Consider the following 49,193-nt stretch of genomic DNA (forward strand, 5'->3'; position numbering starts at 1 on the left):
GCGGCGGGGGCGCCGATCCGGGGGCGGGGGCGCCCGGGACGGGCTCGGTGCCGGGGGCGCCGCCCTGCGGGCCGGGACCACCGGGCGTCGGCGCACCGGCGTCGGGCGATCCGGACGATCCGGGCGCGGGGGAGCCGAAGGCGCCCTGCTCGGGCGGGTTCTGGTCGGACATCGTGCGATCTCCTTCTCGAGAGGGGAGGGGAGGAGCCGGGGTCGTACCCGGCGCCGCCGTCCACCGCTCAGCCTAGGGACGCCGCGTCGTGTCGGACAGGTCCGACGTGCCCCGACTCGCGCTCACGACGCGCCCACGAAGCGGGTGGCTCTTGACGCGCCGCCCGTTGACCGTCATATTCGACGCGTTCGCTTCGCGAGCTCCCGGTCCGGGAGCGTGGCAGGCAGCCGCCGCGGCCGACACGGGCTCAGATCCGTGGGCAGGTCCCCGGCAGGCGTCTCCGCTCTTGACCCGGCTGGACACTCCTGCCCTTTACCAGTAGGCTGGGCCTTTGCGCTGCCCTTGCCCTCTCTCCGCGTGTCCAGTCAGGCTGACCACCGTGCCGTCCGGTACGAGTTCTGACCCCGGGTCCCGCGAGCGGAGCCATGCGGCAACGCGGATCTGAAGATTCGAAAAGGCCCGTGGAAGGACCCTCCTTGGCTGCCTCGCGTACTGCGACGAACATGTCCACTGCACAGACCCCTTCTGGGCGTCTGTCCTTCGCGAAGATTCGCGAACCGCTCGAGGTCCCTGACCTCCTGGCCCTTCAGACGGAGAGCTTCGACTGGCTGCTCGGAAACGAGCGCTGGCAGGCCCGCGTCGCCGCGGCCAAGGCCGAGGGGCGCACCGACGTCCCGGACCGGTCCGGGCTCGAGGAGATCTTCGAGGAGATCTCGCCGATCGAGGACTTCAGCGGCTCCATGTCGCTGTCGTTCCGCGACCACCGCTTCGAGGAGACGCGCAAGACGATCGAGTCGTGCAAGGAGCGCGACCAGACGTACGACGCCCCGCTCTTCGTCACCGCCGAGTTCATGAACGCCCAGACGGGTGAGATCAAGAGCCAGACGGTGTTCATGGGCGACTTCCCGCTCATGACCGAGCGCGGCACCTTCATTATCAACGGCACCGAGCGTGTCGTCGTCAGCCAGCTCGTCCGCAGCCCGGGCGTCTACTTCGAGCGCACGCCCGACAAGACGTCCGACAAGGACATCTACACGGCCAAGATCATCCCGAGCCGCGGTGCGTGGCTCGAGTTCGAGATCGACAAGCGCGACATGGTCGGCGTCCGCGTCGACCGCAAGCGCAAGCAGTCGGTCACGGTGCTCCTCAAGGCCCTCGGCTGGACCGAGGCCCAGATCCTCGAGGAGTTCGGCGAGTTCGAGTCGATGCGCCTGACCCTCGAGAAGGACCACACGCAGGGCCAGGACGACGCGCTGCTCGACATCTACCGCAAGCTGCGCCCGGGCGAGCCGCCGACGAAGGAGGCCGCGCAGACCCTGCTCGACAACCTCTACTTCAACGGCAAGCGCTACGACCTCGCCAAGGTCGGCCGGTACAAGATCAACAAGAAGCTCGGCCTCGACGCGTCGATCAACGACTCGACGCTGTCGATCGACGACATCGTCAAGACGATCAAGTTCATCGTCACGCTGCACGACGGCGGCGACTCGATGAAGGGCGTCAAGAAGGGCGAGGAGATCGACGTCCGCGTCGAGGTCGATGACATCGACCACTTCGGCAACCGTCGCCTCCGCTCCGTCGGCGAGCTCATCCAGAACCAGGTCCGCACCGGCCTGTCCCGCATGGAGCGCGTCGTCCGCGAGCGCATGACCACGCAGGACGTCGAGGCGATCACGCCGCAGACCCTGATCAACATCCGCCCCGTGGTGGCCTCGATCAAGGAGTTCTTCGGCACCTCGCAGCTGTCGCAGTTCATGGACCAGAACAACCCGCTCGCGGGCCTGACGCACAAGCGGCGTCTGTCGGCCCTCGGCCCGGGTGGTATCTCCCGTGACCGCGCGCAGATGGAGGTCCGTGACGTCCACCCGTCGCACTACGGCCGCATGTGCCCGATCGAGACCCCTGAAGGCCCGAACATCGGCCTCATCGGCTCGCTCGCGTCCTACGGGCGGATCAACGCGTTCGGCTTCATCGAGACGCCGTACCGCAAGGTCGAGGGTGGCCACGTCACCGACGAGATCCACTACCTCTCGGCCGACGAGGAGGACCGCTACGTCGTCGCGCAGGCCAACGCCCAGCTCGACCTCGAGAACAACTTCGTCGACGAGCGCGTCCTCGTGCGCACCAAGGGTGGCGAGGTCGAGCTCGTGCCCGGCAACGACGTCGACTACATGGACGTCTCGCCGCGCCAGATGGTCTCGGCCGCGACCGCGATGATCCCGTTCCTCGAGCACGACGACGCCAACCGCGCGCTCATGGGCGCCAACATGCAGCGTCAGGCCGTCCCGCTCGTCAAGAGCGAGGCGCCGCTCGTCGGCACCGGCATGGAGTACCGCGCCGCCCTCGACTCGGGCGACGTCGTCCGCGCCGACAAGGCCGGCGTCGTGCAGGAGGTCTCTGCCGACCTCGTCACGGTGGCCAACGACGACGGCACGTACCAGACGTACCGCATCGCCAAGTTCGCCCGCTCCAACCAGGGCACGAGCTACAACCAGGTCGTCGTCGTCAACGAGGGCGACCGCCTCGAGGCCGGCTCGGTCATCGCCGACGGTCCCGCCACCGACAAGGGCGAGATGGCGCTGGGTCGCAACCTGCTCGTCGCGTTCATGTCGTGGGAGGGCCACAACTACGAGGACGCGATCATCCTGTCGCAGCGCCTCGTGCAGGACGACGTCCTCTCCTCGATCCACATCGAGGAGCACGAGGTCGACGCCCGCGACACCAAGCTCGGCCCCGAGGAGATCACCCGGGACATCCCGAACGTCTCCGAGGACGTCCTGGCCGACCTCGACGAGCGCGGCATCATCCGCGTCGGCGCCGAGGTGCGCGACGGCGACCTGCTCGTCGGCAAGGTCACGCCCAAGGGCGAGACCGAGCTGACGCCGGAGGAGCGCCTGCTCCGCGCGATCTTCGGTGAGAAGGCCCGCGAGGTCCGCGACACCTCCCTCAAGGTGCCGCACGGCGAGACCGGCACGGTCATCGGCGTCAAGGAGTTCCGCGCCGACCAGGGCGACGACCTGCCGCCCGGCGTCAACCAGCTCGTCCGCGTCTACGTGGCCAACAAGCGCAAGATCACCGACGGTGACAAGCTCGCCGGCCGCCACGGCAACAAGGGCGTCATCTCCAAGATCCTCCCGGTCGAGGACATGCCGTTCCTCGAGGACGGCACGCCGGTCGACGTCGTGCTCAACCCGCACGGTGTGCCGCGTCGTATGAACCTGGGCCAGATCCTCGAGCTGCACCTCGGCTGGGCCGCCAGCCGTGGCTGGAAGATCGAGGGCAACCCGGACTGGGCCAAGGAGATCGCCCCCGACGCGCACGAGGCCCCGCCCGGCTCGCGCGTGGCCACGCCCGTCTTCGACGGTGCGTCCGAGGACGTCGTCACCGGCCTGCTCGACTCGACGCTGAAGACGCGCGACGACGTGCGCCTCATCGACGCCTCGGGCAAGACGCGCCTCTTCGACGGCCGCTCCGGCGAGCCGTTCCCGGAGCCCGTCGCGGTCGGCTACATGTACATCCTCAAGCTGCACCACCTCGTCGACGACAAGATCCACGCTCGCTCGACGGGCCCGTACTCGATGATCACCCAGCAGCCGCTCGGCGGTAAGGCCCAGTTCGGTGGCCAGCGCTTCGGTGAGATGGAGGTCTGGGCGCTCGAGGCGTACGGCGCGGCGTACACGCTCCAGGAGCTGCTGACGATCAAGTCCGACGACGTCCCCGGACGCGTCAAGGTCTACGAGGCGATCGTCAAGGGCGAGAACATCCCTGACTCGGGCATCCCGGAGTCCTTCAAGGTCCTCCTCAAGGAGATGCAGTCGCTGTGTCTCAACGTCGAGGTCCTGAGCTCCGACGGCACGACGATCGAGATGAAGGAGTCCGACGAGGAGGTCTTCCGCGCAGCGGAGGAGCTCGGCATCGACCTGAGCCGGCGCGAGCCGTCCAGCGTCGAAGAGGTCTGACCAGACCCATCCGACCCCGGCACGGGTGCCGCCCGCCGGCCCGCGCGACGCGCGCGGTGAGCGGCACCCGGGCCACCGGTCGACGAGACACCAGTCAGACCACAGAGACTTAACGAGAGTTACGAGAGAAGGAACCACGTGCTCGACGTCAACTTCTTCGACGAGCTGCGCATCGGCCTTGCCACCGCGGAGTCCATCCGCCAGTGGAGCCACGGCGAGGTCAAGAAGCCCGAGACCATCAACTACCGCACCCTCAAGCCGGAGAAGGAGGGCCTGTTCTGCGAGCGCATCTTCGGCCCGACCCGCGACTGGGAGTGCAACTGCGGCAAGTACAAGCGCGTCCGCTTCAAGGGCATCATCTGTGAGCGCTGTGGCGTCGAGGTCACGCGCGCCAAGGTGCGCCGTGAGCGGATGGGCCACATCGAGCTCGCTGCCCCCGTCACCCACATCTGGTACTTCAAGGGCGTCCCGTCGCGCCTCGGGTACCTGCTCGACCTCGCCCCGAAGGACCTCGAGAAGGTCATCTACTTCGCGGCGTACATGATCACGTCCGTCGACGACGAGCAGCGTCACGCCGACCTGCCCTCGCTCGAGGCGCAGATCCAGGTCGAGAAGAAGGAGATCGAGAACCGCCGCGACGCCGACGTCGAGTCGCGCGCGCAGCTGCTCGAGAAGGACATCGCCACGCTCGAGGCCGAGGGTGCCAAGGCCGACGCCAAGCGCAAGGTCCGCGACTCCGCCGAGCGCGAGATGAACAACATCCGCAAGCGCGCCGACCAGCAGGTCGAGCGCCTCGAGCAGGTCTGGGACCGGTTCAAGAACCTCAAGGTCCAGGACCTCGAGGGCGACGAGATCCTCTACCGCGAGATGCGTGACCGGTTCGGCCTCTACTTCGAGGGCGGCATGGGCGCGGCGGCGATCCAGAAGCGTCTGCAGTCCTTCGACCTCGAGGCCGAGGCCGAGTCGCTGACCGAGATCATCGCCACCGGCAAGGGCCAGAAGAAGACCCGCGCCATCAAGCGTCTCAAGGTCGTGTCGGCCTTCCAGACGACGACGAACCACCCGACCGGCATGGTCCTCGACGCGATCCCGGTCATCCCGCCGGACCTGCGCCCGATGGTCCAGCTCGACGGTGGCCGCTTCGCGACGTCCGACCTCAACGACCTCTACCGTCGCGTCATCAACCGCAACAACCGCCTGAAGCGCCTCCTCGACCTCGGTGCGCCCGAGATCATCGTCAACAACGAGAAGCGCATGCTCCAGGAGGCCGTCGACAGCCTCTTCGACAACGGCCGTCGTGGTCGCCCGGTCACGGGCCCCGGCAACCGTCCGCTCAAGTCGCTGTCCGACATGCTCAAGGGCAAGCAGGGCCGCTTCCGCCAGAACCTGCTCGGCAAGCGCGTCGACTACTCCGGCCGTTCGGTCATCGTCGTCGGCCCGCAGCTCAAGCTGCACCAGTGCGGCCTGCCCAAGCAGATGGCGCTCGAGCTGTTCAAGCCGTTCGTGATGAAGCGCCTGGTCGACCTCGACCACGCGCAGAACATCAAGTCGGCCAAGCGCATGGTCGAGCGTGCCCGCGCGGTCGTGTGGGACGTGCTCGAGGAGGTCATCACCGAGCACCCGGTGCTGCTCAACCGTGCACCCACGCTGCACCGTCTCGGCATCCAGGCGTTCGAGCCGCAGCTCGTCGAGGGCAAGGCCATCCAGATCCACCCGCTCGTCTGCTCGGCCTTCAACGCCGACTTCGACGGTGACCAGATGGCCGTCCACGTGCCGCTGTCGGCGGAGGCGCAGGCCGAGGCCCGCATCCTCATGCTGTCGAGCAACAACATCCTCAAGCCGGCCGACGGTCGCCCCGTCACCATGCCGACGCAGGACATGATCACCGGCATCTACCACCTGACCGACGCGGTCGACGGTGGCGGTCTCGGTGCGGGTCGTGCGTTCATGTCGCCGGCCGAGGCCCGGATGGCCTTCGACCGCGGCGAGATCCAGCTCGGTTCGGCGATCAAGCTGCGCCTCACCGACGTCGTGCCGCCGCTCGGCTACGCCCTCCCCGAGGGTGTCGAGGTCGGCGAGGACGGGATGATCCCCGCCCTGACGCTCGAGACGACGCTGGGTCGCGCGATCTTCAACGACACGCTGCCGGTGGACTACCCGTTCGAGAACCGTCCGGTCGACCGCAAGCGCCTGTCGGCGATCGTCAACGATCTCGCGGAGCGCTTCTCCAAGGTCCAGGTCGCCGCGTCGCTCGACGCCCTCAAGGAGGCCGGTTTCCACTGGTCGACCCGCTCGGGCTGCACCGTCTCGATCGCCGACGTCACGACGCCGGCCAACAAGACGGACATCCTCGAGGGCTACGAGACCAAGGCCGCCAAGGTCCAGACCCAGTACGAGCGTGGTCTCATCACCGACGACGAGCGTCGTCAGGAGCTCGTCGAGATCTGGACCCAGGCGTCCAACCAGGTCGCCAAGGAGATGGAGACCAACTTCCCGCGCACGAACCCCATCTACCGGATGGTGTCCTCGGGTGCCGGTGGTAACTGGTTCCAGATCCGTCAGATCGCCGGCATGCGTGGCCTCATGGCCAACCCGAAGGGCGAGATCATCCCGCGCCCGATCAAGGCGAACTTCCGTGAGGGCCTGACCGTGGTCGAGTTCTTCATCTCGACCCACGGTGCCCGCAAGGGTCTGGCCGACACCGCTCTGCGTACGGCCGACTCGGGTTACCTCACGCGTCGTCTCGTCGACGTGTCGCAGGACGTCATCATCCGTGAGGACGACTGTGGCACCGAGCGCGGCCTCAAGCTGCCCATCGCGGCGATCAACGAGGTCACGGGCACGCGGACCAAGAGCGAGGTCGTCGAGGCCTCGGTCTACGCCCGCACGTTCGCCGAGGACGTCGTCGGCAGCGACGGCACCGTCCTCGCGGACGCCGGCTCCGACGTCGGTGACGTCGCCATCGAGGCGCTGTACCAGGCCGGGATCGACGAGATCAAGGTCCGCTCGGTCCTCACCTGCGACAGCCGCGTCGGCACGTGCGCGAAGTGCTACGGCCGTTCGCTCGCGACCGGCAAGCTCGTCGACATCGGCGAGGCCGTCGGCATCATCGCGGCCCAGTCGATCGGTGAGCCCGGCACGCAGCTGACGATGCGTACCTTCCACACCGGTGGTGCGGCCGCGGCCGACGACATCACCCAGGGTCTGCCGCGTGTCGTCGAGCTCTTCGAGGCCCGCACGCCCAAGGGTGTCGCCCCGATCGCCGAGGCCACCGGCCGCATCGAGATCGAGGACACCGACAAGGCCCGTCGCATCCTGCTCACGCCGGACGACGGCTCGGACCAGCACGCCTACCCGGTCAGCAAGCGCTCGCGCCTGCTCGTCCAGGACGGCGACCACGTCGCGGTCGGCACCAAGCTCGTGCAGGGTGCCATCGACCCGAAGCAGGTGCTGCGCATCCTCGGCCCGCGTGCCGCGCAGAAGCACCTGGTCGACGAGGTGCAGGCCGTGTACCGCCAGCAGGGTGTGTCGATCCACGACAAGCACATCGAGGTCATCGTGCGCCAGATGCTGCGTCGCGTGACGATCATCGAGTCCGGCGACACCGAGCTGCTGCCCGGCGAGCTGGCCGAGCGTGGTCGCTTCGAGGAGGCCAACCGCAAGGCGATGGCCGAGGGCGGTCGCCCGTCCGCGGGTCGTCCCGAGCTCATGGGCATCACGAAGGCCTCGCTCGCCACCGAGTCGTGGCTGTCGGCCGCGTCCTTCCAGGAGACGACCCGCGTGCTCACGCAGGCCGCCATGGAGGGCAAGTCCGACCCGCTGCTCGGCCTCAAGGAGAACGTCATCCTCGGAAAGCTCATCCCGGCCGGTACGGGCCTGCCCCGCTACCGCAACATCAAGGTCGAGCCCACCGAGGAGGCCAAGGCCGCCATGTACTCGCTGCCGAACTACGACGCGTACGACTACGCGGGCTTCGGCGCGGGTTCCGGCGAGGCGATCCGCCTCGACGACGAGGCGCTCGGTCTCGACAAGTTCTGACCGGTCGCGGCCGCGCGGCCGCACCGCACGAACACCGCCCGCAGGGCCGGTTCCCCACCCGGGGAGCCGGCCCTGCGGCCGTTCCGGGGCGGGTGGGGCCGAGCGGCTTCCGGAAGGCCGGCGGGAGTGGTCACCGGGCGAAAAGGGACAAAGCGGACTAGCGTGCCGGGCAGGGTGATCGGACCGGCGGTGCCGGGCTGCCGGACGCGCGCCCGACGATGCGATGCCCCTGGAGGCCGCCGTGATCCGTCCGCCACGAGTCCTGTCCAGCCCCCTGCGCACCCGTCCGGGGTCGCGCCCGCGCGGGGTGACAAGCCCTGACCGGCGACGGCGCACGGCGGGCCTCGTCGTCGCGGCGGTCGTCGCGGTCGTCGCCGTCGTCACCGCGACGGCCCAGGACTCCCGGGCCTCGGGCTACCAGTCGCGCGACGCCGCCCTGCGCCGCGAGGTGGGCCGGCTCATGACCGACTCGCGGGTCACCGCGTCCTCGGCGCGCGTCGGCGTCATGGTGCAGGACGCGTCGACGCGGGTGCCCGTGTACGTGCGCTACGCGAACACCCCGCTGATGCCCGCCTCGACCCAGAAGGTCTTCACCGCCGCCGCAGCCATGAACGTCCTCGGCAGCGGGTACCGCTGGAACACCGACGTGCTCGCACCCAGGGCGCCCTCGGCGGGCGTCGTGAGCCGGGTGTACCTCAAGGGCCGCGGCGACCCCACGCTCATGGAGAAGGACCTCACCGCCCTCGCGTCGGCGCTCCGCTCCAAGGGCGTGACGCGTGTCGCCGGCGACGTCGTCGGGGACCCCACGTACTTCGACGACCAGCGCTACAGCCCGTACTGGTCCACCGGCTACGCGTCGGACTACTACGCGGCCCAGGTGTCCGGCCTGACGCTCGCGCCCGACACCGACTACGACGCCGGCACCGTCATCGTCAACGTCACGCCGGCCACGACGGTCGGGGCCCGGCCGCGCCTCACGCTGACGCCGCCCTCGGCCGCGCGCACCGTCACCCTCGTCAACCAGGCCTCGACCGGGGCCAAGGGGTCGGCCACGACGCTGTCGCTCTCGCGCCGCTCGGGCACGAACTTCGTCACGGTCTCCGGTCGGCTCGCGGTCGGCCGGTCGACCGCCAAGAAGTGGGTCACCGTCAACGAGCCCGCCCTGCTGGCCGCGCGGGCGTTCCGCGACCGGCTCGTCGCCGCCGGGATCCGCGTCGACGGGTCCGCCGTCAAGGGCCGCACGCCCACCGGCCAGACGCTGCTGGCGCGGCACGCGTCGATGACCCTGGGGCAGCTGCTCGTGCCGTTCCTCAAGCTGAGCAACAACTCGCACGGCGAGGCGATCGTCAAGACGCTCGGGGCGCGCACCGGCCGGCCGGGCAGCTGGGCCGACGGCACGGCGGCCCTGCGGGCCTTCGCCGCGCGCGTCGGCATCGACGTGCGTGGCCTGCGGTTCGTCGACGGCTCCGGCCTGTCGCGGTCCAACCGGCTCACCCCGAACCAGCTGGCCGCGCTCCTGGACAAGGTGCAGCGCACGAGCTGGGCCGGCACCTTCCGGGCGGCCCTGCCCGTCGCCGGCGCCGACCCGGTGCGCTGGACCGGTGGCACCCTCGCGAGCCGGATGAAGGGCACGTCCGCCGCGGGCAACCTCCGCGCCAAGAACGGCTCGCTCACCGGCGTCTCCACCCTCGCCGGCTACGTCACGGGCGCGGACGGGCGCCGGTACGTCTTCGTCATGATGGGCAACTACGGCGGCTCCTCGACCCGTCCGGTCGAGGACCGCCTCGGCGTCCTGCTCGCCGGGTGGCGCATGACCAACCGCTGACCTCGGCGGCGTCGGCGGCCTCGGGCGCCCCGCGTCCTGCGAGGCGCCCTGCCACGGAGCCGCGCGGCTCTATAGGCTGGCCCGCATGACCGAGCCCACGGCCGACGCCCCGACCGACACCGGCAGCGAGGCCGGCACCCCCGCGCCGACGATCATCATCCTCACCGAGGAGGCGCTCAAGCCGGGCGACGTCGACAAGATCGTGGCCCTGCACGAGGACGAGGCGCCGACCTACCGCGTGCTCGTGCCGGCCGACACCGAGCGCAACCTGCTCTCGACGTTCCTCAACCACCTCAGCCTCTTCGAGATGCGCGAGGCCATCGACACGCTGCGCCCGGTCGACCGCGACGAGGCGCGGGTCGACGCCGACACCGCGCTGTCGACGACGCTCGAGGAGCTCGCGCGCCACGCGGCCACCGCGACCGGCGAGATCACCGCCGACGACCCGGTCCCGACCCTCGTCGAGGAGGTCGCGCGCCTCGGTGCCCGCGAGGTCGTCATCGTCACCGAGCCGCACGCCGTCGAGGACACCTTCCACACCGACTGGGCCTCCCGGGCCCGCGAGGTGCTGGGCCTGCCGGTCCTGCACATGTACGCCGGGGACTGGCGCCTCGGCTGAGCCCCCGTCCCGGGGCGTCCCGAGGCCGCGTGCCGACGCGCCGGAGCCGCCGCGCCGTGAGGGCCGTGGGTGCCGGCCGTGGGTGCCCGACCGATTTGGTCGCCGTGCCGCCCGCCGGTACGCTTGAACACTGTGTCTGAGGCATGCCCTCAGTCATGCGCGATGACGGCCCTCGTGCCCTGTCCACCGCCTCCGGCGGCACGACATCACCGGGGTCCAGAGCACACCTCCCGCCGGGCAACCCGCGGAGGCCGACCAGGTCGGTCCCGTGGGAAGTGCAGGGGGGAGAACCGGCACGGACAGCCCCGGGACACACCCGACCTCGGGGGTCGAAGGGCCGAACAGCCAAGGAGCCGCCCACCAGGGCGACTGACAACAAGCAACGTTACGGAGTCACCAGGTTGCCTACCATCAACCAGCTGGTCCGCAAGGGCCGCCAGGACAAGGCCTCCAAGGCCAAGACCCCGGCGCTCAAGGGCTCGCCCCAGCGTCGTGGTGTGTGCACGCGTGTGTACACGACCACCCCCAAGAAGCCGAACTCCGCCCTCCGCAAGGTCGCCCGCGTGCGCCTGTCGAGCGGCATCGAGGTCACGGCCTACATCCCCGGCGTCGGCCACAACCTGCAGGAGCACTCGATCGTGCTCGTGCGTGGCGGTCGTGTGAAGGACCTCCCCGGCGTCCGCTACAAGATCATCCGCGGCACGCTCGACACGCAGGGCGTGAAGAACCGCAAGCAGGCTCGTAGCCGCTACGGCGCGAAGAAGGAGAAGAGCTGATGCCTCGCAAGGGACCCGCTCCGAAGCGCCCGCTCGTCGTCGACCCCGTCTACGGCAGCCCGCTGGTCACCCAGCTCGTCAACAAGATCCTCCTCGACGGCAAGAAGTCGATCGCGGAGACGATCGTCTACGGCGCCCTCGAGGGCGTCCGCGCCAAGACGGGCACCGACCCGGTCGCGACGCTCAAGCGCGCGCTCGACAACGTCAAGCCGGCCATGGAGGTCAAGTCCCGCCGCGTCGGCGGTGCGACCTACCAGGTGCCGATCGAGGTCAAGCCGGGCCGCAGCACCACGCTCGCCCTGCGCTGGCTCGTCGGCTACTCGCGTCAGCGTCGTGAGAAGACGATGACCGAGCGCCTCATGAACGAGATCCTCGACGCCTCCAACGGCCTCGGCGCCGCGGTCAAGCGTCGCGAGGACACCCACAAGATGGCCGAGTCGAACAAGGCCTTCGCGCACTACCGCTGGTGACCCACTCCCGTGCCGGGTGGCGCGGCCCCGCCCTCGCGGGTCGACGCGCCACCCGGCCGGGAACACCGGCTCCCGCCACCCGCGTTGGTACGGGTGCCCCCACCGGGCAACGTCCGCAGCACCTCGGCACCCGAGGTGCGTGGGCACGAGACGGATGCGGGAAAACCGCAGACTCACTACACGAATGAGACGAGACAACTGACGTGGCACTTGACGTCCTGACGGACCTGAACAAGGTCCGCAACATCGGCATCATGGCGCACATCGACGCTGGCAAGACCACGGTGACGGAGCGCATCCTCTTCTACACCGGTGTCAACCACAAGATCGGTGAGACGCACGACGGTGCGTCGACGACCGACTGGATGGAGCAGGAGAAGGAGCGCGGCATCACGATCACGTCTGCCGCCGTGACCTCCTTCTGGGAGGGCACCCAGATCAACATCATCGACACGCCCGGCCACGTCGACTTCACGGTCGAGGTCGAGCGGTCCCTGCGCGTCCTCGACGGCGCGGTCGCCGTCTTCGACGGCAAGGAGGGTGTCGAGCCCCAGTCCGAGACGGTGTGGCGTCAGGCCGACAAGTACGACGTGCCGCGCATCTGCTTCGTCAACAAGATGGACAAGCTGGGCGCCGACTTCTACTTCACGGTGCAGACGATCAAGGACCGCCTCGGTGCGGAGCCCCTCGTCATGCAGCTGCCGATCGGTGCGGAGAACGACTTCCTCGGCGTCGTCGACCTCATCTACAAGCGCGCCCTGGTCTGGCCGGGCGACGCCAAGGGTGACGTCACGATGGGCGCGAAGTACGAGATCCAGGACATCCCGGCCGACATGCTCGACAAGGTCGACGAGTACCGCCAGGCGCTCGTCGAGCGCGTCGCCGAGTCCGACGACGACCTCATGGAGAAGTACCTCAGCGGCGAGGAGCTGACGCCGGAGGAGATCAAGGCGGGCATCCGCAAGCTGACGGTCAACTCCGAGCTCTACCCGGTGTTCTGTGGCTCCGCCTTCAAGAACCGTGGTGTGCAGCCGATGCTCGACGCCGTCGTCGACTACCTCCCGTCCCCGCTCGACGTGCCGGCCATGATCGGCCACAAGCCGGGCGACGAGAGCGTCGAGCTGACGCGTGAGCCGAGCAAGGACGCCCCGTTCTCGGCGCTCGCCTTCAAGGTCGCCGCGCACCCGTTCTTCGGCACGCTCACCTTCATCCGCGTGTACTCCGGCCGCATCGCCGCCGGCTCGCAGGTCATCAACACGACCAAGGGCCGCAAGGAGCGCATCGGCAAGCTCTTCCAGATGCACGCCAACAAGGAGAACCCGGTCGAGGAGGCCCTCGCCGGCCACATCTACGCGGCCATCGGCCTCAAGGACACGACGACCGGCGACACCCTGTCGGACCCGAACGAGCAGATCGTCCTCGAGTCGATGACGTTCCCGGACCCGGTCATCCAGGTCGCCATCGAGCCCAAGACCAAGGGTGACCAGGAGAAGCTCTCCACGGCCATCCAGAAGCTCTCGGCCGAGGACCCGACCTTCCAGGTCCACCTCGACGAGGACACCGGCCAGACGATCATCGCCGGCATGGGCGAGCTGCACCTCGACATCCTCGTCGACCGCATGAAGCGCGAGTTCAAGGTCGAGGCCAACGTCGGCAAGCCGCAGGTGGCCTACCGCGAGACGATCCGTCGCTCGGTCGAGAAGTACGACTACACGCACAAGAAGCAGACCGGTGGTTCCGGCCAGTTCGCGAAGGTCCAGGTGTCCTTCGAGCCGCTGGGCGAGACCGAGGACGGCTCGATGTACGAGTTCGTCAACGCCGTCACCGGTGGTCGCGTGCCGCGTGAGTACATCCCGTCGGTCGACGCCGGCATCCAGGACGCCATGCAGTACGGCGTGCTCGCCGGGTACCCGCTCGTGGGCATCAAGGCGACCCTGAACGACGGCGCGTACCACGACGTCGACTCCTCGGAGATGGCGTTCAAGATCGCCGGCTCGATGGTCCTCAAGGAGGCCATCCGCAAGGCCGACCCGGTCCTGCTCGAGCCGATGATGGCCGTCGAGGTCCGTACGCCCGAGGACTACATGGGCGACGTCATCGGTGACATCAACTCCCGTCGTGGCCAGATCCAGGGCATGGAGGACATCAGCGGCGCCAAGGTCGTCAAGGGCCTGGTCCCGCTGTCCGAGATGTTCGGCTACGTCGGTGACCTGCGGTCCAAGACGCAGGGTCGCGCGAGCTTCTCCATGGAGTTCGACTCCTACGCAGAGGTCCCCAAGGCCGTTGCCGAGGAGATCATCAAGAAGACCCGCGGCGAGTGACGACGGGTCATCCCGGTAGTCTCTTTCTTCGGAAATCCCAACCCATCGCGCCACGTCCTGCCCTGGTCGTACGGCGTAACACTAGAAAGTCCTGAGGAGGACACACAGTGGCGAAGGCAAAGTTCGAGCGGACCAAGCCGCACGTCAACATCGGCACCATTGGTCACATCGACCACGGCAAGACGACGCTGACGGCTGCGATCTCCAAGGTCCTGCACGACAAGTACCCCGACCTCAACCCGCAGTTCGCGTTCGAGGACATCGACAAGGCTCCTGAGGAGCGTCAGCGCGGTATCACGATCTCGATCGCGCACATCGAGTACCAGACCGAGGGTCGTCACTACGCCCACGTCGACTGCCCGGGCCACGCCGACTACGTGAAGAACATGATCACGGGTGCGGCTCAGATGGACGGCGCGATCCTCGTGGTCGCGGCGACCGACGGCCCGATGCCGCAGACGAAGGAGCACGTCCTCCTGGCCCGCCAGGTCGGCGTCCCCTACATCGTCGTGGCGCTCAACAAGGCCGACATGGTCGACGACGAGGAGATCATGGAGCTCGTCGAGATGGAGGTGCGTGAGCTCCTCTCGCAGTACGAGTTCCCGGGTGACGACCTGCCGGTCGTCCAGGTCTCGGCGCTCAAGGCCCTCGAGGGCGACGAGAAGTGGGGCCAGTCGGTCCTCGACCTCATGGACGCCGTGGACAACTACATCCCGGAGCCCGAGCGCGACATCGACAAGCCGTTCCTCATGCCCGTCGAGGACGTCTTCACGATCACCGGTCGTGGCACCGTCGTCACCGGTCGTATCGAGCGCGGTGTCCTCAAGGTCAACGAGGAGGTCGAGATCGTCGGCATCCACACCGGCCCGCCGGCCAAGACGACCGTCACCGGTGTCGAGATGTTCCGCAAGCTCCTCGACGAGGGTCGCGCGGGCGAGAACGTCGGCCTCCTGCTCCGTGGCACGAAGCGCGAGGACGTCGAGCGTGGCCAGGTCGTCGTGAAGCCGGGTTCGATCACCCCGCACACCGACTTCGAGGCTCAGGTCTACATCCTGTCCAAGGACGAGGGCGGCCGTCACACGCCGTTCTACGACAACTACCGTCCGCAGTTCTACTTCCGTACCACGGACGTGACGGGTGTCGTGCACCTGCCCGAGGGCACCGAGATGGTCATGCCCGGCGACAACACCGAGATGACGGTCGAGCTCATCCAGCCGATCGCCATGGAGGACGGCCTCAAGTTCGCCATCCGTGAGGGTGGCCGCACGGTCGGCGCCGGTCGCGTCACCAAGATCATCAAGTGATCTGACGCTGCACCAGCTACACCGGTTGGGCCCGTTCCGCTTCGGCGGGGCGGGCCCTTCCGCGTACCCGGCGCCGACGCCTCGGCGGGGTCGAGGTGGTCCGTCGCGTCAGTGCGCGACAGGTCACCTCGGGCGGGTCAGCCGTCGAGGCGGGCGAGGGCGGCGCCGACGGCGACGATCGACTCGGTGGTGACCGGGTCGAGGACGAGCTGCACGTGCACCGCCCCGGCCTCGGCCATGGCGTGCAGGTGCTCGGCGAGGGCGCCGGGCTCGCCGCTCACCGGCGTCACCGACGCCGCGTACGCGGAGTCGCCCATGACGCGTCCGGCGCCACCGGCGAGCTGGACGAGGACGGCCGCCGTGGCACCGACCTCACCCGGCCCGCGGCCCGCTTGCAGCGCGGCTGCCTCGACGCGCTCGCGCAGCCGCGCGAACCGCGCGGGCGAGTTCGCGTAGTCGCTCCACCACGTGTTCCAGAGGTCGACGTGGGGCAGCCCGATGCGCAGCATCCGCGGCCCGGTCGAGCCGAGCATGAGCGGCGGCCCGCCGGGGCGGGTCGGGCCCGGGTCGAGGACGCAGTCGACGAGGTCGTGGAAGCGGCCGTGGTGGTCGATCCGTCCCTCGCGCAGGAGGGTGCGGATGACGGTGAAGGACTCCTCGAAGCGGGTGACCCGCTCGTCGAAGGGGAAGCCGAAGGCGCTGTACTCGCGCTCGTTCCAGCCGGCGCCGAGCCCGAGCACCAGGCGTCCGCCGGAGATGCCGTCGACGGTGGCGGCCATCTTCGCGAGCATGGCCGGCGCGTGGAAGGCCGTCGAGGCCACGAACGGCCCGAGCTCGACGCGGGAGGTGACGGCCGCGACCGCGGCCAGGGAGGTCCACACCTCCCAGGGACCCCGGGTGAGCCCGCCCGGCAGGTCGTAGAGCAGGTGGTCGCCGAGCCAGAGGGAGTCGAGGCCGAGGTCCTCGGCCGTGCGGGCCATGGTGATCAGCTCGGGCCACTCGACGCGCCGCTCGACCTCGGGCAGCTGGACGCCGACCCGCAGCGGGCGGCTCATCGGCGGTCGGCGGGGCAGTGGGGCCGGCAGGCGGTGCTCATGCCCCGATCCAACCGGATCGGGGCGTGGTGGTCACCGGGTTCGGGGCCGGCGAGCCGCCGGCGTCACTGGCCGAGGGCGACGAGCACGACGGTGTCGGACTCGGCTGCCAGGTAGGCCTTGGCACGGAAGGAGCCCTGGGCGAAGGCGGCGTCGAGCGACTCGGAGCGCAGCAGCTGCCCCGTGGGCAGGGCCGAGCGGACGCCGTCCTCGACGTCGGGGGTCTCGGTGGTCGGCGCGGGGGAGTCCGCCCGGAGGGCGGACGCGGCGTCGGGGGAGAGCCGGACGACGGCGTCGATCCAGTACGTCGAGGGGCCGGGGGCGTCGCCACCGAGGGTGCCCGACATCCACGTCGCCGAGACCGGCGTGCCCAGGGCGCTGAAGCGCTTGGTCAGCGGGTCGAGGTCGTGGCGCACCTCGCCGGTGCCGGTCTTCGTCGCTGCGCTCACGGTGCTCCTCGTTCGGTCGTTCGGCGGCGTGGGGGACGACGTGCTGCACGCGGCGGTCGTCAGGGCGAGCAGGGTCGTGGTCACGGCCAGCGTCACGGCGGTGACGCGTCGGGCGGGGGTCATCGGCTGCTTCCTCGTTCGTCGGCGCGGTCCTCGCGACCGAGCCCCGGTGTGCGCTCGACGTCGCCCGGGCCGACGTCGACGGTGGGCGGCGGCGAGCCGACCGGCCACGTGACGGTCCGGGTGACGTCGCCGCTCGACGGGAAGGGCTTGGCCCAGCCGATCTCGGTGAACCGGCCGTTCTCGTTGTCGCCGGCGCCGCTCGCGATGTCCTTCTGGTCCGGGTTGAAGTTGTAGTAGTCCTCGGCGTGGACCGTGACCTTCATCGTCACCTGGCCGTTCTCGACGGTGACGTCGGCGCTGCTCCACTGCTGGTAGCCGCCGATCGTCTTCTGCCAGTTCTCGGTCTGCGGGTAGGCGGTGGCGGGGTGGGCGCCGCCCGTCATGCTGAAGTGGGTGTTGCCGTTCCGCACCATCTCGTCGACGGCCGCGGCGGTGCGCGACACCTCGCCGTTGACGTTCCGGGCGATCGAGGGGTCCTCCTTGTAGCCCTCCTCGTAGTCGAAGCGGGCCGGCTCGCCGTCGTTGTCCCAGTAGTGGGCGTACATCGCGGTGGCGTCGTCGAGGTCGGACTTCAGGGCCCGGCCGGCCTCGAGCTTGGCCATCCACTCGGCCTTGGCGACGTAGTCGTGCCACGTCGCGTCCTTGGAGTCGTAGTCGAAGCCCTCGTCCCACGGGATGTCCGGCTTCTTCGGCTCCCCGAAGTCGTAGCCGTCGACGGGGCCGCCGGTCCCGGTGGTGGCAGGCGGCGGGGGAGTGGTGGGTGTCGGCGCCGGCCCGGGCGACGGCGACGGGTTCGGGCCGAACGACAGGGGCACGGCGGCGCCCAGGGGGCTGCCGCCTCCACCGGTGCCGCCGGTGCCGGCGCTGCCGGCGCTGCCACCGCTGCCGCCGGAGCCGGGACCGCTGGCGGAGCGCTGCCGCGCCGCGTTCTCGCGCAGCTTCGCACCGAGGCCGTGCAGGGCGCGCTCGAGGGCGTCGATGCTCGGGGCCGAGGAGCGCCAGTCGCCGCGGAAGGCCTCGAAGTCGCCACCGCCCCAGGCCGACCCGAGCGACCCGAAGGCGTGGTCGACGGCCGTCCGCGCGGCCCGGCACTCGCCGGCGCACCGGTCGAGCTGACCCGCCGACCGTTCGAGGGCGTCCGGATCGGCGCCCTTCCTGTACACGACCACGATCCGGCCCTTCCCCTGTGACGACGGCTGCGCGACGACTCCCCGAGAGGCGGCGCGGGTGGCTCCCCTCCAGACCCTAGGCAGCCTCGTGCCGGTCGGCCAATGGGGAGCGCTACCCACGTGCGCCCGAGGAGGTGGGGGCCGGTTGCCAGAACCACGGGGTCACGACGCCGAGGACGTCCGCGACCGCGGCGCGCACCGCGGCGGCGTGGGGCACGACGACCGGGCGGTCGTCCACCAGCACCTGCTCGCCGAGGGCGACGTGCAGCGACCGGAGCGCACGCATCGTGTTCGACACGTGGGGCGGCACCGGCCCGGGCTCGCCCGACGCGAACAGGGCGCGCACGCGGTCGAGCCAGGCCACGGAGTCACCCGCGTCCGGGGCCTCCAGGCGCGGGTGGGTGAGCACGAGCGCGACCGCGCAGGCGACGCGGTCCTCCTCCTGGTCGCGCCACACGGCGTCCGTGGGCTCGACGAGACGGGCCGCGAGGGCACCGAGCAGCGAGGCGGGGTCGCCGAGGCCGGCGGCGCCGCACGCCCCGTAGAAGTCGGCGCCGTGGGCGACGGCGTGCACCCAGCCGAGCTCGGGGTCGTGCCCCCGCAGGTCGCGCTCGCCGAGCCACCAGCGCGTCACCGCGGCCACCCAGGCAGGGTCACCGTCGCCGCTGCGGACCAGCGCCGCGAGGACGAGCGGCGCGAAGGCACGGGCCTCTACCCGCTCGTGGCGCAGCCGCTCGAGCATCCGCCCCGCGAGCCACGTGCGGTCGTCCGCGTCGAGCGACCCCTCGCGCACGAGGCGCACCAGCCCGGAGAACGCGCGGTCGTCGCGCACGGCCGGGTCGGGCGAGGCGAGGTCGTCGACGAGCGAGGCGAGGATGGCATCGGGCATGGCGTCGATCCTGTCAGGCCGGCGCAGTGGGGACCGCCGTCGGTGGGTAGGGTCGGGAGCCATGGCGCACTCCTTCGACACCGACTCCGAGGCCCAGGGGCTCATCGACTACGTGGACGCGTCGCCGACGCCGTTCCACGCGTGCGAGCAGGCGGCGCGCCGCCTCGCCGAGGCCGGCTTCACCGAGGTCGTCGAGACCGACCCGTTCCCGACCGAGCCGGGGCGGCACTGGCTCGTCCGTGGCGGGTCGCTCATCGCGTGGGACACGACCGGAGCCCACGCCGCAGGCGCCGGTCCAGCCGCGGGCTTCCGCGTCGTCGGGGCGCACACCGACAGCCCGAACCTGCGCATCAAGCCGAACGCCGACCACGTCAAGGCCGGCTGGCAGATGCTCGCCGTCGAGCCGTACGGCGGCCTGCTGCAGAACTCCTGGCTCGACCGCGACCTCGGCCTCGCCGGACGCGTCACGGTGCGCACGGCCTCGGGCGTGCAGGAGCGCCTCTTCCACGACGGCAACCCGATCCTGCGGGTGCCGCAGGTGGCGATCCACCTCGACCGCACCCAGAACGACGCGCTGACCCTCAACCGCCAGCAGCACCTCGTGCCGGTGTGGGGCGTCGGCGACACCCCGGGCGACTTCCCGGCCTACCTCGCGGCCCACGTCGGCGTCGACCACGCGGACGTCCTCGCGTGGGACGTCATGACCCACCCGGTGCAGCCCTCGGCCCGCATCGGCCGCGACCGCGACCTCATCGCCGCCCCCCGGCTCGACAACCTCGCCACCTCCTACGCCGGGGTCCGTGCCATGGTCGACGCGTCGGCCTCCGAGCCGGACCACGTGCCGGTGCTCGTCCTCTTCGACCACGAGGAGATCGGCAGCACCTCCGAGCGCGGTGCGGTCTCGACGCTGCTGCCCTCGGTCCTCGAGCGCATCGTCCTGGCCGGTGGCGGCAGCCGCGACGACTACTTCCGCGCCCTCGCGGCGACGGTCATCGCCTCGGGCGACATGGGCCACGCGACGCACCCCAACTACGCCGAGCTGCACGAGCCGCTCCACCAGATCCGCGTCAACGGCGGCCCGGTGCTCAAGGTCAACACCAACCTGCGCTACGCCACCGACTCCGTCGGCGCGGCGGCCTTCCGGCTGGCCTGCGAGCAGGCGGGCGTGCCGATGCAGACCTTCGTGACGCGCAGCGACCTCGCGTGCGGCTCGACCGTGGGCCCGGTCACCTCGGCGCTCACCGGCGCCACGACCGTCGACTTCGGCGCGGCCGCGCTGTCGATGCACAGCGCCCGCGAGCTCATGGGTGCGGAGGACCCCGCGATGTACGCCGGCGCGCTGAGCGCCTTCCTCGCCCCCGCCTGAGCGACGCGCGTCGCGCCGTCGGACGCGCCGTGCCCCCGTGGGAGGATCGACGCGTGGAGCTGACCGTGCCCGACCGGCCGACGCTGGTGTACGACGCCGACTGCGGCTTCTGCACCCGCAGCGCGCAGTTCGCCCGGCGCTGGGTCGACCGGCGTGGACGCTACGACGTGCGGCCGTGGCAGGAGCTCGACCTGGCCGCGGTGGGGCTCACCCCGCGGGACTGCGACGAGGCGGCCCAGTTCATCACCGCCGACGGCTCGATCCGCTCTGGGCACCGGGCCGTGGCGAGCGCGGTGACGCACGGCGCCCCGGCCTGGCGTCCGCTCGGCCACCTCCTGCTCGCCCCGGGCGTCTCGAGCCTGGCGGCCCGCGTGTACGCCTGGGTGGCCGACCACCGGTACCAGCTGCCGGGCGGCACCGCGGCGTGCGCGCGACCGGCTCCCGACGCGAACCGCGGCACCGCGGACGGGTGACCGTCCCGCCCGCCGACGGGCCGGCGTCGGACCGGCCTCGGCCCGGCATCGGCCCGGCATCGGGGGTGGTGCGTGCGGCGCCCTCCTCGATTTGATAGGGCCCCCGCCGCTCTGGCACACTGTTCAGGTTGCTTGACGCGCGTCGCTGACCCATGTCGGCGTCGCCGCCCCTCGAGAGCCTCCTGACGGGGACTCGCCAGGACTCCTCTCGGAGGCCCGAGGGAAGCGCAATGCAACCCGGTTCGGCCGGGACTCACGACGAAAGTGGCACTTCCGTGCGCACTTTCTCCTCGTGGAGAGGGCGACACGCCCGACCTCGGGGGTCGGAGGCCAAGGGAACCGGCAGTCAGAAGCGAGAGAGAGACGTTCATCAGATGGCGGGACAGAAGATCCGCATCCGGCTGAAGTCGTACGACCACGAGGTCATCGACAACTCGGCCCGGAAGATCGTTGACACAGTGACGCGCGCCGGCGCGACCGTGGTGGGCCCGGTCCCGCTGCCGACGGAGAAGAACGTCTTCGTCGTCATCCGGTCGCCGCACAAGTACAAGGACAGCCGCGAGCACTTCGAGATGCGCACGCACAAGCGCCTCATCGACATCATCGACCCGACGCCCAAGGCCGTCGACTCGCTGATGCGTCTCGACCTGCCGGCGGACGTCAACATCGAGATCAAGCTCTGAGGCGGTGGTGAACATGACGACTGTTGCTCAGCAGAAGACCATCAAGGGCGTCCTCGGCGAGAAGCTCGGCATGACCCAGGTGTGGGACGCCGACAACCGCCTCGTGCCCGTGACCGTGGTCAAGGCCGGCCCCTGCGTCGTGACCCAGGTCCGCAGCGGCGACGCCGACGGCTACGACGCCGTCCAGATCGCCTTCGGCGCCATCGACCCGCGCAAGGTCAACAAGCCGATGACCGGCCACTTCGAGAAGGCCGGCGTCACCCCGCGCCGTCACCTCGTCGAGCTGCGCACCGCCGACGCCGGCGAGTACGAGCTCGGCCAGGAGATCACCGCCGAGTCCTTCGAGGCGGGCCAGCGCGTCGACGCCACCGGCACCACCAAGGGCAAGGGCTTCGCCGGTGTCATGAAGCGTCACGGCTTCCACGGCGTCTCCTCGTCGCACGGTGCGCACCGCAACCACCGCAAGCCGGGCTCCATCGGCGGCTGCGCCACGCCGGGCCGTGTCTTCAAGGGCATGCGCATGGCCGGTCGCATGGGTGGCGTCCGCCAGACGACCCAGAACCTCCAGATCCACGCCGTTGACGCCGAGAAGGGCCTCCTGCTCATCAAGGGTGCCGTCCCCGGCCCCCGCGGTGGCATCGTCCTGATCCGCACGGCTGCGAAGGGTGCATGATCCAGATGGCCACGAAGACCCCCAAGCTTCCCGCTGACATCTTCGACGTCCAGACCAACGTCCCGCTGATCCACCAGGTCGTGGTGGCCCAGCTCGCGGCCGCTCGTCAGGGCACGCACGCGACGAAGACGCGCGGCGAGGTCCGCGGCGGTGGGCGCAAGCCCTACCGCCAGAAGGGCACCGGTCGCGCCCGCCAGGGCTCGACGCGTGCGCCGCAGTTCGCCGGCGGTGGCACCGTCCACGGTCCGCAGCCGCGTGACTACGCCCAGCGCACCCCCAAGAAGATGAAGGCCGCCGCCCTGCGCGGTGCCCTCTCCGACCGGGCCCGCTTCGAGCGCATCCACGTCGTCGACGCCATCGTCTCGGGCGAGGTCCCCTCGGCCAAGGACGCCGCGGTGTTCCTCGCCGGTCTGACCGAGCGTCCGAACCTGCTCGTCGTCCTCGAGCGCGGCGACGAGCTGACGTTCAAGTCGGTGCGCAACCTGCAGAACGTCCACGTCCTGGTCGCCGACCAGCTCAACACCTACGACGTCCTCTGCGCCGACGACATCGTGTTCACCCAGGCCGCCCTCGACGCCTTCGTCGCCGGCAGCACCAAGGGTGCCGAGGCCGACAAGGAGGCCACCAAGTGAGCATCCACGCCAAGGACCCCCGCGACATCCTCATCGCGCCGGTCGTCTCCGAGAAGTCCTACGGGCTGCTCGACGAGGGCAAGTACACCTTCATCGTCGACCCCCGTGCGAACAAGACGGAGATCAAGATCGCCATCGAGCAGATCTTCGACGTCAAGGTCGACAAGGTCCACACCCTGAACCGCCAGGGCAAGAGCCGTCGCACCCGTTTCGGCATCGGCAAGCGCAAGGACACCAAGCGTGCGATCGTCTCCCTCCGCGAGGGCACGATCGACATCTTCGGTGCGGGCGCCTGAGACCGACGAAGAATCGTAAGGACTTAACGAACATGGGTATCCGCAAGTACAAGCCGACCACCCCGGGCCGTCGCGGCTCGTCGGTCGCCGACTTCGTCGAGATCACGCGTTCCACCCCGGAGAAGTCGCTCGTGCGACCGCTCTCCAAGACGGGTGGCCGCAACAACTCCGGCCGCATCACGACGCGTCACATCGGTGGCGGTCACAAGCGCGCCTACCGCGTCATCGACTTCCGTCGTCATGACAAGGACGGCGTGCCGGCCAAGGTCGCTCACATCGAGTACGACCCCAACCGCACGGCGCGCATCGCGCTCGTCCAGTACGCCGACGGCGAGAAGCGCTACATCCTGGCGCCGAACCGCCTCAAGCAGGGCGACCCGATCGAGAACGGCCCCGCGGCCGACATCAAGCCGGGCAACAGCCTGCCGCTGCGCAACATCCCCGTCGGTACGGTCGTGCACGCCATCGAGCTCAAGCCGGGTGGCGGCGCCAAGATCGCCCGCTCCGCCGGTGCTCGCGTGCAGCTCGTCGCCAAGGACGGCCCCTACGCGCAGCTGCGCATGCCGTCCGGTGAGATCCGCAACGTCGACGTGCGCTGCCGCGCCACCGTCGGCGAGGTGGGCAACGCCGAGCAGAGCAACATCAACTGGGGCAAGGCCGGCCGCATGCGCTGGAAGGGCAAGCGCCCGACCGTCCGCGGTGTCGCCATGAACCCGGTCGACCACCCGCACGGTGGTGGCGAGGGCAAGACGTCCGGTGGACGTCACCCGGTCAGCCCCTGGGGTCAGGCCGAGGGCCGCACCCGCAAGGGTCACAAGGAAAGCGACAAGCTCATCGTGCGTCGCCGTCGTACTGGCAAGAAGCGCTGATAAGGAGCCTCTGGAATGCCTCGTAGCCTCAAGAAGGGCCCCTTCATCGACGACCACCTTCAGAAGAAGGTGGACGCCCAGAACGAAGCGGGCACGAAGAACGTCATCAAGACCTGGTCGCGTCGTTCGGTCATCAGCCCGGACATGCTCGGTCACACCTTCGCCGTCCACGACGGCCGCAAGCACGTCCCGGTGTTCGTCACCGAGTCGATGGTCGGCCACAAGCTCGGCGAGTTCGCACCGACCCGCACGTTCAAGGGTCACGTGAAGGACGACAAGAAGGGTCGTCGTCGCTGATGGCCATCGAATCCAAGGAAGTTGTCATGGAAGCCAAGGCTTCGGCCCGGCACGTCCGGGTCAGCCCCCAGAAGGCCCGCCGTGTCGTGGACCTGATCCGCGGCAAGGCCGCGACGGACGCCGTCACGGTGCTCACGTTCGCCCCGCAGTCGGCCTCCGACCCGGTCAAGAAGGTGCTCGAGAGCGCCATCGCCAACGCCCGGTTCAAGGCCGACAAGGAGTCGGTGGCCTTCGACGAGCGCAACCTCGTCATCACGGCCGCGTTCGTCGACGAGGGTCCGACGATGAAGCGTTTCCGTCCGCGTGCCCAGGGCCGCGCCGGTCGCATCAACAAGCGGACGAGCCACATCACCGTCGTCGTCACCCAGCCCGAGAACACGAAGGGAGCCCGCTGATGGGTCAGAAGGTCAACCCCCACGGCTTCCGTCTGGGCATCACCACCGACCACAAGAGCCGCTGGTTCGCCGACTCCACCAAGCAGGGTCAGCGCTACCGCGACTACGTGAAGGAAGACGTCGCCATCCGTCGCCTCATGGCCACGGGCATGGAGCGCGCCGGCATCGCCTCGGTCGAGATCGAGCGCACCCGTGACCGCGTCCGCGTCGACATCCACACGGCCCGCCCGGGCATCGTCATCGGCCGCCGCGGCGCCGAGGCCGACCGCATCCGCGGCGAGCTCGAGAAGCTCACGGGCAAGCAGGTCCAGCTGAACATCCTCGAGGTCAAGAACCCCGAGATCGTGTCCCAGCTGGTCGCCCAGGGCATCGCCGAGCAGCTCTCGGCCCGTGTGGCCTTCCGTCGCGCCATGCGCAAGGGCATGCAGTCCGCCCAGCGCGCCGGCGCCAAGGGCATCCGCGTGCAGGTCTCGGGCCGCCTCAACGGCGCCGAGATGAGCCGCACCGAGTTCTACCGCGAGGGTCGCGTCCCGCTGCACACGCTGCGCGCGAACATCGACTACGGCTTCTACGAGGCCCGGACGACGTTCGGCCGCATCGGCGTCAAGGTGTGGATCTACAAGGGCGACCTGACGGCCAAGGAGCTCGCGGCCCAGCAGGCCGCCGCCCCCCGCCCGTCGCGTGGCCCGCGTCGTGACGGTTCCGACCGTCCGAACCGCGCCCGCCGTGGTGACCGCAACGAGACCGCCGCTGCTCCGGCAGTGAACGAGACCGCTGCTGCCGAGGCCCCCGCCGCGGCGAGCACCGAGAATGAGCAGGCCTGACCCATGTTGATTCCCCGTCGAGTCAAGCACCGCAAGCAGCACCACCCGGATCGTCACGGTGCTGCCAAGGGCGGCACGAAGATCGCCTTCGGTGAGTACGGCATCCAGGCTCTCGAGCCGGCCTACGTCACCAACCGCCAGATCGAGTCCGCTCGTATCGCGATGACCCGCTACATCAAGCGTGGCGGAAAGGTCTGGATCAACATCTACCCGGACCGTCCGCTCACGAAGAAGCCGGCCGAGACCCGCATGGGTTCCGGTAAGGGTTCGCCCGAGTGGTGGGTCGCGAACGTCAAGCCGGGTCGCGTCATGTTCGAGCTCTCGGGCGTGGCCGAGCCGGTCGCCCGCGAGGCCATGCGTCTCGCGATGCACAAGCTCCCGATGAAGTGCCGCTTCGTCCAGCGTGAGGGTGGTGACAACTGATGGCAGTCGGAACGAAGGACCTGGCTCCGAACCAGCTGCGTGGTCTCGATGACACGAAGCTCGCCGACGAGCTGAAGAAGGCCAAGGAGGAGCTGTTCAACCTCCGGTTCCAGTCCGCCACGGGCCAGCTGGACAACCACGGTCGTCTGCGCGCGGTCAAGAAGGACATCGCGCGGATCTACACCGAGATGCGCGAGCGCGAGCTCGGCATCGGCTCGGCCCCGGTCGAGCAGGCTGTCCCGGCCAAGGCCGAGGACGACAAGGCCGAGAAGAAGGCCAAGAAGGCTGACAAGAAGGCCGAGAAGAAGGCCGACAAGAAGGCCGAGGCCGACACGGCTGAGGAGACCCAGGCATGAGCGAGAAGGACACCGTGACCACGGACGCGACGACCGGTTCGACCACCGAGCGCAAGAACCGCAAGACCCGTCAGGGCTACGTGGTGAGCGACAAGATGGACAAGACCGTCGTCGTCGAGGTCGAGGACCGCGTCAAGCACGCGCTCTACAGCAAGGTCATCCGTCGGACCTCCAAGGTCAAGGCGCACGACGAGAAGAACGAGGCCGGCCTCGGTGACCGCGTGCTCATCATGGAGACGCGTCCGCTCTCCGCGACGAAGCACTGGCGTGTCGTCGAGATCCTCGAGAAGGCCAAGTAAGCCACCCCCCATTTCCGTTCGGCAAGGCTCACCCGGGTGACCGGGTGAGAACCAGCACGACGACAGGAGTTAGACAGTGATTCAGCAGGAGTCGCGACTGCGCGTCGCCGACAACACCGGTGCCAAGGAGATCCTGTGCATCCGTGTTCTCGGCGGTTCGGGCCGTCGATACGCCGGCATCGGCGACACCATCGTCGCCACCGTCAAGGACGCCATCCCGGGCGGCAACGTCAAGAAGGGCGACGTGGTCAAGGCCGTCATCGTCCGCACCGTCAAGGAGCGTCGTCGTCCCGACGGCTCGTACATCAAGTTCGACGAGAACGCCGCGGTCATCCTGAAGAACGACGGTGACCCGCGTGGTACCCGCATCTTCGGTCCCGTCGGCCGTGAGCTGCGCGAGAAGAAGTTCATGAAGATCATCTCGCTCGCGCCGGAGGTGCTCTGACCCATGGCGAAGATGAAGATCAAGAAGGGTGACCTCGTCCAGGTCATCTCGGGCCGCAGCCAGAAGAACGGCGGCGACCGGGGCAAGCAGGGCAAGGTCATCGCGGTGTACCCGGAGACGCAGCGCGTGCTCGTCGAGGGCATCAACCGCGTCACCAAGCACGTCAAGGCCGGCGCCACCGCCCGTGGCACCCGCACCGGTGGCCTGACCCACACCGAGGCCGCGATCCACGTGAGCAACGTGGCCGTCGTCGACCCGGAGACGAAGAAGCCGACCCGCGTCAAGACGCGCGTCGAGACGGTCGAGCGCAACGGTCGCCAGAAGGCCTCCCGCGTGCGCGTCGCCGTGAAGTCGGACAAGGACCTCTGAACATGACGCAGACCACCACCAAGCCGCGCCTCAAGCAGCGCTACCAGGACGAGATCAAGGGCGCCCTGCAGGAGCAGTTCGGCCACGCCAACGTCATGCAGGTCCCCGGCGTCGTCAAGGTCGTCGTCAACATGGGTGTCGGTGACGCGGCGCGCGACAGCAAGCTCATCGAGGGTGCTGTCCGTGACCTCACCGCGATCACCGGCCAGAAGCCGGTCGTCACGCGGGCCCGCAAGTCGATCGCCCAGTTCAAGCTCCGCGAGGGCATGCCGATCGGCGCGCACACCACGCTGCGCGGCGACCGCATGTGGGAGTTCCTCGACCGTCTCGTCACGATCGCGCTCCCGCGCATCCGTGACTTCCGTGGCCTGTCGCCGAAGCAGTTCGACGGCAACGGCAACTACACGTTCGGCCTGACGGAGCAGTCGATGTTCCACGAGATCGACCAGGACCGCATCGACCGCGTCCGTGGCATGGACATCACCGTCGTCACCACGGCCACCAACGACGACGAGGGTCGCGCGCTGCTCAAGCAGCTCGGCTTCCCCTTCAAGGAGAACTGACATGGCCAAGACCGCCCTGATCAACAAGGCGAACCGGAAGCCGAAGTTCAAGGTCCGCGCCTACACGCGGTGCCAGAAGTGCGGTCGCCCGCACTCGGTGTACCGCAAGTTCGGCCTGTGCCGCATCTGCCTTCGCGAGATGGCGCACGCGGGCGAGCTGCCGGGCGTGACCAAGAGCTCCTGGTAATCCACCGGTAGCCACCCAAAGACCAGCCAAAACCTCTGGCACCGTAGGTCGGCCCGGAGCGCCCGCAAGGCGCCCCGGTGTCCGAAACCCCGGTGAGGAAGGGCAAAGAGCCCACCATGACCATGACTGACCCGATTGCGGACATGCTGACCCGCGTCCGGAACGCCAACTCGGCGCACCACGACGTCGTCTCCATGCCGTACTCGAAGCTCAAGAAGAACATCGCCGAGATCCTCCAGGCCGAGGGCTACATCGCCTCCTGGAAGATCGAGGAGGCCGAGGTCGGCCAGACGCTGACCATCGACCTCAAGTACGGCCCGAACCGCGAGCGCTCCATCGCCGGCGTGCGTCGCGTCTCGAAGCCGGGTCTGCGCGTCTACGCCAAGTCGACGAACCTGCCCAAGGTTCTCGGTGGCCTCGGCGTCGCGATCCTGTCGACCTCGAGCGGCCTCCTGACGGACAAGCAGGCACACGAGAAGGGCGTGGGTGGGGAAGTCCTCGCCTACGTCTGGTAAGGAGACGCTGACATGTCGCGAATCGGACGACTCCCCGTCTCCATCCCCTCGGGTGTGGACGTCAACGTCAACGGCCAGGACGTCACCGTCAAGGGCCCCAAGGGTGAGCTCTCGCTGACCGTCGTCACGCCGATCACCGTCGAGGTCGCCGAGGGCAACCTCGAGGTGAAGCGCCCCGACGACGAGCGTGACTCGCGCGCCCGCCACGGCCTGACGCGCTCGCTCATCAACAACATGGTGCTCGGCGTGACCGAGGGCTACGAGAAGAAGATGGAGATCCACGGCACGGGTTACCGTGTCGCCGCGAAGGGCTCGGACCTCGAGTTCTCGCTCGGATACTCGCACCCGATCCTCATCCAGGCTCCCGCCGGCATCTCCTTCGCCGTCGAGAACCCGACCCGCTTCTCGGTGCAGGGCATCGACAAGCAGCTCGTCGGTGAGGTCGCGGCCAACATCCGCAAGCTGCGCAAGCCCGACCCGTACAAGGGCAAGGGCGTTCGCTACGCGGGCGAGCAGATCCGTCGCAAGGTTGGAAAGGCCGGTAAGTAAGCCATGGCAATGATCATCAAGCGCGGCAAGTCCAAGGCTGCCGCCCGCATCCGTCGCCAGGTGCGCGGTCGCAAGAAGATCGCCGGCACGACGGCCCGCCCCCGCCTCGTCGTCTCGCGCTCGAGCCGTCACCTCTTCGTCCAGGTCGTCGACGACACGGTCGGCAAGACCGTCGCCTACGCCTCGACGATGGAGGCCGACCTCCGCGCGTTCGACGGCGACAAGACGGCCAAGGCCAAGAAGGTCGGCGAGCTCGTCGCCGCCCGCGCCAAGGACGCCGGCGTCGAGTCCGTCGTGTTCGACCGTGGTGGCAACAAGTACCACGGCCGTGTCGCGGCGATCGCCGAGGGCGCCCGCGAAGGCGGTCTGGCCCTGTGAGCACTTTCGTGAACGCAATTGTTGAGATGAGGAACATCTGATGCCCGGACAGCAGCGTCGAGGCACCGGCCCCGCCGGTGGCGGCGAGCGCGCCGAGCGCGGAGACCGCCGTGACAACCGCGGTGGCCGCGACAACCGCGACAGCCGCGAGCAGAACCAGTACGTCGAGCGCGTCGTGACCATCAACCGTGTCGCCAAGGTCGTCAAGGGTGGTCGTCGCTTCAGCTTCACCGCGCTCGTCGTCGTCGGTGACGGTGACGGCACCGTGGGCGTCGGCTACGGCAAGGCCAAGGAAGTTCCCTCGGCCATCGCCAAGGGTGTCGAGGAGGCCAAGAAGAACTTCTTCAAGGTCCCGCGCATCCAGGGCACGATCCCGCACCCCGTCCAGGGTGAGGCCGCGGCCGGTGTCGTCATGCTCCGTCCCGCCGCCCCCGGTACCGGTGTCATCGCCGGTGGCCCGGTGCGTGCGGTCCTGGAGTGCGCCGGCATCCACGACGTCCTCTCCAAGTCGCTGGGCTCGGACAACGCCATCAACATCGTGCACGCGACCGCGCAGGCCCTGCGCGACCTCGAGCGCCCCGAGTCGGTCGCTGCCCGCCGTGGCAAGACCCTCGAGGAGGTGGCCCCGGCCGCCATGCTCAAGGCCCGTGCCGCCGGTCTCGCCGAGGCCAAGGCCGCGGCCGAGAAGGCTGGTGCGTGATGGCTCGTCTCAAGGTGACCCAGATCCGTTCCGAGATCGGTGGCAAGCAGAACCAGCGCGAGACGCTGCGCAGCCTCGGTCTGAAGCGCATTGGCGACGTCGTCGTCAAGGAGGACCGTCCCGAGATCCGCGGGATGGTCAAGACGGTGACGCACCTCGTGACCGTCGAGGAGGTTGACTGACCATGGCTGAGGCCAAGAAGACCGAGGGCTCGGCCCTCAAGGTCCACCACCTGCGTCCGGCCCCCGGCGCCAAGACCCCCAAGACCCGCGTCGGTCGTGGTGAGGGCTCCAAGGGCAAGACCGCGGGTCGCGGTACCAAGGGTACGAAGGCCCGCTACCAGGTCCCGGAGCGCTTCGAGGGTGGCTCGATGCCGCTGCACATGCGCCTTCCCAAGCTCCGTGGCTTCAAGAACCCGTTCCGCACCGAGTACCAGGTCGTGAACCTGGACCGCCTGCAGACCCTCTTCCCCGAGGGTGGCCAGGTCTCGGTCGCCGACCTCGTGGCCAAGGGCGCCGTCCGTGACGGCTTCCCGGTCAAGGTGCTCGGCACGGGTGAGATCTCCGTCAAGGTGCAGGTCGAGGCGCACAAGTTCTCGGCTTCCGCCAAGGAGAAGATCGAGGCCGCCGGCGGCTCGGTCACGCCCCTCGCGGGCTGACCACCCCCGGCCGGACTCGATCCGGACCACCCACACCTCGTGTGAGCAACGCCCCGGGCAGTCGCACCGCGGGTCGACGTGACGTCGACCACCGCGGAGCGGTGCCCGGGGCGTTGCGCCTTTGCGTTAACCTTCCACGGATTGCATGACTCAGGCCGCGCCACCCGCGCGGCACCCCCAGGAGGACCCTGTGCTCGCCGCCTTCGTCCGCGCGTTCCGCACCCCGGACCTGCGCAAGAAGCTGCTCTTCACCCTCGGCATCATCGTGCTGTTCCGGCTCGGGTCCCACGTGCCCACGCCCGGCATCAGCTACACCCTGGTGCAGCAGTGCCTCCAGGCCGGCAAGGCCGCCGGTGGCAGTGACCAGAGCGGGTTCCTCAACCTCGCCAACCTCTTCTCCGGTGGCGCGCTGCTCCAGCTGTCGGTGTTCGCGCTGGGGATCATGCCCTACATCACGGCGAGCATCATCATCCAGCTGCTCACCGTCGTCATCCCGCGCTTCGAGGCGCTCAAGGAGGAGGGCCAGTCGGGGCAGGCGAAGCTGACGCAGTACACGCGCTACCTGACGATCGGCCTGGCGATCCTCCAGTCGGCCACGCTCGTCACCTTCGCGCGCAACCCCTCCAGCCTCTTCGGCGGCAACTGCCAGACGATCATGGTCGACCAGTCGATGGTCACCATCGTCATCATGGTCCTGACGATGACGGCCGGCACCGGCCTCATCATGTGGTTCGGCGAGCTCGTCACCGACAAGGGTGTCGGCAACGGCATGTCGCTCATGATCTTCACGTCCATCGCGGCCGGCTTCCCGGGCTCGCTCTGGGCGATCAAGGAGAACAAGGGCTGGGGCACCTTCCTGCTCATCATCATCCTCGGAATGTTCGTCATCGCCGCGGTCGTCTTCGTCGAGCAGTCCCAGCGCCGCATCCCGGTGCAGTACGCCAAGCGCATGGTCGGACGCCGCATGTACGGCGGCACGTCCACCTACATCCCGCTCAAGGTCAACATGGCCGGCGTCATCCCCGTCATCTTCGCCAGCTCGCTGCTGGCGCTGCCCGGCCTCGTCGCGCAGTTCAACAACCGCGCCGACGGCAACAACCCCGACTGGGTGACGTGGGTCCAGGCCAACCTCGTCAAGGGTGACCACCCCATCTACATGGCGGTCTACGTCGCCCTCATCCTCTTCTTCACCTTCTTCTACGTGTCGATCACGTTCAACCCGACCGAGGTCGCGGACAACATGAAGAAGTACGGCGGCTTCATCCCGGGTATCCGGGCCGGGCGACCCACGGCCGAATACCTCAACTACGTCCTGACCCGAATCACCGTGCCGGGTGCCATCTACCTCGCGCTCATCTCGCTCATCCCGCTCGTGGCACTCGTGCTCGTCGGTGCGAACCAGAACTTCCCGTTCGGTGGCACCTCGATCCTCATCGTCGTCGGCGTGGGACTCGAGACGGTCAAGCAGATCGAGGCGCAGCTCCAGCAGCGTCACTACGAAGGGTTCCTCCGCTGATGCCAGCCCCCACGCGACTGATCATCCTCGGGCCGCCCGGCGCCGGGAAGGGCACCCAGGCCGCCCGGATCGCCGAGCGCCTGTCGATCCCCGCGATCTCCACCGGCGACATCTTCCGCTCGAACATCAAGAACGAGACCGAGCTCGGGCTCAAGGTCAAGGACATCCTCGCGTCGGGGGGCTACGTGCCCGACGAGGTCACCAACGAGATCGTCGAGGACCGCCTGTCCTGGGACGACGCGACCCACGGCTTCCTGCTCGACGGCTACCCCCGCACGTCGGGCCAGGTCGAGGCGCTCGACGCGATGCTGGCCAAGCACGGGCACGCGCTCGACGCCGTCATCGAGCTGGTCGTCGACGAGGACGCCGTCGTCGGGCGCCTCCTCAAGCGCGCCGAGATCGAGGGTCGTGCCGACGACACCGAGGAGGTCATCCGCGAGCGCCAGGCGATCTACCGCAAGGAGACCGCCCCGCTGGCCGCGCACTACCAGCTGGCCGGCCTGCTCGTGCAGGTCGACGGCATGGGCGAGGTCGACGAGGTCACCGACCGCGTCATCGCCGCCCTGCCGCAGCACTGAGCGCAGCAGCACTGAGCGCAGCAGCACCCTCCACCTGCACGAACCAACCCGAAGGACGACGAGCAGACCCGTGTTCGGACGCAACCGACTGACCGGCCGCACCGACGAGCAGCTGCGCCTCATGCGTGAGGCTGGGCTGCTCGTCGGGCGCACCCTGGAGATGCTCCGGGGCGAGGTGCGCGAGGGCGTCACGACGCTCCAGCTCGACGCCCTGGCCGAGGACTTCATCCGCAGCCACGGCGGCATCCCGAACTTCCAGCTCGTCCCGGGCTACCGGCACACGCTGTGCACAAGCGTCAACGAGGAGGTCGTCCACGGCATCCCGGGCGACCGCGTCCTGAAGGCCGGCGACGTCCTGTCCGTCGACTGCGGCGCCGAGGTCAAGGGCTGGAACGGAGACGCCGCCTTCACGACCGTCGTCGGTGGCGCCGCCGCCGCTCGCCCCGAGGACCTCCACCTCATCGACGCCACCGAGGCCAGCCTGTACGCCGGTATTGCGGCCATGCGCGTCGGTGGCCGGCTCTACGCCGTCGGCGACGCCGTCGAGGCGAGCATCGAGGCGGCCGCCGAGCGCGACGGCCACACCTACGGCGTCATCGACGAGTACGTCGGCCACGGTATCGGCCCGCAGATGCACATGGACCCGCAGATCCCGAACTACGCGGTGCGAGAGAGCGGTCCCAAGCTCGTCGACGGCTTCACCGGTGCCATCGAGCCGATGGTGACCCTCGGCACGAGCGACACCCGGGTCCTCGACGACGACTGGACCGTCGTCACCACCGACGCCTCCCGCGCGGCCCACTGGGAGCACTCGGTCGCGGTGCGCCAGGACGGCCTGTGGATCCTCACGGCCGTCGACGGCGGCAAGGAGGCGCTGGAGCGCCTCGGCGCGCCGTACGCGCCGCTCGACTGACCCGACCCGGGTCCGGGCCCGCGTCCCACGGGCTCGCGCTCCGGCGGTCGACCGGCCCACCGGCCCACACGAGGTCGCGCACCGCGTAGCGTCACGCCCGTGACCCTTCCCCGCAGCACCCCCCACGCCCAGGACGTCGACGCCTCGGGCCTGCTCGCGTTCGTCGACGCCGTCGAGGCCGGCCACCTCGGCCTGCACAGCCTCATGGTCGTCCGCCACGGCCACGTCGTCGCCGAGGGCTGGTGGCGCCCGTACTCGGCCGACCGCGTCCACCTCGCCTACTCGCTGTCCAAGACTCTGACGGCCACGGCCGTGGGGTTCCTCGTGCAGGAAGGACGGCTGTCGCTCGAGGACCGGGTCCTGGACCTCTTCCCCGAGTACGACCCGGCCACCGTCCCGGCCGGCTGGCACGACGTCCGGGTCAAGCACTGCCTGTCGATGACGGTCGGGCACGAGGAGGACGCGTGGGCCCACGTCTTCGACCGGATGAGCGGCATGGCGGCGGCCGAGCGCGACGACTGGGTGCCGCGGGTCCTCGCGACCGGGCCGACGCGCGCACCGGGCACCCACTTCGCCTACAACCAGGTGGCCACCTACCTGCTGTCGGTCATCGTCGGCCGGCTCACCGGCACGGGCCTGGCCGAGGCGCTCCGGCCGCGGCTGCTGACGCCGCTCGGGCTGCCCGACGTCCCCTGGCACCGTGACCCGCTCGGGCGGGAGCTCGGCTTCACCGGCGCGCACCTGACGACCGAGGGGATCGCGTCGGTCGCCCAGCTCTACCTCGACCGCGGCCGCTGGCAGGGTCACCAGCTCCTGCCGGAGGCCTGGGTCGAGGAGGCGACGCGGGGGTTCGGGCCGCTCGCGGAGGACCCGGCGACCGAGCCGGACTGGGCCCGCGGCTACGGCTACTCGTTCTGGATGCAGCGTGTCGGCTTCCGTGGCGACGGCGCGTTCGGCCAGTTCCTGGTCGTGCTGCCCGAGCTCGACACCGTCGTCGCGGTCACCGCCGAGCAGGCCCGGATGCAGTCGACCCTCGACGCACTGTGGGAGCACGTCGTGCCGGCGATCGGGCGTCCGGGCTCGCCGGCCGCCGACTCGGCCCTGGCCGATCGGCTTGCGGGACTTGAGATCCCGGCGATGGCGGGGGAGGCCCTCGGGCCCGACTACGCCGAGTTCCTCCGGTCCGACGTCTCCGACCTCGCGGGCGACTACACGGCCGTGTCGGTCACGCGGTCGGAGGGCGGGCACACCCTCGGGCTGCTCCGCCGCGACCACTGGCTGACGGTGCCGGTGGCCTCGGGTGGCTGGCGCGAGTCCGAGCTCGTCGGCGGGGGAGCGACGCTGCCCGTCGTCGCGAGCGGCGGCTGGGTCGACGAGGACACCTTCCGCGCCGAGGTCATCGCCATCGAGACCCCGCACCGGTTCCGCGTCGAGGCCCGGCTGCGCGGCGGCGACGCCGACCTGACGTGGCGGATGGTGCCGCTGACCGGCCACGACCCGCTCTGGCTGGCCACCCGCTGGGCCTGAGACCGGAAAAGGCGGGCGCACTGTCGGTGCCGGGGCGCAGAATCGGGGGATGACGACACCTCGAGAGGGGACCCCCGTGGCCGGTGACGAGCAGTCGGTCGACGCCGCGGCGGTGCGCAACATCCAGCCGGCCGGGGCACCGTCGCTCCCGGGTGGCGTGCCGGACGGGCACAACCCGTGGCCGGCCCTGTGGGCCATGGTCATCGGGTTCTTCATGATCCTCGTCGACTCCACCATCGTCTCGGTGGCGACGCCGGCGATCATGCGGGGCCTCGACTCCGACGTCAACGGCGTCATCTGGGTCACGAGCGCCTACCTGCTGGCCTACGCCACGCCGCTGCTCATCACCGGGCGGCTCGGCGACCGGTACGGCCCCAAGAACGTCTACCTCATCGGGCTGGCCGTCTTCACGGCCGCCTCGCTGTGGTGCGGCCTGACCACGACGATCACCGGGCTCGTCGTGGCCCGCGTCGTGCAGGGCCTCGGCGCCGCGATGCTGACGCCGCAGACGATGGCCGTCATCACCCGCACCTTCCCGGCCGCCTCGCGCGGCCAGGCGATGGCGCTCTGGGGTGCCACGGCCGGGGTGGCCATCCTCGTGGGCCCGATCGTCGGCGGCCTGCTCGTCGACGGCCCCGGCTGGGAGTGGATCTTCTTCATCAACGTCCCGGTCGGCATCATCGGCTTCGTCCTGTCGGCCCGGCTCGTACCGCACCTCGAGACCCACAGCCACTCCTTCGACTGGCTCGGCGTCGCGCTGTCGGCCGTCGGCATGTTCCTGCTCGTCTTCGGCGTCCAGGAGGGTGAGACCTACGACTGGGGCACCATCAGCGGGTTCGTGTCCGTGCCGCTGCTCATCGGTGCCGGTGTCGTCGTCCTCGTGCTCTTCGTCGTGTGGCAGGCGCGCAACCGCCGCGAGCCGCTGCTGCCGCTCGGGCTCTTCGGCGACCGCAACTTCTCCCTGGCCAACATCGCCATCACGACGATCGGCTTCTCGATCACGGCGATGGGCTTCCCGTTCATGCTCTACGCCCAGGTGGTCCGGGGCCTGACGCCCACCCAGTCGGCCCTGCTGCTCGTGCCGATGGCCGTCATCTCCGGTGGCCTCGCGCCGGTGGCCGGCCGGATGGCCGACCGCGTCCACCCGCGGGGCATCACGGCGGTCGGCATCGCGCTGACGGCGGCATCCCTGCTCTGGGTCGCGCTCGTCATGAAGCCCGACACCCACACGTGGCAGCTGCTGCCGCCGATGGCGCTCATGGGCCTCGGCAACGCCTTCATGTGGGGGCCGCTCGGGGCGACGGCCACCCGCAACCTGCCGCTGCGCGCCGCCGGCGCCGGCTCCGGCGTCTACAACACGACGCGCCAGGTGGGGGCGGTGCTCGGCAGCGCGGCCATCGCCGCGCTCATCGAGGCCCGCCTCGCCGCCGACCTGTCCGGCATGGGGTTCAGCGCGGGCGGCATGCAGCAGGCCATCGGACGAACCCTGCCCGCCCAGGTGCGCCAGGGCTTCTCCGACGCCATGAGCGAGGCCATGCTCCTGCCGGCCCTCGTCCTCGTCGTCGGGCTCGTCGCCGTGCTGTTCTTCGAGCGGCCGCAGAGCCACCCCGCCTGAGCCGCCGGTCGCCCCGGCGCAGTGGTGCCGTGGCGACGACGCCGCGACGCGGTGCCTCGGGACTCAGCGCCCGAGATGCCCGGCGCGGCCGCCGACGTGCACGACGAGGCGCTCGGCGACGACCCGGGCGTTGGCCTGGAGCACCTCGAGGGGCACGCGCGGCAGGTTCTCCTCCCAGTCGATGAGGGGGGAGCCGCGGAACTGGAGCATCCGGGCCGGGCGGCCGAGGAAGAACAGGTGCAGGTGGGCGCCGCCGTCGCCGTACTTGGCCAGCTGCACGCGCCCGACCGTCGGCACGTGCTCGACCCCGTCGGAGACCGCGACGACGAGCTGGCCCATCTCGGCCGCGAGGTCACCGGGGAGCGAGGGCAGGTCGTGGTGCTCGAGCGGCGACAGGATGAGCATGACGGGCAGCCCGGTGTCGGTCGTCAGGGTGAGGCGCCACCGGTCGTTGCTCCAGACGAGCCGCGCATCCGCGTCTGGGGTCGCCTCCGGTGCCGTCGCACCCGGCTGGGCGCACCAGCAGTCGGCCGCCTGCTCGCCCCGCCGGGGCGGCTCCTCGTCGGTGGGCGGCTGCACCGGCTTGAGGCGAAGGCTCTGCACCTCGTACGGGTAGATGTCCCAGCCGGGCATCTCCTCGACGGCCACGGGCAGCCGGCCGTCCGGACCTGCCGCCGCGACGATCCGCGCGTAGTAGTCCTCGACGCTCTCGGCCGCGTCGGGTGGCGCGGTGACCGTGTCGGTGACGTCGGGCGGGGCCTGGGCGTCGGTGCGCTCGCTCATCCCGTCAGTATGCCGTCGCCCCGGGGCACGCGCCGGGCACGACTCCCATCGCCCACCGGGCGCGGCCGACGGTGTCGGCCGCGCCCGGTCCGGGCTCGGAGTGGCGGGGTGTCAGCTCGGCTTCGGGGTCGTGCAGCCGATCCGGGGGTCGAGGCCGACGTAGTTGAGCGGGCCGGCGACGATCGTCACGGCCGCGCTCGCGACGCGGCTGCAGCTCGGCGCCGAGGAGCCGAAGTAGCCGCGCTGGAACGCGGCGACGACGCCGATGAGGAGCCAGACGAGGACGACGATGGACGTGATGCGGGTGCCGGTGCGCCTGCGGACTGCCATGGTGACCTTTCGTGGAGGAGCCCCGCCGGTGGCGGAGCGGTCGGGACGGCTGGTGCCGAGCCCTGCGCGGACCGGGCCGTCCGGAGGACCGGGGGCGGCCGCGGCCCGCGTGGGACCGGCGACGTGGTCGACGCCCCCGCGAGGACCACCAGCCGGACGCGTACCCGATCCGGCCGCCCCGCCCTCGCCCGGACCCGGACCGGGGTGGCCCGAAGCGTGCTCGCGCCCGCGGTGCACGCGGCACCATGGAGGCGTGGGAGCCCTCACCGACTACCTCGCCGACCTGCCCGAGCCCGAGCAGCGGGCGCTGCGCCACGTCACCGACCTCGCCCGGCGCCTGGCGCCCGACGCGGAGGAGGGCACGAGCTACGGCATGCCGGCGCTGCGCCTCGGTGGGCGGCCGCTCGTCGGGTTCACCGCGGCCAAGGGGCACCTGTCGCTCTTCCCGTTCAGCCCCGCGGTCGTCGACGCGGTCCGCGGCGACCTCGAGGGCTTCTCGCTGTCGAAGGGGACGATCCGGTTCGGCGTGGACCAGCCGCTGCCGGACGCCGTCGTCGAGCGTGTCGTGGCCCTGCGCCGGGCCGAGCTGGAGGGCTGAGACCCGCCGCGCGTGAGCGTGGCCCTTCCGTCCGGCGCCGATTTCGGCTATCGCGCGGCGTGGCGTAGTCTTGTGCGTTGGGTGTCGTGTGCCTCGACGCCCGTTGTTCGCCTGCGCCCCGTGCGCGGGCACCACGGCACATTCGAGGTCGGGCCACACCGCGGTCCGGCCACCGACAGATTGATGGAGGACATGGCCAAGAAGGACGGTGTCATCGAGATCGAGGGCACGATCGTCGAGGCTCTCCCGAACGCGATGTTCCGGGTCGAGCTCACCAACGGTCACAAGGTGCTCGCCCACATCTCGGGCAAGATGCGTCAGCACTACATCCGGATCCTCCCCGAGGACCGGGTCGTCGTCGAGCTCTCGCCCTATGACCTGACCCGCGGTCGGATCGTCTTCCGCTACCGCTGACCGCCTGGGCCGGAGCGCACGCACCCACGGGTGCGGGTCGCCCCGGCACGAGCGTGAGGCACCACTCCCGATTCCCCAACCAGCACCTGCGCGTCACGGGCCGACCACGGCCCGCGAGGAGCAGGAGCGCGATCTGAAGACAGCAGGCAGATGAAGGTTCAGCCGAGCGTCAAGAAGATCTGCGACAAGTGCAAGGTGATCCGCCGCAACGGGCGGGTCATGGTGATCTGCGAGAACCTGCGCCACAAGCAGCGCCAGGGCTGAGCAGACCCACCACCCTCGCCGTCGACAGTCTTCGACAGCACGCAAGACATGCATGACAGCAGCACCCGGCCCCTGATGACCGACCGTCGAGTCGGCGCAGGACGTCACCCCCGGCACGGAGGCCGGGGACCGGCGGTCGTCCTTCTGCGGGGCGACCGAGCACCGGACCGGTGACTGCTCCAGACCTCCGCGAACACAGAAATCAGGAGAACACCCAACATGGCTCGTCTTGTTGGCGTCGACCTTCCGCGCGAGAAGCGCGTCGAGGTCGCTCTGACCTACATCTTCGGTGTGGGTCGCACCCGTTCCAAGGAGGCGCTGGTTGCCACCGGCGTCGACCCCAACACCCGCGTCAAGGACCTCGGTGAGGCCGAGCTCGTGGCGCTTCGTGACTTCCTCGAGGGCAACTTCCGCCTCGAGGGCGACCTTCGCCGTGAGGTCCAGGCCGACATCCGTCGCAAGGTCGAGATCGGCTCCTACGAGGGTCTTCGTCACCGTCGCGGTCTGCCGGTGCGCGGTCAGCGCACCAAGACCAACGCGCGCACCCGCAAGGGCCCGAAGCGCACCGTGGCCGGCAAGAAGAAGGCCAAGTGACGCTGACCGCCCCGCGGTCGCGTCCCACCGACAAGTTCTGACGTAGGAGAAACATGCCTCCCAAGGCTCGTACGACGAAGGTTCGTCGTAAGGAAAAGAAGAACGTCGCCCACGGGCACGCTCACATCAAGAGCACGTTCAACAACACCATCATCTCGATCACGGACCCCACCGGCGCCGTGATCTCGTGGGCCTCCGCCGGCCAGGTCGGCTTCAAGGGCTCGCGCAAGTCCACCCCGTTCGCTGCCCAGATGGCGGCCGAGGCTGCGGCCCGGCGCGCGATGGAGCACGGCATGCGCAAGGTCGACGTCTTCGTCAAGGGCCCGGGCTCGGGCCGCGAGACGGCGATCCGCTCGCTGACCGCCACCGGCCTCGAGGTCGGCGCGATCAGCGACGTCACGCCCACGCCGCACAACGGTGTCCGTCCGCCCAAGCGCCGTCGCGTTTGATCCGGCCTGAGCGAAGGAAGTAGAGAACCATGGCTCGTTACACCGGCCCGATCACCAAGAAGTCGCGTCGTCTCAAGATGGACCTCGTCGGCGGCGACAAGAACTTCGAGCTCCGCCCGTTCCCGCCCGGCCAGCACGGCCGTCGCCGGATCCAGGAGAAGGAGTACCTCACCCAGCTGCAGGAGAAGCAGCGCGCTCGCTTCACCTACGGCGTCATGGAGAAGCAGTTCGTCCGGTACTACAAGGAGGCGGCCCGCCGCCCCGGCAAGACCGGTGAGAACCTGCTCCAGATCCTCGAGTCCCGTCTCGACAACGTGGTGTACCGCGCGGGCCTGGCCCGCACGCGTCGCCACGCGCGTCAGCTCGTGACCCACGGTCACTTCGAGGTCAACGGCGTGCGCGTCGACGTCCCGAGCTACCGCGTCGAGCAGTACGACATCATCACGGTCCGCAAGCAGTCCGTCGAGAGCTTCCCGTTCGAGCTGGCTCGCCAGACGTTCGGCGAGCGTCCCGTCCCGGCCTGGATGCAGGTCGTCGACGGCTCGCTGCAGGTCCTGATCCACCAGCTCCCGGTGCGCGCGCAGATCGACTCGCAGCTCACCGAGCAGCTCATCGTCGAGCTCTACTCGAAGAACTGACGCATCCCGGTGCGTGCCGCGGGGTCATCCCGTCGGCACGCACCGGACGCGTCCGCGGGGTCGGGTCGCAGACCGAGTCGACCAGACCCGCCCGGCTCACGACCGGGCAGTTTCACGAGGCGTCATATGGCGGGCGCCCGTGGGAAGGAACTGAACAGTGCTCATCGCACAGCGTCCCGTGCTCTCCGAAGAGGTCGTGGTCGAGAACCGCAGCCGCTTCACCATCGAGCCGCTCGAGCCGGGCTTCGGCTACACGCTCGGCAACTCCCTGCGTCGCACCCTGCTCTCGAGCATCCCGGGTGCCGCGGTGACCTCCATCCGCATCGACGGCGTGCTCCACGAGTTCACGACGGTGCCGGGGGTCAAGGAGGACGTCACCGAGATGATCCTCAACATCAAGGGCCTCGTCGTCTCCTCGGAGCACGACGAGCCGGTCGTCATGTACCTGCGCAAGCAGGGCCCGGGCGTCGTCACCGCCGCCGACATCACGCCGCCGGCGGGTGTCGAGGTGCACAACCCCGACCTGCAGATCGCGACGCTCAACGACAAGGGCAAGCTCGAGATGGAGCTGACGGTCGAGCGTGGCCGTGGCTACGTGTCGGCGCAGCAGAACAAGTCCGGTGACCAGGAGATCGGCCGCATCCCGGTCGACTCGATCTACAGCCCGGTGCTCGCCGTGACCTACAAGGTCGAGGCGACCCGTGTCGAGCAGCGCACCGACTTCGACAAGCTCATCGTCGACGTCGAGACGAAGAACTCGATGACCCCGCGCGACGCCATGGCCTCGGCCGGCAAGACGCTGGTCGAGCTCTTCGGCCTGGCCCGCGAGCTCAACGTCGAGGCCGAGGGCATCGACATGGGTCCGTCGCCGACCGACGCCGCCCTGGCCGCCGACCTCGCGCTGCCGATCGAGGACCTCGACCTCACGGTCCGTTCCTACAACTGCCTCAAGCGCGAGGGCATCCACACCGTGGGTGAGCTCGTGGGCCGCAGCGAGGCCGACCTGCTCGACATCCGCAACTTCGGTGCGAAGTCGATCGACGAGGTCAAGGCCAAGCTCGCCGGCATGGGCCTCGCGCTCAAGGACAGCCCGCCCGGGTTCGACCCGTCGGCCCTCGTCGAGGGCTACGGCGACGACTACGGCGACGACGACGACCAGTCGTTCGTCGAGGACGAGCGTCTCTGACCCACCCCGCCCTGACCAACCATCTCTGACCGGGTCACCGCGCGCGAGAGCGCAGCCCTGGCAGTCCTCCTAGGAGATACGAAATGCCCACGCCCACCAAGGGTCCCCGCGTCGGTGGCGGCCCCGCCCACGAGCGGCTGATCCTGGCCAACCTCGCGACATCGCTCTTCGAGCACGACAAGATCACGACGACCGAGGCCAAGGCCAAGCGCCTGCGCCCGCTCGCCGAGCGTCTCATCACGTTCGCCAAGCGCGGCGACCTGCACGCCCGTCGTCGGGTCCTCACCGTCGTGCGTGACAAGGGTGTCGTCCACCGCCTCTTCGCCGAGATCGCCCCCGACATGGCGGCTCGCGAGGGTGGCTACACCCGCATCACGAAGATCGCCCCGCGCAAGGGCGACAACGCCCCCATGGTCGTCATCGAGCTCGTCCGCGAGCCGCTGTCGGCCAAGAAGGCGACGGTCAAGGAGGCCGAGGCCGCCACGAAGCGCGCTGCCAAGCAGAGCGAGTCGAAGAAGGCCGCTGCCGACACCAAGGCCGAGGAGGCCGAGGCCGCCGAGACGCCGGCCGTCGAGGTCCCGAAGGGCGCCGTCGCGGCGAACGAGGACGGCTCGGCTCCCGAGGGCTACACCGTCAAGGGCAACGCCGACTCCGGCAAGTACCACGAGCCCGACGGCCAGTGGTACGACCAGACGATCGCCGAGTTCTGGTTCAAGTCGGCCGAGGACGCCGAGGCCGCCGGCTTCACGAAGGCCGGTTCCGGCTCCTGAGCCACCTCGCACCACCACGACAGAGCAGCTCGTCCTCCGGGACGGGCTGCTCCGTCGTTTCCGGGACGGCACGCGCCGCCCCTCCGGTCACCAGTGGTGGGCGACGTCGACGACGAGGCGCCGCCCGCCGTCGGCGTCGGTGAGCACGAACGCGCGCATCGGCAGGCGGGCCCGCACCCCGAGGCCGAAGTCCGTGTAGCCCTCGAAGCTGCCGACGTCCTTGAGCTGGCGGAAGGTGCGCCAGCCGGTGAAGGTGCGCGTGCCCGTGCCGAGCGTCGACGGCGCGTCGACGGTGACCTGCAGCCGGGCCCCGCCGGCGACGGGCACCGGCAGGCCGCTGCCGGGCCCGGTGACGGTGCTGACGTATCGGACGCTGTAGCCGACGCGGCCGCGGCCGGGCGCGAGGTCGAGGACGAGCCGGTCGTAGCAGGCGTGCTGGCCGGCCCGGACGCCGGTGACGCGTCCGGACCACAGCGCGGTGGGGCTGGTGGCCTTGGCCAGCGAGCCCCAGGTGATGCCGCAGTAGGGCGCGGCGGAGGCGTCGGGTGACGCGATGGCGGCGCCGGCGGTGGTCGCCAGAACGGCGGCCGCGGCGGCGACGGCGAGGCGACGGCGTGGTGTCGCGAACATGTGAGCCCCCTTAATGCTGCGGAGCCGGGCCCCGTGCCCGGCCCCACCTGTAGACGGCCGACGCGCCCCGTCGGTTGACGCGGGTCGGGCTGGGCCCGCGCGACAGGACGTGGCCGCGCCGCCGGATAGGTTGTCCCGCATGACGGGCGACATGACGGGCGACGGGACGCCGGGCCGGCCGGACGTGCCCGCGACGACGCGGGCCCTGCGGATCCGGCTCGACCTCGCCTACGACGGCACCGACTTCTCGGGCTGGGCGCTGCAGCCCGACCGGCGCACCGTCGAGGGCGTCCTCGGCGAGGGGCTCACCACAATCCTGCGCCCCGCGGAGCCGCTGCGGCTCACGGTCGCCGGGCGCACCGACGCCGGGGTGCACGCCCGGGGCCAGGTCGTGCACGTCGACGTCGACCCGGACGGCTGGGCGGCGCTGCCCGGACGCTCCGACCGCGCACCCGGGGCCGCACTCGTGACGCGTCTGGCGGGCGTGCTGCCCGCGGACGTCGTCGTGCGCCGGGCCGTGCCCGCGGCGCCCGGCTTCGACGCCCGTTTCGCCGCGCTCGAGCGCCGGTACGTCTACCGGATCGCCGACCCGGGCGCCGCCCGCGACCCGCTGCGGCGCCTCGACACCGTCGCGTGGCGCAAGCCGCTCGACGCCGAGGCGATGGACGCCGCATCGGCCCGCCTCGTCGGGCTGCGGGACTTCGCCGCGTTCTGCAAGCAGCGGGAGGGCGCCACCACGGTGCGCACCCTCCTCGAGTTCTCGTGGCGCCGCCTCGAGGACGGCGTCCTCGCCGCGACCGTCCGGGCCGACGCGTTCTGCCACTCGATGGTCCGATCGCTCGTCGGCGCGGTCGTCCCCGTGGGGGAGGGCCGGCGCCCGGTCGAGTGGCCGGCCGGGCTCGTCGCCCGCGGTGGGCGGGCGAGCGAGGTGCACGTCATGCCGCCGCACGGCCTGAGCCTCGAGGAGGTGCGCTACCCCGACGACGCCGGCCTCGCCGCCCGCGTCGAGCAGGCGCGAGCACGTCGAGACGCGGTCGGCGGGCACGACGCCTAGCCCGACGCCCGGCGTCGCGCCGGCGTCCGCCCGATGGCGCTCACAGGGCGCTCGCACGGGCCCTGTGGTTGGATCTTCCGCATGATCGCCCGCCCCACCCGCATCGCGTCGGCCCTGGCCGTGACGTGCGCGCTCGTCCTCGCCGGCTGTTCCAAGGACAGCGGCGCGCCGGCCGGAGCGTCGGGCGGGGCGTCCACCGCAGCCGTCTCCACGACCTCCACGACGCCCCCGAGCGGGTCGGGTACGGCCGGCAGCGCGAGCGCCGGTGACGCCGTCCCGGGCCGCTCCTCGACGTTCACGGTCGTGCCTCCGGAGGGCTGGGCCGAGGCCACCGACCGGGCGCAGGGCATCAAGGACATCGACATCGTGCTGCTGTCCTCGAAGAAGGTCGCCGGCTTCGCGAACAACCTCGTCGTGCTCAGCAGCCCGGGCGACGAGCAGACGCTGCGCGACGAGCTGGACAAGGGCCGCACGCAGCTGCAGGCGGCCGGTCGCAGCGTGTCGGCGGCCCCGGACCAGCAGGTGGCCGGCACCACCGCCACCGGCTTCACCTCGGCCTTCGAGCAGCAGGGGATCAAGGTCGTCGCGCGGTCCTACGGCCTCGTGCACGGCGGCCGCGTCTTCCTGCTCACCCTGTCCTCCTCGCAGCAGGACGCCGACCACGCCTCGACCGAGCTCGACGAGATCCTCTCGTCCTGGTCCTGGGCCTGACCCGACACCGGACGACACCGAAACGATCCCTCGTGAACCAACTCGGACCCGCCCTGCCCACGCTCGCCCTCGTCCTCGCGTCCGCGCTCCTCGGTGGCTGCTCCGCCGACCCGGCGCCCGCCGCCGCACCCAAGCCCACCGACACCGGCACCGTGCTCCTGCCCACGTCGACGGCGCCGACGACCGACAGCGGTGGGCACCTCATCGAACCGCTGCCGACGAACCTGCCGCAGGCCCCGCTCACTGACGACCGCGTCCGCGGCATGGACTACAGCTACCCGATCCCGGCCGGCTGGGCCTCCGGCGAGCGTGACCTCACCCCGAGGCCCGACACCCTCGTGCAGCCGCAGGACACCGACGTGCCCGGCTTCATCGCCGTCGAGCGGCCGTTCGACGTGGGCTCCTCGCAGCTGCCCGACGTCGTCGACAAGCTGCGGTCCGGCTTCGAGCAGAAGGGCTTCGCGCCCAAGGCAGCCCCCGAGCGGCAGGTGGCCGGCTACCAGGCGCAGGGCATCGTCGTCGACCAGTCCGAGGACGTGCGCCACGTCTACTACATCGTCGTCTACACCCAGAAGGCCTTCGCGATCCGCCTCACCTACGACCCGCACGACCCCACGGCGCTCGCGGCCTATGAGGCGGTCCTCGACGCGTGGTCCTGGGGCTGAGCGTCGGCCGGTCGCGCTCCGGGCGGCTGCCGGGGGATATCCGCGTGACGGCGCCCGGGGCGATGCGTCAGGCTTGACCCTCGTGGGTCACGTCGACGTCAACTCGGTCTCCTTCAGCCTGCCCGACGGCAGGCCGCTGCTCGGCGACGTCTCGCTGCGGGTGGGGGAGGGCGCCAAGGTGGCGCTCGTCGGCCCCAACGGCACCGGCAAGACGACGCTGACGCGCATCATCGCCGGCGACCTCGCCGCCCACGACGGTGCGGTGACGCGCTCGGGCGGCCTCGGCGTCATGCGCCAGTTCGTCGGGTCGGTCCGCGACGACTCCACCGTGCGCGACCTGCTCGTGTCGGTGGCGCCCGAGCGCATCCGCGTCGCGGCCCTGGAGATCGACCGCACCGAGCTGCTCATGATGGAGCGCGACTCCGAGGACGACCAGATGGCCTACGCGCACGCGCTCGTCGAGTGGGGCGAGGCCGGCGGCTACGAGCAGGAGACGCTCTGGGACCAGTGCACCACCGCGGCGCTCGGCATCCCCTACGACAAGGCCCAGTGGCGGGCCGTCAACACGCTCTCGGGCGGCGAGCAGAAGCGTCTCGTGCTCGAGGCGCTGCTGCGGGGCCCCGAGGAGGTGCTGCTGCTCGACGAGCCGGACAACTACCTCGACGTGCCGGGCAAGCGCTGGCTCGAGGAGGCCCTGACGGCCTCCCCGAAGACCGTCCTGTTCATCAGCCACGACCGCGAGCTGCTCGACCGCGTCGCCACCCGCATCGCGACGCTCGAGCCGGGCGCCGCGGGCGCGACGCTCTGGGTGCACCCCGGCCGGTTCTCGACCTACGCCCAGGCCCGCGAGGACCGCAACGCCCGGCTCGAGGAGCTGCGCCGGCGCTGGGACGAGGAGCACGCCAAGCTCAAGGCGCTCGTGCTCATGTACAAGACGAAGGCCGCCTACAACGACGGCCTCGCCTCGCGCTACCAGGCGGCCCAGACGCGTCTGGCCAAGTTCGAGGAGGCCGGCCCGCCCGAGGCGACGCCGATGACCCAGCACGTGAAGATGCGCCTCACGGGCGGCCGAACGGCCAAGCGCGCCGTCGTCGCCGAGGGACTGGAGCTGACCGGCCTGATGAAGCCGTTCGACCTCGAGGTCTGGTACGGCGAGCGCGTGGCGATCCTCGGCAGCAACGGCTCGGGCAAGTCGCACTTCCTGCGGCTGCTCGCCTCCGGCGGCACCGACCCCGAGCGGGAGCACCAGCCGGTCGGCGACATCCGTCCCGAGCCGGTGGCCCACGAGGGCGCCGTGCGGCTCGGCTCGCGGGTGCGGCCCGGGTGGTTCGCCCAGACCCACCAGCACCCGACGCTCGTGGGCCGGACGCTGCTCGAGATCCTGCACCGGGGCGACGAGCACCGCGCCGGCAAGCCCCGCGAGGAGGCGGCGCGGGCGCTCGACCGGTACAACCTGGCCCGCAGCGGCGAGCAGCGCTTCGAGTCGCTGTCCGGCGGCCAGCAGGCGCGGTTCCAGATCCTGCTGCTCGAGCTGTCGGGGGCGACCCTGCTGCTGCTCGACGAGCCCACCGACAACCTCGACCTGCAGTCCGCCGAGGCCCTCGAGGAGGGGCTCGACCGGTTCGACGGGACCGTCGTCGCGGTGACGCACGACCGCTGGTTCGCCCGCGGGTTCGACCGCTACCTCGTCTTCGGCCAGGACGGACGCGTGTACGAGTCGGGCGAACCGGTGTGGGACGAGGGGCGGGTCGTCCGGCCCCGCTGAGGCCGCGGTGACGCGGCCCGGCCGCGGCGGTAGCGTCGGGGCATGGCCGACTCACCGCGCGCGTCAACGCTGCTGGCCCTGCTCGAGGTGCCCGTCGTCGGTGCCCCGATGGCGGGCGGTCCCTCGACACCAGACCTCGCCGCTGCCGTGAGCGACGCCGGCGGGCTCGGCTTCCTCGCCGGCGGCTACCTCGGCGTCGACCGGCTGGCCCGCCAGCTCGCCGACGTCTGGGACGCCACCGACCGCCCCTTCGGGGTCAACCTCTTCGTGCCGCCGTCGGCCAACGCCCACCCCACCCGGCCGGGCCTCGACGGGGCGGAGCGGGCCGGCGCCGTGGCGGCCTACCGGGAGCGCCTCCTGCCGGACGCCGAGCGCCTCGGCGTCCGGCTGCCCCTGCCGGAGCCGGGCGACACCGACGACTGGGACCGCAAGGTCGACCTCCTCCTGCGCGAGCGCGTGCCGGTCGTGTCGTTCACCTTCGGCCTGCCCGACGCCGCGGTGCTCGGGGCGCTGCGCCGCTCCGGCTCGCTCGCCGTCGCGACCGTCACCGACACCGTGGAGGCCCGCGCGGCGCTCGAGGCCGGCGTCGACGGCCTCGTCGTGCAGGGCCACGAGGGCGGCGGCCACCGCGGCACGCTCGACCCGCAGGCCGTGCCGGACGAGGCGGACCTGCTCGACGTCGTGTCCGAGGTGGCGGCCCTCGCCGACGTCCCGGTCGTCGCGGCCGGTGGCATCGCCGACGCTGACCGCGTCGCGGCGCTCCTCGCCGCCGGCGCGGCAGCCGTGCAGGTGGGGACCGCCCTGCTGCTGACGCCCGAGGCGGGCACCGGGCTCGCCTATCGCCGGGCGCTCGCCGACCCCTCCTTCACGGGCACCCGCGTCACCCGCGCCTTCTCCGGACGCCTGGCCCGGTCGCTCGAGACGGACTTCGTGCGCGAGCACTCCGACGCCGCGCCGGCGGCCTACCCCGAGGTGCACCACGTGACGGTGCCGCTGCGTCGGGCCTCGGCCGCGGCCGACCGCCCCGACCACCTC

General features: G+C 70.4%; 56 protein-coding genes. 49 read left to right on the top strand and 7 right to left on the bottom strand.

The window, feature by feature from the left end; genetic code table 11:
* The first annotated feature begins 648 nt into the window (after positions 1-648).
* From rpoB to tuf, 8 genes are all read left to right on the top strand, one after another.
* Positions 649-4,131: a DNA-directed RNA polymerase subunit beta gene (gene rpoB / locus BIV28_RS18870; RefSeq protein ID WP_076264080.1), complete on the top strand. Its 3,483-nt coding sequence runs from the start codon at positions 649-651 to the stop codon at positions 4,129-4,131.
* A 138-nt stretch (positions 4,132-4,269) separates the two neighbouring features.
* Positions 4,270-8,169 (top strand): DNA-directed RNA polymerase subunit beta', encoded by a 3,900-nt coding sequence (locus BIV28_RS18875; RefSeq protein WP_076264081.1) that lies wholly within the window; start codon positions 4,270-4,272, stop codon positions 8,167-8,169.
* Positions 8,170-8,476: 307 nt separating this feature from the next.
* Complete coding sequence (dacB, locus tag BIV28_RS18880; RefSeq protein ID WP_207556119.1) at positions 8,477-9,994, top strand: D-alanyl-D-alanine carboxypeptidase/D-alanyl-D-alanine endopeptidase; 1,518 nt, start codon at positions 8,477-8,479, stop codon at positions 9,992-9,994.
* A gap of 85 nt (positions 9,995-10,079) precedes the next feature.
* The gene (locus tag BIV28_RS18885; RefSeq protein WP_083707520.1) at positions 10,080-10,613 is read left to right on the top strand and encodes a hypothetical protein; all 534 of its coding nucleotides are present in this window, start codon (positions 10,080-10,082) and stop codon (positions 10,611-10,613) included.
* 401 nt (positions 10,614-11,014) lie between these two features.
* On the top strand, positions 11,015-11,389 hold the full coding sequence (gene rpsL, locus BIV28_RS18890) for a 30S ribosomal protein S12 (protein ID WP_076264083.1): 375 nt from the start codon (positions 11,015-11,017) through the stop codon (positions 11,387-11,389).
* Complete coding sequence (rpsG, locus tag BIV28_RS18895) at positions 11,389-11,859, top strand: 30S ribosomal protein S7 (RefSeq protein ID WP_076264084.1); 471 nt, start codon at positions 11,389-11,391, stop codon at positions 11,857-11,859. The genes rpsL and rpsG overlap by 1 nt, the downstream gene beginning before the upstream one ends.
* Positions 11,860-12,062: 203 nt before the next feature.
* Positions 12,063-14,180, top strand: coding sequence for an elongation factor G (gene fusA, locus BIV28_RS18900; protein WP_076264085.1), 2,118 nt, complete (start codon positions 12,063-12,065; stop codon positions 14,178-14,180).
* Between the two features lie 107 nt (positions 14,181-14,287).
* Positions 14,288-15,484, top strand: coding sequence for an elongation factor Tu (gene tuf, locus BIV28_RS18905; RefSeq protein WP_076264086.1), 1,197 nt, complete (start codon positions 14,288-14,290; stop codon positions 15,482-15,484).
* A 137-nt stretch (positions 15,485-15,621) separates the two neighbouring features.
* Here tuf and BIV28_RS18910 read toward each other — a convergent pair whose 3' ends face one another.
* The 4 genes from BIV28_RS18910 to BIV28_RS18925 all read right to left on the bottom strand — a co-directional run bounded on the left by BIV28_RS18910 (position 15,622) and on the right by BIV28_RS18925 (position 19,208).
* A complete protein-coding gene (locus BIV28_RS18910) occupies positions 15,622-16,539 on the bottom strand; it encodes an LLM class flavin-dependent oxidoreductase (protein WP_076264087.1) in 918 nt (305 codons plus the stop codon).
* A gap of 104 nt (positions 16,540-16,643) precedes the next feature.
* Positions 16,644-17,150: a hypothetical protein gene (locus tag BIV28_RS18915; protein WP_076264088.1), complete on the bottom strand. Its 507-nt coding sequence runs from the start codon at positions 17,148-17,150 to the stop codon at positions 16,644-16,646.
* Entirely contained in the window at positions 17,147-18,319 is a 1,173-nt protein-coding gene (locus BIV28_RS18920) for a WXG100 family type VII secretion target (protein WP_076264089.1), read from the bottom strand. The genes BIV28_RS18915 and BIV28_RS18920 overlap by 4 nt, the downstream gene beginning before the upstream one ends.
* 112 nt (positions 18,320-18,431) lie before the next feature.
* Entirely contained in the window at positions 18,432-19,208 is a 777-nt protein-coding gene (locus BIV28_RS18925; protein WP_207556120.1) for a DUF2785 domain-containing protein, read from the bottom strand.
* 61 nt (positions 19,209-19,269) lie between these two features.
* Here BIV28_RS18925 and BIV28_RS18930 point away from each other — a divergent pair, with 61 nt between their 5' ends.
* From BIV28_RS18930 to BIV28_RS19065, 28 genes are all read left to right on the top strand, one after another.
* Entirely contained in the window at positions 19,270-20,574 is a 1,305-nt protein-coding gene (locus BIV28_RS18930) for a M18 family aminopeptidase (RefSeq protein ID WP_076264091.1), read from the top strand.
* Positions 20,575-20,627: 53 nt separating this feature from the next.
* Positions 20,628-21,047, top strand: coding sequence for a thiol-disulfide oxidoreductase DCC family protein (locus tag BIV28_RS18935; RefSeq protein ID WP_076264092.1), 420 nt, complete (start codon positions 20,628-20,630; stop codon positions 21,045-21,047).
* A 374-nt stretch (positions 21,048-21,421) separates the two neighbouring features.
* Entirely contained in the window at positions 21,422-21,730 is a 309-nt protein-coding gene (gene rpsJ, locus BIV28_RS18940; RefSeq protein ID WP_009775966.1) for a 30S ribosomal protein S10, read from the top strand.
* Positions 21,731-21,743: 13 nt separating this feature from the next.
* Entirely contained in the window at positions 21,744-22,403 is a 660-nt protein-coding gene (gene rplC, locus BIV28_RS18945) for a 50S ribosomal protein L3 (protein WP_076264128.1), read from the top strand.
* Positions 22,400-23,035, top strand: coding sequence for a 50S ribosomal protein L4 (rplD, locus tag BIV28_RS18950; protein WP_076264093.1), 636 nt, complete (start codon positions 22,400-22,402; stop codon positions 23,033-23,035). The genes rplC and rplD overlap by 4 nt, the downstream gene beginning before the upstream one ends.
* The gene (rplW, locus tag BIV28_RS18955) at positions 23,032-23,331 is read left to right on the top strand and encodes a 50S ribosomal protein L23 (protein WP_076264094.1); all 300 of its coding nucleotides are present in this window, start codon (positions 23,032-23,034) and stop codon (positions 23,329-23,331) included. The genes rplD and rplW overlap by 4 nt, the downstream gene beginning before the upstream one ends.
* 32 nt (positions 23,332-23,363) lie before the next feature.
* Positions 23,364-24,200, top strand: a complete 837-nt coding sequence (gene rplB, locus BIV28_RS18960; protein WP_076264095.1) for a 50S ribosomal protein L2 — start codon at positions 23,364-23,366, stop codon at positions 24,198-24,200.
* A gap of 15 nt (positions 24,201-24,215) precedes the next feature.
* Positions 24,216-24,497, top strand: a complete 282-nt coding sequence (gene rpsS / locus BIV28_RS18965) for a 30S ribosomal protein S19 (protein ID WP_026864141.1) — start codon at positions 24,216-24,218, stop codon at positions 24,495-24,497.
* Positions 24,498-24,523: 26 nt separating this feature from the next.
* Positions 24,524-24,892, top strand: a complete 369-nt coding sequence (rplV, locus tag BIV28_RS18970; protein WP_076264096.1) for a 50S ribosomal protein L22 — start codon at positions 24,524-24,526, stop codon at positions 24,890-24,892.
* Entirely contained in the window at positions 24,892-25,716 is an 825-nt protein-coding gene (rpsC, locus tag BIV28_RS18975; protein ID WP_076264097.1) for a 30S ribosomal protein S3, read from the top strand. The genes rplV and rpsC overlap by 1 nt, the downstream gene beginning before the upstream one ends.
* 3 nt (positions 25,717-25,719) lie before the next feature.
* Entirely contained in the window at positions 25,720-26,139 is a 420-nt protein-coding gene (rplP, locus tag BIV28_RS18980) for a 50S ribosomal protein L16 (protein WP_076264098.1), read from the top strand.
* Positions 26,139-26,495 (top strand): 50S ribosomal protein L29, encoded by a 357-nt coding sequence (gene rpmC, locus BIV28_RS18985; protein ID WP_076264099.1) that lies wholly within the window; start codon positions 26,139-26,141, stop codon positions 26,493-26,495. Before rplP ends, rpmC begins: the two co-directional genes overlap by 1 nt.
* Entirely contained in the window at positions 26,492-26,794 is a 303-nt protein-coding gene (gene rpsQ, locus BIV28_RS18990; protein ID WP_076264100.1) for a 30S ribosomal protein S17, read from the top strand. The genes rpmC and rpsQ overlap by 4 nt, the downstream gene beginning before the upstream one ends.
* A gap of 76 nt (positions 26,795-26,870) precedes the next feature.
* Positions 26,871-27,239, top strand: coding sequence for a 50S ribosomal protein L14 (rplN, locus tag BIV28_RS18995; RefSeq protein ID WP_076264101.1), 369 nt, complete (start codon positions 26,871-26,873; stop codon positions 27,237-27,239).
* A 3-nt stretch (positions 27,240-27,242) separates the two neighbouring features.
* Positions 27,243-27,608, top strand: coding sequence for a 50S ribosomal protein L24 (gene rplX / locus BIV28_RS19000; RefSeq protein WP_076264102.1), 366 nt, complete (start codon positions 27,243-27,245; stop codon positions 27,606-27,608).
* A gap of 2 nt (positions 27,609-27,610) precedes the next feature.
* The gene (gene rplE, locus BIV28_RS19005; protein ID WP_076264103.1) at positions 27,611-28,171 is read left to right on the top strand and encodes a 50S ribosomal protein L5; all 561 of its coding nucleotides are present in this window, start codon (positions 27,611-27,613) and stop codon (positions 28,169-28,171) included.
* A gap of 1 nt (position 28,172) precedes the next feature.
* The gene (locus tag BIV28_RS19010) at positions 28,173-28,358 is read left to right on the top strand and encodes a type Z 30S ribosomal protein S14 (RefSeq protein WP_013493557.1); all 186 of its coding nucleotides are present in this window, start codon (positions 28,173-28,175) and stop codon (positions 28,356-28,358) included.
* A gap of 116 nt (positions 28,359-28,474) precedes the next feature.
* Entirely contained in the window at positions 28,475-28,873 is a 399-nt protein-coding gene (gene rpsH / locus BIV28_RS19015; protein ID WP_076264104.1) for a 30S ribosomal protein S8, read from the top strand.
* A gap of 12 nt (positions 28,874-28,885) precedes the next feature.
* The gene (gene rplF / locus BIV28_RS19020; RefSeq protein ID WP_076264105.1) at positions 28,886-29,422 is read left to right on the top strand and encodes a 50S ribosomal protein L6; all 537 of its coding nucleotides are present in this window, start codon (positions 28,886-28,888) and stop codon (positions 29,420-29,422) included.
* 3 nt (positions 29,423-29,425) lie between these two features.
* A complete protein-coding gene (gene rplR, locus BIV28_RS19025) occupies positions 29,426-29,800 on the top strand; it encodes a 50S ribosomal protein L18 (RefSeq protein ID WP_076264106.1) in 375 nt (124 codons plus the stop codon).
* A 40-nt stretch (positions 29,801-29,840) separates the two neighbouring features.
* Positions 29,841-30,500: a 30S ribosomal protein S5 gene (rpsE, locus tag BIV28_RS19030; RefSeq protein WP_076264107.1), complete on the top strand. Its 660-nt coding sequence runs from the start codon at positions 29,841-29,843 to the stop codon at positions 30,498-30,500.
* Positions 30,500-30,682: a 50S ribosomal protein L30 gene (gene rpmD, locus BIV28_RS19035; protein ID WP_076264108.1), complete on the top strand. Its 183-nt coding sequence runs from the start codon at positions 30,500-30,502 to the stop codon at positions 30,680-30,682. The genes rpsE and rpmD overlap by 1 nt, the downstream gene beginning before the upstream one ends.
* A gap of 2 nt (positions 30,683-30,684) precedes the next feature.
* Entirely contained in the window at positions 30,685-31,158 is a 474-nt protein-coding gene (gene rplO / locus BIV28_RS19040; protein WP_076264109.1) for a 50S ribosomal protein L15, read from the top strand.
* Positions 31,159-31,348: 190 nt separating this feature from the next.
* Positions 31,349-32,674, top strand: a complete 1,326-nt coding sequence (secY, locus tag BIV28_RS19045; RefSeq protein ID WP_076264110.1) for a preprotein translocase subunit SecY — start codon at positions 31,349-31,351, stop codon at positions 32,672-32,674.
* Positions 32,674-33,252, top strand: a complete 579-nt coding sequence (locus BIV28_RS19050) for an adenylate kinase (RefSeq protein WP_076264111.1) — start codon at positions 32,674-32,676, stop codon at positions 33,250-33,252. The genes secY and BIV28_RS19050 overlap by 1 nt, the downstream gene beginning before the upstream one ends.
* A 70-nt stretch (positions 33,253-33,322) precedes the next feature.
* Positions 33,323-34,165, top strand: coding sequence for a type I methionyl aminopeptidase (gene map, locus BIV28_RS19055; protein ID WP_076264112.1), 843 nt, complete (start codon positions 33,323-33,325; stop codon positions 34,163-34,165).
* 99 nt (positions 34,166-34,264) lie between these two features.
* Positions 34,265-35,692: a serine hydrolase domain-containing protein gene (locus tag BIV28_RS19060; protein WP_076264113.1), complete on the top strand. Its 1,428-nt coding sequence runs from the start codon at positions 34,265-34,267 to the stop codon at positions 35,690-35,692.
* A 196-nt stretch (positions 35,693-35,888) separates the two neighbouring features.
* Positions 35,889-37,307 (top strand): DHA2 family efflux MFS transporter permease subunit, encoded by a 1,419-nt coding sequence (locus BIV28_RS19065; RefSeq protein ID WP_242653140.1) that lies wholly within the window; start codon positions 35,889-35,891, stop codon positions 37,305-37,307.
* A gap of 63 nt (positions 37,308-37,370) precedes the next feature.
* Here BIV28_RS19065 and BIV28_RS19070 read toward each other — a convergent pair whose 3' ends face one another.
* Positions 37,371-38,090: a hypothetical protein gene (locus BIV28_RS19070; RefSeq protein WP_083707524.1), complete on the bottom strand. Its 720-nt coding sequence runs from the start codon at positions 38,088-38,090 to the stop codon at positions 37,371-37,373.
* Positions 38,091-38,201: 111 nt separating this feature from the next.
* On the bottom strand, positions 38,202-38,420 hold the full coding sequence (locus BIV28_RS19075; protein WP_076264114.1) for a hypothetical protein: 219 nt from the start codon (positions 38,418-38,420) through the stop codon (positions 38,202-38,204).
* A 253-nt stretch (positions 38,421-38,673) separates the two neighbouring features.
* On the opposite strand from BIV28_RS19075, the gene BIV28_RS19080 reads away from it, so the two are divergent.
* From BIV28_RS19080 to rplQ, 8 genes are all read left to right on the top strand, one after another.
* Positions 38,674-39,018, top strand: coding sequence for an iron chaperone (locus BIV28_RS19080; protein WP_076264115.1), 345 nt, complete (start codon positions 38,674-38,676; stop codon positions 39,016-39,018).
* Positions 39,019-39,210: 192 nt separating this feature from the next.
* Entirely contained in the window at positions 39,211-39,432 is a 222-nt protein-coding gene (gene infA / locus BIV28_RS19085; protein ID WP_006946284.1) for a translation initiation factor IF-1, read from the top strand.
* A 150-nt stretch (positions 39,433-39,582) separates the two neighbouring features.
* Complete coding sequence (gene rpmJ, locus BIV28_RS19090) at positions 39,583-39,696, top strand: 50S ribosomal protein L36 (protein WP_006592630.1); 114 nt, start codon at positions 39,583-39,585, stop codon at positions 39,694-39,696.
* Positions 39,697-39,915: 219 nt separating this feature from the next.
* Positions 39,916-40,290 carry a 30S ribosomal protein S13 gene (rpsM, locus tag BIV28_RS19095; RefSeq protein WP_076264117.1) on the top strand — a complete coding sequence of 125 codons (375 nt, stop codon included), beginning with the start codon at positions 39,916-39,918 and terminating at the stop codon, positions 40,288-40,290.
* Positions 40,291-40,343: 53 nt separating this feature from the next.
* Positions 40,344-40,739: a 30S ribosomal protein S11 gene (gene rpsK, locus BIV28_RS19100; RefSeq protein WP_076264118.1), complete on the top strand. Its 396-nt coding sequence runs from the start codon at positions 40,344-40,346 to the stop codon at positions 40,737-40,739.
* Between the two features lie 29 nt (positions 40,740-40,768).
* The gene (gene rpsD, locus BIV28_RS19105) at positions 40,769-41,377 is read left to right on the top strand and encodes a 30S ribosomal protein S4 (RefSeq protein ID WP_076264119.1); all 609 of its coding nucleotides are present in this window, start codon (positions 40,769-40,771) and stop codon (positions 41,375-41,377) included.
* Positions 41,378-41,534: 157 nt separating this feature from the next.
* Positions 41,535-42,563: a DNA-directed RNA polymerase subunit alpha gene (locus BIV28_RS19110; protein ID WP_076264120.1), complete on the top strand. Its 1,029-nt coding sequence runs from the start codon at positions 41,535-41,537 to the stop codon at positions 42,561-42,563.
* 83 nt (positions 42,564-42,646) lie between these two features.
* Positions 42,647-43,333, top strand: a complete 687-nt coding sequence (rplQ, locus tag BIV28_RS19115) for a 50S ribosomal protein L17, sunset domain variant (protein ID WP_076264121.1) — start codon at positions 42,647-42,649, stop codon at positions 43,331-43,333.
* 87 nt (positions 43,334-43,420) lie between these two features.
* On the opposite strand, the gene BIV28_RS19120 is transcribed toward rplQ, so the two are convergent.
* The gene (locus tag BIV28_RS19120; RefSeq protein ID WP_076264122.1) at positions 43,421-43,963 is read right to left on the bottom strand and encodes an AMIN-like domain-containing (lipo)protein; all 543 of its coding nucleotides are present in this window, start codon (positions 43,961-43,963) and stop codon (positions 43,421-43,423) included.
* A 151-nt stretch (positions 43,964-44,114) separates the two neighbouring features.
* Here BIV28_RS19120 and truA point away from each other — a divergent pair, with 151 nt between their 5' ends.
* From truA to BIV28_RS19145, 5 genes are all read left to right on the top strand, one after another.
* Complete coding sequence (gene truA / locus BIV28_RS19125; RefSeq protein WP_076264131.1) at positions 44,115-45,017, top strand: tRNA pseudouridine(38-40) synthase TruA; 903 nt, start codon at positions 44,115-44,117, stop codon at positions 45,015-45,017.
* Positions 45,018-45,098: 81 nt separating this feature from the next.
* Entirely contained in the window at positions 45,099-45,728 is a 630-nt protein-coding gene (locus BIV28_RS19130; RefSeq protein WP_076264123.1) for a hypothetical protein, read from the top strand.
* A 32-nt stretch (positions 45,729-45,760) separates the two neighbouring features.
* A complete protein-coding gene (locus tag BIV28_RS19135) occupies positions 45,761-46,393 on the top strand; it encodes a hypothetical protein (RefSeq protein WP_076264124.1) in 633 nt (210 codons plus the stop codon).
* Positions 46,394-46,475: 82 nt separating this feature from the next.
* Positions 46,476-48,158 (top strand): ABC-F family ATP-binding cassette domain-containing protein, encoded by a 1,683-nt coding sequence (locus BIV28_RS19140; protein WP_076264125.1) that lies wholly within the window; start codon positions 46,476-46,478, stop codon positions 48,156-48,158.
* 42 nt (positions 48,159-48,200) lie between these two features.
* Positions 48,201-49,193, top strand: a 993-nt coding sequence (locus BIV28_RS19145; protein ID WP_076264126.1) for a nitronate monooxygenase, incomplete at its 3' end; no start/stop codon positions are given.

The sequence above is a fragment of the Intrasporangium flavum genome, from assembly GCF_001956915.1.
In the GTDB taxonomy this organism is placed as follows: Bacteria; Actinomycetota; Actinomycetes; order Actinomycetales; family Dermatophilaceae; genus Monashia; species Monashia flava.

What these genes read in the sequence shown, in the direction of transcription:
- rpsC (WP_076264097.1), top strand. Translation starts at nt 24,892, where the DNA reads ATGGGTCAGAAGGTCAACCCCCACGGCTTCCGTCTGGGCATCACCACC.
- rplF (WP_076264105.1), top strand. Translation starts at nt 28,886, where the DNA reads ATGTCGCGAATCGGACGACTCCCCGTCTCCATCCCCTCGGGTGTGGAC.
- BIV28_RS19010 (WP_013493557.1), top strand. Translation starts at nt 28,173, where the DNA reads ATGGCCAAGACCGCCCTGATCAACAAGGCGAACCGGAAGCCGAAGTTC.
- rpsQ (WP_076264100.1), top strand. Translation starts at nt 26,492, where the DNA reads ATGAGCGAGAAGGACACCGTGACCACGGACGCGACGACCGGTTCGACC.
- rplP (WP_076264098.1), top strand. Translation starts at nt 25,720, where the DNA reads ATGTTGATTCCCCGTCGAGTCAAGCACCGCAAGCAGCACCACCCGGAT.
- rpsD (WP_076264119.1), top strand. Translation starts at nt 40,769, where the DNA reads ATGGCTCGTTACACCGGCCCGATCACCAAGAAGTCGCGTCGTCTCAAG.
- rpmJ (WP_006592630.1), top strand. Translation starts at nt 39,583, where the DNA reads ATGAAGGTTCAGCCGAGCGTCAAGAAGATCTGCGACAAGTGCAAGGTG.
- infA (WP_006946284.1), top strand. Translation starts at nt 39,211, where the DNA reads ATGGCCAAGAAGGACGGTGTCATCGAGATCGAGGGCACGATCGTCGAG.
- rpsJ (WP_009775966.1), top strand. Translation starts at nt 21,422, where the DNA reads ATGGCGGGACAGAAGATCCGCATCCGGCTGAAGTCGTACGACCACGAG.
- rplX (WP_076264102.1), top strand. Translation starts at nt 27,243, where the DNA reads ATGGCGAAGATGAAGATCAAGAAGGGTGACCTCGTCCAGGTCATCTCG.
- rplV (WP_076264096.1), top strand. Translation starts at nt 24,524, where the DNA reads ATGGAAGCCAAGGCTTCGGCCCGGCACGTCCGGGTCAGCCCCCAGAAG.
- BIV28_RS18910 (WP_076264087.1), bottom strand. Translation starts at nt 16,539, where the DNA reads ATGAGCCGCCCGCTGCGGGTCGGCGTCCAGCTGCCCGAGGTCGAGCGG.
- rpsM (WP_076264117.1), top strand. Translation starts at nt 39,916, where the DNA reads ATGGCTCGTCTTGTTGGCGTCGACCTTCCGCGCGAGAAGCGCGTCGAG.
- BIV28_RS19130 (WP_076264123.1), top strand. Translation starts at nt 45,099, where the DNA reads ATGATCGCCCGCCCCACCCGCATCGCGTCGGCCCTGGCCGTGACGTGC.
- rpsK (WP_076264118.1), top strand. Translation starts at nt 40,344, where the DNA reads ATGCCTCCCAAGGCTCGTACGACGAAGGTTCGTCGTAAGGAAAAGAAG.
- rplE (WP_076264103.1), top strand. Translation starts at nt 27,611, where the DNA reads ATGACGCAGACCACCACCAAGCCGCGCCTCAAGCAGCGCTACCAGGAC.
- rpsE (WP_076264107.1), top strand. Translation starts at nt 29,841, where the DNA reads ATGCCCGGACAGCAGCGTCGAGGCACCGGCCCCGCCGGTGGCGGCGAG.
- rpsS (WP_026864141.1), top strand. Translation starts at nt 24,216, where the DNA reads ATGCCTCGTAGCCTCAAGAAGGGCCCCTTCATCGACGACCACCTTCAG.
- BIV28_RS19050 (WP_076264111.1), top strand. Translation starts at nt 32,674, where the DNA reads ATGCCAGCCCCCACGCGACTGATCATCCTCGGGCCGCCCGGCGCCGGG.
- rplR (WP_076264106.1), top strand. Translation starts at nt 29,426, where the DNA reads ATGGCAATGATCATCAAGCGCGGCAAGTCCAAGGCTGCCGCCCGCATC.
- BIV28_RS19075 (WP_076264114.1), bottom strand. Translation starts at nt 38,420, where the DNA reads ATGGCAGTCCGCAGGCGCACCGGCACCCGCATCACGTCCATCGTCGTC.
- rpsH (WP_076264104.1), top strand. Translation starts at nt 28,475, where the DNA reads ATGACCATGACTGACCCGATTGCGGACATGCTGACCCGCGTCCGGAAC.
- rpsG (WP_076264084.1), top strand. Translation starts at nt 11,389, where the DNA reads ATGCCTCGCAAGGGACCCGCTCCGAAGCGCCCGCTCGTCGTCGACCCC.
- BIV28_RS19070 (WP_083707524.1), bottom strand. Translation starts at nt 38,090, where the DNA reads ATGAGCGAGCGCACCGACGCCCAGGCCCCGCCCGACGTCACCGACACG.
- rplQ (WP_076264121.1), top strand. Translation starts at nt 42,647, where the DNA reads ATGCCCACGCCCACCAAGGGTCCCCGCGTCGGTGGCGGCCCCGCCCAC.
- rplC (WP_076264128.1), top strand. Translation starts at nt 21,744, where the DNA reads ATGACGACTGTTGCTCAGCAGAAGACCATCAAGGGCGTCCTCGGCGAG.
- truA (WP_076264131.1), top strand. Translation starts at nt 44,115, where the DNA reads ATGACGGGCGACGGGACGCCGGGCCGGCCGGACGTGCCCGCGACGACG.
- BIV28_RS18930 (WP_076264091.1), top strand. Translation starts at nt 19,270, where the DNA reads ATGGCGCACTCCTTCGACACCGACTCCGAGGCCCAGGGGCTCATCGAC.
- BIV28_RS19120 (WP_076264122.1), bottom strand. Translation starts at nt 43,963, where the DNA reads ATGTTCGCGACACCACGCCGTCGCCTCGCCGTCGCCGCCGCGGCCGCC.
- BIV28_RS18885 (WP_083707520.1), top strand. Translation starts at nt 10,080, where the DNA reads ATGACCGAGCCCACGGCCGACGCCCCGACCGACACCGGCAGCGAGGCC.
- rplB (WP_076264095.1), top strand. Translation starts at nt 23,364, where the DNA reads ATGGGTATCCGCAAGTACAAGCCGACCACCCCGGGCCGTCGCGGCTCG.
- rplD (WP_076264093.1), top strand. Translation starts at nt 22,400, where the DNA reads ATGATCCAGATGGCCACGAAGACCCCCAAGCTTCCCGCTGACATCTTC.
- rplO (WP_076264109.1), top strand. Translation starts at nt 30,685, where the DNA reads ATGGCTGAGGCCAAGAAGACCGAGGGCTCGGCCCTCAAGGTCCACCAC.
- rpmD (WP_076264108.1), top strand. Translation starts at nt 30,500, where the DNA reads ATGGCTCGTCTCAAGGTGACCCAGATCCGTTCCGAGATCGGTGGCAAG.
- BIV28_RS18925 (WP_207556120.1), bottom strand. Translation starts at nt 19,208, where the DNA reads ATGCCCGATGCCATCCTCGCCTCGCTCGTCGACGACCTCGCCTCGCCC.
- BIV28_RS19065 (WP_242653140.1), top strand. Translation starts at nt 35,889, where the DNA reads ATGGTCATCGGGTTCTTCATGATCCTCGTCGACTCCACCATCGTCTCG.
- rpmC (WP_076264099.1), top strand. Translation starts at nt 26,139, where the DNA reads ATGGCAGTCGGAACGAAGGACCTGGCTCCGAACCAGCTGCGTGGTCTC.
- BIV28_RS18915 (WP_076264088.1), bottom strand. Translation starts at nt 17,150, where the DNA reads ATGACCCCCGCCCGACGCGTCACCGCCGTGACGCTGGCCGTGACCACG.